59 protein-coding genes, 1 pseudogene and 2 other annotated features are annotated in these 48,264 nt (G+C 40.8%); all 60 genes and pseudogenes read left to right on the top strand.

What is annotated here, in order from left to right; translation table 11 throughout:
• The first annotated feature begins 432 nt into the window (after positions 1-432).
• Complete coding sequence (locus ACFWE9_RS10150; RefSeq protein WP_230161761.1) at positions 433-894, top strand: CtsR family transcriptional regulator; 462 nt, start codon at positions 433-435, stop codon at positions 892-894.
• Between the two features lie 21 nt (positions 895-915).
• Positions 916-1,467, top strand: a complete 552-nt coding sequence (gene mcsA, locus ACFWE9_RS10145; protein ID WP_230161759.1) for a protein-arginine kinase activator protein McsA — start codon at positions 916-918, stop codon at positions 1,465-1,467.
• The gene (gene mcsB, locus ACFWE9_RS10140) at positions 1,464-2,540 is read left to right on the top strand and encodes a protein-arginine kinase McsB (RefSeq protein WP_230161758.1); all 1,077 of its coding nucleotides are present in this window, start codon (positions 1,464-1,466) and stop codon (positions 2,538-2,540) included. Before mcsA ends, mcsB begins: the two co-directional genes overlap by 4 nt.
• A gap of 121 nt (positions 2,541-2,661) precedes the next feature.
• On the top strand, positions 2,662-5,103 hold the full coding sequence (clpC, locus tag ACFWE9_RS10135; protein ID WP_377356623.1) for an ATP-dependent protease ATP-binding subunit ClpC: 2,442 nt from the start codon (positions 2,662-2,664) through the stop codon (positions 5,101-5,103).
• Between the two features lie 198 nt (positions 5,104-5,301).
• Positions 5,302-6,690: a DNA repair protein RadA gene (gene radA / locus ACFWE9_RS10130; protein WP_230161754.1), complete on the top strand. Its 1,389-nt coding sequence runs from the start codon at positions 5,302-5,304 to the stop codon at positions 6,688-6,690.
• A gap of 2 nt (positions 6,691-6,692) precedes the next feature.
• Positions 6,693-7,766, top strand: a complete 1,074-nt coding sequence (gene disA / locus ACFWE9_RS10125; protein ID WP_230161752.1) for a DNA integrity scanning diadenylate cyclase DisA — start codon at positions 6,693-6,695, stop codon at positions 7,764-7,766.
• Positions 7,767-7,992: 226 nt separating this feature from the next.
• Positions 7,993-9,090 (top strand): PIN/TRAM domain-containing protein, encoded by a 1,098-nt coding sequence (locus ACFWE9_RS10120; protein ID WP_230161750.1) that lies wholly within the window; start codon positions 7,993-7,995, stop codon positions 9,088-9,090.
• A 36-nt stretch (positions 9,091-9,126) separates the two neighbouring features.
• Positions 9,127-9,813 (top strand): 2-C-methyl-D-erythritol 4-phosphate cytidylyltransferase, encoded by a 687-nt coding sequence (ispD, locus tag ACFWE9_RS10115; protein ID WP_230161748.1) that lies wholly within the window; start codon positions 9,127-9,129, stop codon positions 9,811-9,813.
• 14 nt (positions 9,814-9,827) lie between these two features.
• On the top strand, positions 9,828-10,307 hold the full coding sequence (ispF, locus tag ACFWE9_RS10110) for a 2-C-methyl-D-erythritol 2,4-cyclodiphosphate synthase (protein ID WP_230161746.1): 480 nt from the start codon (positions 9,828-9,830) through the stop codon (positions 10,305-10,307).
• A gap of 90 nt (positions 10,308-10,397) precedes the next feature.
• The gene (gene gltX, locus ACFWE9_RS10105) at positions 10,398-11,855 is read left to right on the top strand and encodes a glutamate--tRNA ligase (RefSeq protein ID WP_377356620.1); all 1,458 of its coding nucleotides are present in this window, start codon (positions 10,398-10,400) and stop codon (positions 11,853-11,855) included.
• Positions 11,856-11,897: 42 nt separating this feature from the next.
• Positions 11,898-12,145: a binding site (T-box leader), on the top strand.
• An 83-nt stretch (positions 12,146-12,228) separates the two neighbouring features.
• Positions 12,229-12,879 (top strand): serine O-acetyltransferase, encoded by a 651-nt coding sequence (gene cysE, locus ACFWE9_RS10100; protein ID WP_230161742.1) that lies wholly within the window; start codon positions 12,229-12,231, stop codon positions 12,877-12,879.
• Position 12,880: 1 nt separating this feature from the next.
• On the top strand, positions 12,881-14,278 hold the full coding sequence (cysS, locus tag ACFWE9_RS10095) for a cysteine--tRNA ligase (protein ID WP_230161740.1): 1,398 nt from the start codon (positions 12,881-12,883) through the stop codon (positions 14,276-14,278).
• A gap of 3 nt (positions 14,279-14,281) precedes the next feature.
• Positions 14,282-14,704 (top strand): Mini-ribonuclease 3, encoded by a 423-nt coding sequence (locus tag ACFWE9_RS10090; RefSeq protein ID WP_230161738.1) that lies wholly within the window; start codon positions 14,282-14,284, stop codon positions 14,702-14,704.
• Positions 14,701-15,444 (top strand): 23S rRNA (guanosine(2251)-2'-O)-methyltransferase RlmB, encoded by a 744-nt coding sequence (rlmB, locus tag ACFWE9_RS10085; protein ID WP_230161736.1) that lies wholly within the window; start codon positions 14,701-14,703, stop codon positions 15,442-15,444. The genes ACFWE9_RS10090 and rlmB overlap by 4 nt, the downstream gene beginning before the upstream one ends.
• Before the next feature lie 4 nt (positions 15,445-15,448).
• A complete protein-coding gene (locus ACFWE9_RS10080) occupies positions 15,449-15,958 on the top strand; it encodes an NYN domain-containing protein (protein ID WP_230161734.1) in 510 nt (169 codons plus the stop codon).
• A gap of 85 nt (positions 15,959-16,043) precedes the next feature.
• Positions 16,044-16,676, top strand: coding sequence for an RNA polymerase sporulation sigma factor SigH (gene sigH / locus ACFWE9_RS10075; protein ID WP_230161765.1), 633 nt, complete (start codon positions 16,044-16,046; stop codon positions 16,674-16,676).
• A gap of 207 nt (positions 16,677-16,883) precedes the next feature.
• Positions 16,884-17,033, top strand: a complete 150-nt coding sequence (rpmG, locus tag ACFWE9_RS10070; protein ID WP_230161732.1) for a 50S ribosomal protein L33 — start codon at positions 16,884-16,886, stop codon at positions 17,031-17,033.
• 52 nt (positions 17,034-17,085) lie between these two features.
• Entirely contained in the window at positions 17,086-17,268 is a 183-nt protein-coding gene (gene secE / locus ACFWE9_RS10065) for a preprotein translocase subunit SecE (protein WP_214751063.1), read from the top strand.
• Positions 17,269-17,526: 258 nt separating this feature from the next.
• Positions 17,527-18,060, top strand: coding sequence for a transcription termination/antitermination protein NusG (gene nusG, locus ACFWE9_RS10060; RefSeq protein ID WP_230161730.1), 534 nt, complete (start codon positions 17,527-17,529; stop codon positions 18,058-18,060).
• 174 nt (positions 18,061-18,234) lie between these two features.
• Positions 18,235-18,660, top strand: a complete 426-nt coding sequence (rplK, locus tag ACFWE9_RS10055) for a 50S ribosomal protein L11 (RefSeq protein ID WP_053349074.1) — start codon at positions 18,235-18,237, stop codon at positions 18,658-18,660.
• A gap of 107 nt (positions 18,661-18,767) precedes the next feature.
• Positions 18,768-19,463, top strand: a complete 696-nt coding sequence (rplA, locus tag ACFWE9_RS10050) for a 50S ribosomal protein L1 (protein ID WP_230161727.1) — start codon at positions 18,768-18,770, stop codon at positions 19,461-19,463.
• A 46-nt stretch (positions 19,464-19,509) separates the two neighbouring features.
• Positions 19,510-19,660, top strand: a sequence feature (ribosomal protein L10 leader region).
• Between the two features lie 39 nt (positions 19,661-19,699).
• Entirely contained in the window at positions 19,700-20,200 is a 501-nt protein-coding gene (gene rplJ / locus ACFWE9_RS10045; RefSeq protein ID WP_230161726.1) for a 50S ribosomal protein L10, read from the top strand.
• 64 nt (positions 20,201-20,264) lie between these two features.
• Complete coding sequence (gene rplL / locus ACFWE9_RS10040) at positions 20,265-20,624, top strand: 50S ribosomal protein L7/L12 (protein WP_230161724.1); 360 nt, start codon at positions 20,265-20,267, stop codon at positions 20,622-20,624.
• A 189-nt stretch (positions 20,625-20,813) separates the two neighbouring features.
• A complete protein-coding gene (locus tag ACFWE9_RS10035) occupies positions 20,814-21,419 on the top strand; it encodes a class I SAM-dependent methyltransferase (protein WP_230161763.1) in 606 nt (201 codons plus the stop codon).
• A 237-nt stretch (positions 21,420-21,656) separates the two neighbouring features.
• Positions 21,657-25,226 (top strand): DNA-directed RNA polymerase subunit beta, encoded by a 3,570-nt coding sequence (gene rpoB, locus ACFWE9_RS10030; RefSeq protein WP_230161722.1) that lies wholly within the window; start codon positions 21,657-21,659, stop codon positions 25,224-25,226.
• A gap of 184 nt (positions 25,227-25,410) precedes the next feature.
• Complete coding sequence (gene rpoC / locus ACFWE9_RS10025) at positions 25,411-29,010, top strand: DNA-directed RNA polymerase subunit beta' (RefSeq protein ID WP_230161720.1); 3,600 nt, start codon at positions 25,411-25,413, stop codon at positions 29,008-29,010.
• Between the two features lie 294 nt (positions 29,011-29,304).
• Complete coding sequence (locus ACFWE9_RS10020) at positions 29,305-29,553, top strand: 50S ribosomal protein L7ae-like protein (RefSeq protein WP_034305040.1); 249 nt, start codon at positions 29,305-29,307, stop codon at positions 29,551-29,553.
• A gap of 104 nt (positions 29,554-29,657) precedes the next feature.
• Complete coding sequence (rpsL, locus tag ACFWE9_RS10015; RefSeq protein ID WP_230161718.1) at positions 29,658-30,080, top strand: 30S ribosomal protein S12; 423 nt, start codon at positions 29,658-29,660, stop codon at positions 30,078-30,080.
• Positions 30,081-30,121: 41 nt separating this feature from the next.
• Complete coding sequence (gene rpsG / locus ACFWE9_RS10010; protein ID WP_230161714.1) at positions 30,122-30,592, top strand: 30S ribosomal protein S7; 471 nt, start codon at positions 30,122-30,124, stop codon at positions 30,590-30,592.
• 44 nt (positions 30,593-30,636) lie between these two features.
• Positions 30,637-32,715, top strand: a complete 2,079-nt coding sequence (gene fusA, locus ACFWE9_RS10005; RefSeq protein ID WP_230161712.1) for an elongation factor G — start codon at positions 30,637-30,639, stop codon at positions 32,713-32,715.
• A gap of 121 nt (positions 32,716-32,836) precedes the next feature.
• Complete coding sequence (gene tuf / locus ACFWE9_RS10000) at positions 32,837-34,024, top strand: elongation factor Tu (RefSeq protein ID WP_230161710.1); 1,188 nt, start codon at positions 32,837-32,839, stop codon at positions 34,022-34,024.
• A 424-nt stretch (positions 34,025-34,448) separates the two neighbouring features.
• Positions 34,449-34,757, top strand: coding sequence for a 30S ribosomal protein S10 (rpsJ, locus tag ACFWE9_RS09995; RefSeq protein WP_019244375.1), 309 nt, complete (start codon positions 34,449-34,451; stop codon positions 34,755-34,757).
• 40 nt (positions 34,758-34,797) lie between these two features.
• Complete coding sequence (gene rplC, locus ACFWE9_RS09990; RefSeq protein WP_076372869.1) at positions 34,798-35,427, top strand: 50S ribosomal protein L3; 630 nt, start codon at positions 34,798-34,800, stop codon at positions 35,425-35,427.
• Between the two features lie 25 nt (positions 35,428-35,452).
• Positions 35,453-36,076, top strand: coding sequence for a 50S ribosomal protein L4 (gene rplD / locus ACFWE9_RS09985; protein WP_230161708.1), 624 nt, complete (start codon positions 35,453-35,455; stop codon positions 36,074-36,076).
• Positions 36,076-36,360: a 50S ribosomal protein L23 gene (rplW, locus tag ACFWE9_RS09980; RefSeq protein ID WP_034305023.1), complete on the top strand. Its 285-nt coding sequence runs from the start codon at positions 36,076-36,078 to the stop codon at positions 36,358-36,360. The genes rplD and rplW overlap by 1 nt, the downstream gene beginning before the upstream one ends.
• 26 nt (positions 36,361-36,386) lie before the next feature.
• Complete coding sequence (gene rplB, locus ACFWE9_RS09975; protein WP_057915218.1) at positions 36,387-37,217, top strand: 50S ribosomal protein L2; 831 nt, start codon at positions 36,387-36,389, stop codon at positions 37,215-37,217.
• A 60-nt stretch (positions 37,218-37,277) separates the two neighbouring features.
• Complete coding sequence (gene rpsS / locus ACFWE9_RS09970; RefSeq protein WP_034305018.1) at positions 37,278-37,556, top strand: 30S ribosomal protein S19; 279 nt, start codon at positions 37,278-37,280, stop codon at positions 37,554-37,556.
• Positions 37,557-37,573: 17 nt separating this feature from the next.
• Positions 37,574-37,915 carry a 50S ribosomal protein L22 gene (gene rplV, locus ACFWE9_RS09965; RefSeq protein WP_377356612.1) on the top strand — a complete coding sequence of 114 codons (342 nt, stop codon included), beginning with the start codon at positions 37,574-37,576 and terminating at the stop codon, positions 37,913-37,915.
• Positions 37,916-37,918: 3 nt separating this feature from the next.
• Complete coding sequence (gene rpsC, locus ACFWE9_RS09960) at positions 37,919-38,575, top strand: 30S ribosomal protein S3 (RefSeq protein WP_230161705.1); 657 nt, start codon at positions 37,919-37,921, stop codon at positions 38,573-38,575.
• 1 nt (position 38,576) lies between these two features.
• Positions 38,577-39,011, top strand: coding sequence for a 50S ribosomal protein L16 (gene rplP, locus ACFWE9_RS09955; RefSeq protein ID WP_230161703.1), 435 nt, complete (start codon positions 38,577-38,579; stop codon positions 39,009-39,011).
• Positions 39,001-39,204, top strand: a complete 204-nt coding sequence (gene rpmC / locus ACFWE9_RS09950) for a 50S ribosomal protein L29 (RefSeq protein WP_034305010.1) — start codon at positions 39,001-39,003, stop codon at positions 39,202-39,204. The genes rplP and rpmC overlap by 11 nt, the downstream gene beginning before the upstream one ends.
• Positions 39,205-39,222: 18 nt before the next feature.
• On the top strand, positions 39,223-39,486 hold the full coding sequence (rpsQ, locus tag ACFWE9_RS09945) for a 30S ribosomal protein S17 (protein WP_230161700.1): 264 nt from the start codon (positions 39,223-39,225) through the stop codon (positions 39,484-39,486).
• A 40-nt stretch (positions 39,487-39,526) separates the two neighbouring features.
• Complete coding sequence (gene rplN, locus ACFWE9_RS09940) at positions 39,527-39,895, top strand: 50S ribosomal protein L14 (protein WP_034305005.1); 369 nt, start codon at positions 39,527-39,529, stop codon at positions 39,893-39,895.
• A 43-nt stretch (positions 39,896-39,938) separates the two neighbouring features.
• Positions 39,939-40,250 carry a 50S ribosomal protein L24 gene (gene rplX, locus ACFWE9_RS09935; RefSeq protein WP_230161698.1) on the top strand — a complete coding sequence of 104 codons (312 nt, stop codon included), beginning with the start codon at positions 39,939-39,941 and terminating at the stop codon, positions 40,248-40,250.
• A 29-nt stretch (positions 40,251-40,279) separates the two neighbouring features.
• The gene (rplE, locus tag ACFWE9_RS09930; protein ID WP_034305000.1) at positions 40,280-40,819 is read left to right on the top strand and encodes a 50S ribosomal protein L5; all 540 of its coding nucleotides are present in this window, start codon (positions 40,280-40,282) and stop codon (positions 40,817-40,819) included.
• A gap of 25 nt (positions 40,820-40,844) precedes the next feature.
• Complete coding sequence (locus ACFWE9_RS09925) at positions 40,845-41,030, top strand: type Z 30S ribosomal protein S14 (RefSeq protein WP_034304998.1); 186 nt, start codon at positions 40,845-40,847, stop codon at positions 41,028-41,030.
• Between the two features lie 30 nt (positions 41,031-41,060).
• Entirely contained in the window at positions 41,061-41,459 is a 399-nt protein-coding gene (gene rpsH / locus ACFWE9_RS09920; protein WP_061440388.1) for a 30S ribosomal protein S8, read from the top strand.
• Positions 41,460-41,489: 30 nt separating this feature from the next.
• On the top strand, positions 41,490-42,026 hold the full coding sequence (gene rplF / locus ACFWE9_RS09915) for a 50S ribosomal protein L6 (RefSeq protein WP_230161696.1): 537 nt from the start codon (positions 41,490-41,492) through the stop codon (positions 42,024-42,026).
• A 32-nt stretch (positions 42,027-42,058) separates the two neighbouring features.
• On the top strand, positions 42,059-42,421 hold the full coding sequence (rplR, locus tag ACFWE9_RS09910) for a 50S ribosomal protein L18 (RefSeq protein ID WP_053349055.1): 363 nt from the start codon (positions 42,059-42,061) through the stop codon (positions 42,419-42,421).
• 22 nt (positions 42,422-42,443) lie between these two features.
• Positions 42,444-42,944, top strand: a complete 501-nt coding sequence (rpsE, locus tag ACFWE9_RS09905; protein ID WP_034304987.1) for a 30S ribosomal protein S5 — start codon at positions 42,444-42,446, stop codon at positions 42,942-42,944.
• Between the two features lie 16 nt (positions 42,945-42,960).
• Positions 42,961-43,143, top strand: a complete 183-nt coding sequence (gene rpmD / locus ACFWE9_RS09900; protein WP_076372857.1) for a 50S ribosomal protein L30 — start codon at positions 42,961-42,963, stop codon at positions 43,141-43,143.
• A gap of 32 nt (positions 43,144-43,175) precedes the next feature.
• Entirely contained in the window at positions 43,176-43,616 is a 441-nt protein-coding gene (gene rplO / locus ACFWE9_RS09895) for a 50S ribosomal protein L15 (protein WP_034304982.1), read from the top strand.
• On the top strand, positions 43,616-44,911 hold the full coding sequence (gene secY, locus ACFWE9_RS09890) for a preprotein translocase subunit SecY (RefSeq protein ID WP_230161694.1): 1,296 nt from the start codon (positions 43,616-43,618) through the stop codon (positions 44,909-44,911). The genes rplO and secY overlap by 1 nt, the downstream gene beginning before the upstream one ends.
• Before the next feature lie 58 nt (positions 44,912-44,969).
• On the top strand, positions 44,970-45,623 hold the full coding sequence (locus ACFWE9_RS09885) for an adenylate kinase (RefSeq protein WP_230161692.1): 654 nt from the start codon (positions 44,970-44,972) through the stop codon (positions 45,621-45,623).
• A 71-nt stretch (positions 45,624-45,694) separates the two neighbouring features.
• Positions 45,695-46,145: pseudogene (locus ACFWE9_RS09880) on the top strand (M24 family metallopeptidase); the annotation flags it as partial.
• Positions 46,146-46,187: 42 nt separating this feature from the next.
• Entirely contained in the window at positions 46,188-46,406 is a 219-nt protein-coding gene (gene infA, locus ACFWE9_RS09875; protein WP_028390440.1) for a translation initiation factor IF-1, read from the top strand.
• A 40-nt stretch (positions 46,407-46,446) separates the two neighbouring features.
• Positions 46,447-46,560, top strand: a complete 114-nt coding sequence (rpmJ, locus tag ACFWE9_RS09870; protein ID WP_003156543.1) for a 50S ribosomal protein L36 — start codon at positions 46,447-46,449, stop codon at positions 46,558-46,560.
• Between the two features lie 22 nt (positions 46,561-46,582).
• Complete coding sequence (gene rpsM, locus ACFWE9_RS09865; RefSeq protein WP_053349050.1) at positions 46,583-46,948, top strand: 30S ribosomal protein S13; 366 nt, start codon at positions 46,583-46,585, stop codon at positions 46,946-46,948.
• A 22-nt stretch (positions 46,949-46,970) separates the two neighbouring features.
• On the top strand, positions 46,971-47,360 hold the full coding sequence (rpsK, locus tag ACFWE9_RS09860; protein ID WP_028390438.1) for a 30S ribosomal protein S11: 390 nt from the start codon (positions 46,971-46,973) through the stop codon (positions 47,358-47,360).
• Positions 47,361-47,560: 200 nt separating this feature from the next.
• On the top strand, positions 47,561-48,264 hold a 704-nt coding region (locus tag ACFWE9_RS09855; RefSeq protein WP_377356626.1), incomplete at its 3' end, for a DNA-directed RNA polymerase subunit alpha.

Raw genomic sequence — 48,264 nt, 5'->3', positions numbered from 1 at the left:
GCTCTTCAGCGCCGATGGTAGTTGGGGGTTTCCCCCTGTGAGAGTAGGACGCCGCCAAGCCATTTTAAAGATCAGCCATCCGGCTGGTCTTTTTTGATTTGAAAATAGATATTTTGATTTAAAGGTCAGCATAGGAGCTGGTCTTTTTTGTTTAGGTTGAAATAATATGAGAAATGAATAAGCAGGTAGTGATGAAATAAGCAAATTTTTTGAGGAGAGAAAGCTTAAGTAGCGAAACATTCAGGTTTTATAATGACTTGTTTAGGGTATTTAAGTAAGATATTTTAACTTTCATGTTCAATGGGGTATGTAACTACATATAATTTGGAGAAAATGGATAATACAGAAAGAAAGTGCGTTTAAGTTGCAAAATGCATTTTTCATTGTATAATAATAGTCAAATATAGTCAAAGTCAGATTGGAGGAGGCTGAGTGAGAAACATATCTGATGTTATCGAAACTTATTTGAAGCAAGTACTGGAAATAAGTCAAAAAGATATCTTAGAGATTAAAAGAAGTGAAATAGCAGATAAATTTCAGTGTGTTCCTTCTCAAATCAATTACGTAATCAATACAAGGTTTACAATCGAGAGAGGTTACGTTGTAGAGAGTAAGCGCGGCGGCGGCGGGTATATACGCATCATGAAAGTGGAGTCGCAGGATTACGTGCATCTTATTAACCAATTATTATCGCTTATTGGTACTAGGGTAACTCAATCCATGGCTGAAGGGGTGATTACCCGGCTTATGAATGAGGAAGTCATTAATGAGAGAGAAGCAAAAATTATGATGAGCGTCATTGATAGATCGGTGATTTATATCGACCTGCCTGACCGCGATGAGCTTAGAGCAAGAATTTTAACTGCGATGCTTACGACTTTAAAATATAAATGAAACGGGCAGAGGTGATGAACGATGATTTGCCAGGAATGTCATCAAAGACCTGCTACCCTACACTTCACGAAAATCATTAATGGAAAAAAGACTGAAGTCATGATTTGTGAGAAATGTGCTCAGGAAAAAGGTGAGATTTTCATGGATGCAGGAGGGCATGGTTTTTCAATAAATAATTTATTAGCAGGATTGTTGAATATGGAGTCGAATATTCAACAGACAAAGGCAAATGCATTTCCTAAAACAGAAGAGAGGCGTTGCCCGCATTGTCATCGATCCTATAAAGAATTTGTCCACATTGGAAAGTTTGGTTGTGCCGAATGTTATAAAACGTTCAATGAACAGTTAAACCCGATTTTAAAGAGGGTGCATAGCGGCAATACGGCACATATAGGGAAAATTCCAAAAAGGATTGGTGGCACGATATATCTTAGAAAACAAATATTGGATTTAAAAGAGGTTTTAAAGATTCACATTAATCAAGAAGAGTTCGAGAAAGCGGCAGAGGTAAGGGATAAGATTCGTTCTCTTGAAAAAAGGTATGAAGCACTAGAGGGAGGCGAGGAATTATGAGCTTGGAAAAGTTTGTAGAAAACGCCTTGAGTTCCTGGATGAGTGCCGAAGGGCCGGAGATCGATATTGTATTGAGTTCCAGGATTCGGTTGGCCAGGAACTTCGAAGACTTTACCTTTCCAACCTCCTTTTCTAATGATGAAGCTAAAAAAATCATTGAATTGGTTAAAAAAAGAATTGAAGAGGAAGTAACTCCGGAGATTGGTAAACTGGAACTGCTAGAGATTGACCAATTACAGCCACTGGAAAAACGTGTTCTCGTTGAAAAACATTTAATCAGTCCTCACTTAGTTGAGGAAACAGCAAAGAGTGCTTGTCTTCTTTCGGAAAATGAAGAAATTAGTATCATGATTAACGAGGAGGATCATCTCCGTATTCAGTGTTTAATGTCGGGGCTGCAATTAAAGGAAACTTTAAAGATTGCAAATGTTCTTGACGATTGGATTGAAGAATCCATAGACTATGCATATGATGAAGAAAGAGGATACCTAACTAGCTGTCCAACTAATGTGGGAACAGGTTTAAGGGCGTCCGTCATGATGCATCTGCCGGGCCTGGTCCTTACACAGCAGATGAATAATATCATACCGGCCATCAATCAATTGGGGCTGGTGGTACGAGGGATTTATGGAGAGGGCAGTCAAGCGTTAGGGAATATCTTTCAAATCTCGAATCAAATTACTCTTGGAAAGTCGGAAAGAGATATTGTTGAAGATCTAACAAGTGTAGTGCAACAAATCATTGCCCAGGAACGGTCTGCAAGGGGTGCATTAGTGAGGACCTCTCACATACAATTAGAAGATAGAATATTTCGTTCATATGGGATATTGTCCAATGCTCGAATCATTGAGACAAAGGAAGCAGCTACCTGTATTTCCGATGTTAGGTTAGGTATTGATCTTGGGTATATAAAAAATATTTCCAAAAGCATTCTTAATGAGTTGATGATTTTGACACAATCGGGATTTTTACAAAAGTACGCAGGTGGCCCTTTAAAATCCCACGAAAGAGATATCCGTAGAGCAGCACTCATTCGAGAACGCTTGAATTTCACGGAATCTTCCTCCTCATAGAGGTCATTACCTCGGAGGAGTACCTATATTCAAGTAATAGATGTGAAGCAAGACCCTGCCATTACTTATAGAATTGTCAGAAACCTAATTCAAAACGAAAATTCTTAAGGAGGAATTCCCTATGATGTTTGGTCGTTTTACTGAAAGAGCCCAGAAAGTATTAGCATTAGCCCAAGAAGAGGCAATCCGTTTAGGACATAATAATATCGGCACGGAACATATTTTACTAGGCTTGGTCCGGGAAGGTGACGGCATTGCAGCCAAAGCGTTATTTGCTCTTGGGTTGGGGCCGGATAAAATACAGAAAGAAGTAGAAAATTTGATCGGCCGTGGACAGGATACAGCTCAAACGATACATTATACTCCAAGAGCCAAGAAAGTAATTGAGCTTTCCATGGATGAGGCTAGAAAATTAGGTCATTCATATGTTGGAACAGAGCATGTACTACTAGGTTTGATACGAGAAGGGGAAGGTGTAGCCGCCCGCGTATTGAATAATCTGGGAGTAAGCTTGAATAAAGCTCGTCAACAAGTATTACAGCTTTTGGGCAGCAATGAATCAGGTGGTCATCAAGGTTCAGCAGCCTCCAATGCAAGCACGCCAACACTCGATGGCCTTGCCCGTGACTTAACGGCGATCGCTCGGGAAGGAAGCCTGGATCCAGTAATCGGAAGAGGTAAGGAAATACAGCGTGTCATAGAGGTATTAAGCCGTCGTACAAAGAATAACCCAGTATTAATTGGTGAACCTGGGGTAGGTAAAACAGCCATCGCTGAAGGTCTTGCCCAACAGATCATCAATAATGAGGTACCTGAAATCCTGCGTGATAAACGCGTAATGACACTTGATATGGGTACTGTTGTGGCTGGTACGAAATACCGGGGTGAATTTGAGGACCGATTGAAGAAAGTAATGGACGAAATTCGTCAGGCAGGCAACATTATCCTATTCATCGATGAATTGCACACATTGATTGGTGCTGGTGGTGCAGAGGGTGCCATCGATGCTTCCAATATCCTTAAACCATCATTGGCACGTGGTGAATTACAATGTATCGGTGCAACGACTTTGGATGAGTATCGTAAGTATATAGAAAAAGATGCCGCGCTTGAACGCCGTTTCCAGCCAATCCAAGTTGATGAACCGACAATGAAAGAATCGATTCAAATTTTGAAGGGTTTACGCGACCGTTATGAAGCCCATCACAGAGTATCAATTACGGACGAAGCGATTGATGCAGCAGTCAAGTTATCTGATCGTTACATTTCCGATCGGTTTTTACCGGATAAAGCCATTGATTTGATTGATGAAGCTGGATCAAAAGTTCGGTTACGTTCTTACACAACGCCACCAAACCTAAAGGAACTTGAAGTGAAGCTAGATGATGTTCGTAAGGAAAAGGATGCCTCCGTTCAGAGCCAGGAATTTGAAAAGGCTGCTTCGCTTCGCGATACTGAACAACGCTTAAGAGAACAATTGGAAGAAACGAAAAAGACTTGGAAAGAAAAACAAGGGCAAGAGAACAGTGAAGTTACTGTGGATGATATTGCACATGTCGTGTCCAGCTGGACGGGAGTTCCAGTCACTAAACTGGCGCAAACAGAGTCCGATAAACTGCTTAATATGGAATCCATTCTCCACGATCGAGTAATTGGGCAAGAAGAGGCTGTCATTGCGGTTTCTAAAGCAGTACGACGTGCAAGAGCAGGCTTGAAGGATCCTAAACGTCCAATTGGTTCTTTCATCTTCTTGGGGCCTACAGGGGTTGGTAAAACCGAGCTTGCCCGTGCTTTGGCTGAATCCATCTTTGGTGATGAAGATGCTATGATCCGTATTGATATGTCCGAATATATGGAGAAGCATTCGACTTCACGTCTTGTTGGTTCCCCTCCAGGATATGTTGGATACGAAGAAGGCGGACAGTTAACGGAAAAAGTGCGGAGGAAACCATATTCGGTCGTTCTGCTTGATGAAATTGAAAAGGCACATCCAGATGTCTTCAATATTCTTCTGCAAGTATTGGAGGACGGAAGACTTACAGATTCCAAGGGGCGTACTGTAGATTTCAGGAATACCATTCTGATTATGACATCGAATGTAGGGGCATCAGCCTTAAAAATTGATAAATATGTTGGCTTTAATATCCAGGATACTGGTCAGGACTACAAAAATATGAAAGGGAAAGTGATGGAAGAACTTAAACGTGCATTCCGTCCGGAATTCCTCAATCGTATTGATGAAACGATTGTGTTCCACTCATTAGAGAAGGATCATTTAAAACAAATCGTTACATTAATGTCCAATCAACTGACTACCCGCCTGAAAGAACAGGAAATATACTTGGAGCTGACAGATGCGGCTAGAGAAAAAATTGCTACGGAAGGTTTTGATCCTGAATATGGGGCACGACCAATCCGCAGGGCGCTTCAAAAACATGTGGAAGATTATCTCTCCGAAGAATTGCTTAAGGGTAACGTGAAAAAAGGGCAAACGGTCGTGATGGATGTTGTGAATAATGAGTTTGCAATCCGCCAAGGCGAGCCTGTTAACGTAAGTGAATAACCTGTTTCTAAACTCCGAGGTACACGCAGATCTTTTTGCAGTGTACCTCTGTTTTTTATCCATAGGTAGAGTTGAGTATATAAGAGAAATGGTACAGTGATTATTTTTTTAAAAAAACTTAGCCTTTAGAAGGTTTAAATAAAACAAAGATCTAATATCCTTAATATAGGTATTTTTTTCAAAGAAAGAGGAGTAATTATGGCTGTAAAGAAGAAAACCAAATTTATGTGTCAGTCTTGTGGATATGAGTCCGCTAAATGGATGGGGAAATGCCCAGGGTGCGGTGAATGGAACAAGATGGTCGAGGAAACTGAAATCGTTAAACCTGCTAGAAAAGGTGCTTTTACACATTCAGAGGTTAGAGGTTCCGGAGAACGAGAGAAGGCTGCACCTATAACTACCATTCAATCTGAAAAGGAACCCCGGATCAAGACGGATTTAATGGAATTGAATCGTGCTCTTGGGGGAGGGATTGTGCAAGGATCACTTGTATTGATTGGAGGCGATCCGGGTATCGGTAAATCCACCCTGCTTTTGCAAGTATCTTCCCAATTGGCACATAAACAGAAAAAAGTGCTTTATATATCAGGGGAAGAATCAGTCAAGCAAACTAAATTGAGAGCGGACCGGCTGGGGACCATGTCAGAAAACTTATTCGTGTATGCGGAAACGGATATGGACTATATCCAACAGGCGATCACAGAGGTAAAACCAGATTTGGTCATTATTGATTCCATTCAAACGGTGTACCATTCGGAGGTTACATCTGCGCCAGGAAGTGTTTCGCAAGTTCGGGAATGCACAGCCTCGCTCATGCGCATTGCCAAAACGAATGGGGTTGCGATCTTTATCGTCGGCCACGTTACAAAGGAAGGCGCGATTGCTGGGCCACGGCTGCTTGAGCATATGGTTGATACCGTTTTATATTTTGAAGGAGAAAGACACCATACATATCGAATTATACGTGCGGTCAAAAATCGCTTTGGTTCGACGAATGAGATGGGTATTTTTGAAATGAAGGAACATGGTTTGGAAGAAGTTGCGAATCCATCGGAAATTTTCCTTGAAGAACGGTCGCAAGGAGCTTCAGGTTCCACCGTTGTTGCATCCATGGAAGGAACGAGACCGGTGCTAGTCGAAATTCAAGCATTGATTTCACCTACGAGTTTTGGCAATCCAAGGCGAATGGCCACAGGGATTGACCATAATCGGGTTTCGCTCTTAATGGCAGTTTTGGAAAAAAGAGTGGGCTTGCTGCTCCAAAATCAAGATGCATATTTAAAGGTTGCTGGTGGTGTCAAGCTGGATGAACCGGCCATTGATCTGGCTGTCGCAATCAGCATTGCTTCGAGCTTCCGTGATAAGCCAACAAACCCTACCGATTGTATCATTGGTGAAGTGGGGCTGACTGGTGAGGTAAGAAGGGTGTCGCGAATTGAACAAAGAGTGCAGGAAGCAGCAAAACTAGGGTTTGAGCGGGTTATAATACCTGCTAATAATATAGGGGGATGGACCGCGCCAAAAGGGATTAAGATCGTCGGTGTGTCATCGGTTTCGGAGGCTCTTCAACATTCATTAGGGGGTTAAGTATGACAGATAAAAAAGGGTATGAGAAAACAAAATTGGAGATATTGCAAATTGTTGCTCCGGGTACCCCGCTTCGGGAGGGTATTGAAAATGTCTTGAGGGCCAATACGGGCGGTTTGATAGTGGTCGGATATAACGAGAAGGTTCGAACGATTGTGGATGGCGGCTTCCAAATCAACTGTAACTGTACCCCAAGTACATTGTATGAGCTGGCGAAGATGGACGGAGCGATCATTTTAAATGAAACAGCCGATACAATCATTTTCGCCAATGCCCAATTGGTGCCGGATAATAGTACACCTTCCACTGAAACGGGAATGCGCCATCGGACCGCGGAACGTGTAGCAAGGGAGACCAAGTCGTTGGTCATTGCAATCTCACAACGACGGAATGTCATCACTTTATATCAAGGCAATTTCCGGTATGCCCTCAAAGATATAGGAGTCATACTTGCTAAGGCTAATCTGGCCATTCAGACCTTGGAAAAATATAAGGTGGTTCTACAGCAGAGCATATCAGTATTAGGAGCACTGGAGTTTGAGGAAATCGTGACGTATGCCGACCTTTTGCAGGTATTTCATCGATATGTAATGGTGCTTAGGATCAAGGCGGAGCTACTGACCTACCTTAATGAGCTTGGTACGGAAGGAAGGCTGATCCGTTTGCAAATGAATGAAATCCTGGCAGATATTGAAACGGAGGGGAAATGGCTTATCAAGGATTATACCTCCAGTAATGATGAAAAACCCGAGGAAATCATTTTTCGGCTTCAAGAGTTGGCCATGCAGGAAAAACTGGACGAAAGCATACTTCTAAAGGTGCTGGGCTATCACGGATACATACACCTTGATGAGCCAATACATCCCCGTGGCTATCGTATTCTTCATAAAATCCCTCGCTTGCCGGGTTTGATCATCGAAAATTTAGTGAAACAGTTCGGAAGCTTTAGTGAAGTCAATAAAGCTACGGTTGAAAATCTTGACGATGTAGAGGGGATTGGTGAAGTTCGCGCTAATAAAATTAAAGAAGGACTCCGTATTTTAAAAAATCAGCTGGTCACAAATAGAAGGATGTAATGTGCAAAGGTCCTTCAAAATTATCCTAATTCAGTGTGAAATTGAATAGTGTTTATTTTTGACACTCAAAACTCAGGGTGCTAGGCTAATATTACGAAAAAGAGAAGAAGTCATATTTGTAAATCCACTAATTCCTTAAGTGAATTTCACGTATATAATGAAAACGAATTTTCGAAGGTTTCATTTTTTTTTATTGGTCAATAATGAGTAGAGGGAGGTGAAAGGGATGTTAAAACGCATTATACAAGCATGCTTCTTAATAGTCGGTGGAACACTTGGTATGTTACTCATTCCAGAATTATTAATTGTATTACATGCAGATGATATTGCTTTAATAAACAATCCTTATGTAAGTGTACTGTTGGGTGCCATTATCTTTTATCTTATTACTTTTTGGGCAGTAGATCATGTGATCTATTTTATGAAGTGGCTGGAGGAACAGCTTGTTAAGATACCAATTACGGACATAATCTTTGGAAGCGTGGGTCTTTTAGTGGGATTGCTTGCGGCGTTCTTGGTTGGCTCCGCCTTCAGTGCCATCAGGGTTCCTATTTTAAATACAGTGGTTCCGATCATCCTTACGCTTTTATTCGGTTATCTTGGTTTCCAGGTTGGCTTTAAAAAACGTGATGAGCTATTGAATTTATTTACGAAAAATAATAAGAAAAAAAATTCCGATGGTGAAGCAAGTGAAGAGGATGAAGAAGGTTATGACAAGCGGCTGAAGATTCTCGATACAAGCGTCATCATTGACGGAAGAATCGCGGATATTTGTCAGACAGGCTTTCTAGAAGGCACCATAGTTATCCCTCAATTCGTTTTAAACGAACTTCAGCACATTGCCGATTCTTCAGATGCTTTAAAAAGGAATCGTGGAAGACGCGGTTTGGATATCTTGAATCGAATTCAAAAAGACCTGCCGATTAAAGTGGAGATGTACGAGGGAGATTTTGACGACATTCAGGAAGTGGACAGTAAACTAGTGAAGCTGGCCAAAATATCGGGCGGAATGGTCGTTACAAATGATTTCAATTTAAACAAAGTATGCGAGTTTCAAAATGTGGCGGTGCTTAATATCAATGATCTTGCCAATGCCGTTAAACCTGTTGTACTTCCTGGGGAAGAGATGAATGTTCAAGTCATTAAGGACGGGAAAGAGCAGAACCAAGGCATCGCTTATTTAGACGATGGTACAATGATCGTTGTCGAGGGTGGCCGTGACCATATTGGAAAACGCATCGATGTACTTGTCACAAGTGTACTGCAAACTTCTGCAGGCAGAATGATATTCGCTAAACCGAAACTATTAGAGAAAGCATTATAAATAGAAAAAGCATTATAAAGAGTAGGAGAAACCGTTATGTTTTATGAAGTCGTGATACCTGCAGCTGGACAAGGGAAAAGAATGAAGGCAGGCAAGAATAAACTTTTTATTGAACTTTCGGGCATCCCGATTATTGTTTATACACTTCGTGTCTTTGAAGAAGATCCTGACTGTCGGGGGATTATCCTTTCGATTAACCCGGCAGAAAAGGATTATTTCGAACAATTGATAGCAATGTATGAGTTTAAGAAGGTCAAGGAACTCGTTATGGGTGGCAAGGAGCGTCAACAAAGCGTTTATAATGGCTTGCAATGTGCAAGAGAAAAAATCATCCTGGTCCACGACGGAGCTCGCCCTTTTATCAATCAAGGGCAAATCAGTGAATTGACTGCTGCTGCTTCCATACATGGAGGAGCCGTCATCGCAGTGCCAGTTAAGGATACGATTAAAAAAGCGACCGACAAAAAGGTATTGGAAACGGTGGAACGATCAAGCTTGTGGGCGATACAAACTCCACAAGCTTTTCGTCTATCCATATTAAAAAGGGCGTATGAAATGGCTGAGGCAGAAGCATTTTTGGGGACGGATGATGCAAGTTTGCTAGAACGGATCAATGAACAGGTAGTTATTATTGAGGGCAATTATGATAATATTAAAATTACGACTCAGGAAGATCTTTATTTTGCAGAAGCGATTTTACATAAGCAACATGGAAAACGATGATTGGGGAGAATGATATGTTTCGAATTGGACAAGGATATGACGTTCATCAGCTTGTAGAGGGAAGACCATTGATCATTGGCGGAATTACAATTCCGTATGAGAAAGGTTTGCTAGGTCATTCGGATGCGGATGTGCTTTTACATACTGTTGCCGATGCTTGTTTGGGGGCAATTGGTGCAGGGGATATCGGTAAACATTTTCCGGATACGGATCCGGAATTTAAAGATGCCGATTCGGCAAAACTGCTTCAGTATATTTGGGCGATTGTAAAAAAAGAGGGATATACCCTAGGCAATGCAGATTGTACAATCATTGCACAAAGCCCGAAAATGGCACCGTATATTGAGGACATGCGAGTCAGGATTGCAGAACTTTTAGATGCCTCGGTAGATAGGATCAATGTAAAGGCGACCACTACGGAGAAACTTGGATTTACAGGACGAAGCGAAGGAATCGCGGCACAGGCTGTAGTCTTATTGGTTAAATCAAACTAAATTCGTTTTTAGAGTGGATGCCTTTAATCCAATGTATATAAATGATAAAATGAACAATAGAAAAGAACGACTGGGAGGTCTATATATATCATGAGCAGCGATATTCGAGTTCGCTATGCACCGAGTCCGACTGGACATTTACATATAGGAAATGCACGGACGGCTTTATTTAATTACTTATACGCACGAAACAAAGGCGGTAAATTCATCATCCGTATTGAAGATACCGACCAAAAGAGAAATATTGAAGGCGGCGAAGAAAGTCAGCTGAAATATTTAAAATGGCTTGGTATGGATTGGGATGAAGGTGTCGATGTAGGCGGTGAATATGGGCCATATCGTCAGTCTGAAAGAAACGACCTATATCAGGGTTTGCATCAAGAGCTTTTAGATAAGGGCTTGGCTTATAAATGCTATTGTACGGAAGAAGAGCTTGAAGCTGAACGTGAAGGACAGGTCGAGCGTAATGAAACACCAAAATATTCAGGGAAGTGCAAGCATTTAACTGAAGAGGAGCAAGCGAAACTAGTGGCTGAAGGAAGAAAGCCTAGCATTCGTTTTGCTGTTCCAGCTGGGAAAGTCCTTACTTTCAAAGATATGGTTAAGGATGACGTTTCGTTTGATACAGATGGCTTTGGTGATTTTGTTATCGTGAAAAAAGATGGCATCCCAACTTATAACTTTGCAGTTGCTGTCGATGACCACCTGATGAAGATTTCCCATGTCCTTCGTGGGGACGACCATATTTCCAATACTCCAAAGCAAATGATGATTTATGAAGCATTCGGCTGGGAGCCGCCGGTTTTCGGTCATATGACGCTGATCGTAAACGAAAGCAGGAAGAAACTGAGTAAACGTGATGAATCAATCATTCAATTCATTGAGCAATATGAAGAGCTTGGTTATTTACCTGAAGCTTTATTCAATTTCATTACATTACTAGGTTGGTCTCCGGTCGGAGAGGAAGAGATTTTCACAAAAGAAGAGTTCATTAATCTTTTCGATGCTGATCGATTGTCTAAATCGCCTGCACTTTTCGATAAGCAAAAGCTTACATGGATGAATAACCAATACCTGAAGCAATTGGACGTGGATCGCGCAGTCGAATTGTCAATGCCTCACTTAATTAAGGCTGGAAAGGTTTCTGAGACACTAACTGCTGAAGAAGCAGAGTGGGTACATGGCCTTGTTTCCCTTTATCAAGAGCAGATGAGCTACGGAGCGGAAATTGTTGAGCTGTCTGAACTGTTTTTCAAGGATGAGGTCCAATTCGAACCAGAAGCGAAGGAAGTCCTGGCTGAGGAACAAGTGCCGGAAGTCATGAAAGCTTTCCTTCAGGAAATCGAAGGGCTTGAAGAATTTAAATCAGATGAAATCAAGAAGTCGATTAAAGCGGTACAAAAAAGCACAGGCCATAAAGGGAAAAAATTATTCATGCCGATTCGGGCAGCCGTCACGGGTCAAACACATGGTCCTGATTTGCCTAAGGCGATCTCATTACTGGGCAAGGAAAAAATTAAACAGCGTATTCAGAGTATTTTATATTAACAATTTGTCGAAAATGTAATATAGTATTTAATAATCTTAGAAAAGAACGCGTAGATGGGGAGAAGTAAGTAAACGAAGCTTTTTAGAGAGAACCATAACCTGCTGAAAGTGGTTCAAGCCTCTCGTTTTCTGAAATGCACCCTTGAGTCCTTTGCTGAACTAACCGATAGTAGGCAAAGGCGGAATGTCCTCCGTTACAGGGATTAAAGTTGGGGATGGAAAAACAGGGAAAGCTTTACCTGCTTCATACATCCCAAACAGAGTGGAACCGCGCTTAAAGCGTCTCTGTCTATATGGACAGAGACGCTTTTTTATATGCTTTAAAGCTTTAAAAGGGGTGTTAGAAAAAGACAGAGCATAGGGGGGAATCATCTTGTTAAAGATGTTTAAAGAGGATATCGAAGTGGTTTTTGATCAAGACCCTGCAGCGCGCAGTTATTTGGAAGTCATTTTGACGTATGCGGGATTACATGCGATTTGGAGTCATAGGATGGCTCACGCACTATTTAAGAAGAAGTTTTTTTTCTTAGCGAGAAGTATATCTCAAGTCAGTCGTTTTTTTACCGGGATTGAAATACATCCAGGAGCTACGATTGGCCGCCGTTTCTTCATTGATCATGGAATGGGGATCGTCATTGGCGAAACGTGCGAGATTGGTGATAATGTCTCTGTCTTTCAAGGTGTAACCCTTGGAGGGACAGGAAAGGAAAAGGGAAAACGCCATCCTACGATAAAGGATAATGTGTTGATTGCAACAGGAGCGAAAGTTCTGGGTTCCATTACCGTTGGTGAGAACTCAAAAATCGGTGCAGGCTCGGTCGTTTTAAAGGAAGTGCCACCTAATTCCACAGTGGTGGGCATTCCAGGAAAAGTGGTCATTCAAGATGGTATCAAAATCAAAAAAGACCTAAATCATTCAGATCTTCCTGATCCAATCGCTGATCGTTTAAAGGAAATGGATAGTGAAATCAGGGCCTTAAAAACGAGGTTGGCTGAGCAGAAGCAGGAAGAAAGGAGTTTATAATATGGCAATTAAAATATATAACACAGCAACAAGAAAAAAGGAAACCTTTGTCCCGATGGAAGAGGGAAAGGTGAAGATGTACGTATGTGGTCCCACTGTCTATAATTACATTCATATTGGTAATGCCAGACCGGCAATCGTATTTGATACCGTTCGCAGGTATCTGGATTACCGTGGGTATGAAGTTCAATTCGTTTCGAATTTTACAGATGTAGATGATAAACTGATTCGTGCGGCAAAAGAATTGGGGGAAGATGTCCCGACAATATCAGAACGTTTCATCAAGGCTTATTTTGAAGACGTGTCTGCCTTGGGCTGCAAAAAAGCTGATGCTCACCCAACCGTAATGGAGAACATGGATGCTATCATTGAATTCATCTCGGCATTAATTGAAAAAGGATTCGCTTATGAATCTGAAGGGGATGTGTACTACCGTACTCGTAAATTTGAGGGGTATGGCAAACTGTCACATCAGTCCATCGATGAGTTGAGAGTCGGGGCTAGGATTGAAATTGGGGAGAAGAAACAAGATGCCCTTGATTTTGCTCTTTGGAAAGCGGCTAAGGATGATGAAATATCATGGGAGAGCCCATGGGGTAAGGGACGTCCTGGTTGGCATATTGAATGCTCCGCAATGGTCAAAAAGTATTTGGGTGATACTATCGATATTCATGCAGGAGGTCAAGATCTAGCTTTCCCGCATCATGAAAATGAAATTGCACAATCTGAAGCATTGACAGGTAAGTCCTTTGCGAATTATTGGATGCATAATGGGTATATAAATATTGACAATGAAAAAATGTCTAAGTCGTTAGGGAATTTCGTTCTTGTGCATGACATCATACAGAAGCATGATCCGCAAGTGTTACGCTTCTTTATGTTATCCGTACATTACCGTCATCCCATCAATTATAGTGAAGAAGTGCTTGAAAATATAAAAGCGGCACTTGAGCGGTTAAAGACATCTTATCAAAACTTAAAGCATCGCCTTCAATTAAGCGATGGTTTGACTGAAAATAATGATGTTTGGCTTTCGAAGGTTAATGATTTACATGAACAGTTCATTCAGGAAATGGATGATGATTTCAACACAGCTAATGCGATATCCATACTCTTTGAACTGTCCAAGCAAGCAAATTATTACTTAATGGAGAAAAATACAGACAAGGAAGTCATCGAAGCTTTCCTTGAGAAATTCAATACCTTATTTACTGTCCTCGGTTTGTCCCTGGAAGAAGAGGGGCTATTGGATGAAGAAATTGAAGGCTTGATCCAGCAGAGAATTCAAGCGCGGAAAGACCGCAATTTTGGGTTATCTGATGAAATTCGTGATCGCTTGAAAAACATGAATATCATATTAGAGGATACCCCTCAAGGTACAAGATGGAAAAGAGGGTAATTAATGCTTCATTACGATAGTAAGATAGATGCAAAAATGCTGAACAGTCTTGCTTTAGCTTATATAGGGGATGCCGTATACGAAACGTATATCCGGCATCACCTCATTCAAAAAGGAGCGGTCAAGCCCAATCTTCTTCACAAAAAAGCTACATCATTTGTAGCGGCTAAAGCACAAAATAAAGTCATCCATTTTTTTCTCGAATCAGAATGGTTATCGGAAGAGGAAACCGCTGTCGTTCGGCGGGGCAGAAATGCGAAATCCGGTTCGGTACCGAAGAATACAGATGTGCAAACGTATCGCTATAGTACAGCCTTCGAGGCACTTATGGGCTTTTTGTATTTATCCGGTCGAATAGAAAGAATGGAAGAACTCATTAAAAAATCTATTGAATACATTGAAGAAGAAAAGGGGAGTAACCCATGAGCGAAGAATATATCATTGGCAGAAACCCCGTATTGGAAGCTCTTCGCTCCGAACGGGAAGTTAATAAAATTTGGATAGCGGAGGGCTCTCAAAAAGGCTCGATGCAACCACTAATCGGTCTGGCGAAGGAAAAGAAGGTATTCGTGCAGATCGTACCGAAGAAAAAAATTGACCAAATGGCAGAAGGTATCCATCAAGGCGTTGTTGCACAAGTGGCTGCTTATGAATATGTCGAATTGGATGATTTATTTGCAAAAGCTGCGGAACGAGATGAAGCACCTTTTTTCATGATCCTTGATGAAATTGAAGATCCGCATAATTTAGGTTCGATCATGAGAACGGCGGATGCTGTAGGGGCCCATGGGATCATCATCCCGAAAAGAAGAGCGGTGGGCTTAACGGCAACTGTGGCTAAAGCTTCAACAGGTGCAATAGAGTATATTCCGGTTGCTCGCGTTACAAACTTGGCAAGAGCGGTGGAAGAGCTGAAAGAGCGCGGAGTATGGATAGTCGGAACAGATGCAAAAGGCAGTGATGATTACCGTAACATGGACGGTAAGATGCCGATTGGACTTGTTATCGGTAGTGAAGGAAAAGGTATGGCCCGGTTAATGAAGGAAAAATGCGATTTTCTCATCCGTCTCCCTATGGCAGGACAAGTCACTTCGTTAAATGCATCGGTAGCAGCCAGTTTATTGATGTATGAGGTTTATAGAAAAAGAAATCCTTTAGGACAATGATGGGATGAATATTCTGTTGGTGGACGGTTATAACATTATTGGAGCCTGGCCGGAACTGAGAGAATTAAAAGAACGGGACCTTGCTGCTGCAAGAGATCGGTTGATTGAAATGATGGCGGAATATCAAGCATTTACCGGATACCGCGTAATTGTCGTATTTGACGCTCAATATGTTCAGGGAATTGCCCGTATATTCAAAAATCACAACGTTGATGTAATTTTTACAAAAGAAAATGAAACGGCGGATGAGAGAATAGAAAAGATGGCCATTGAACTGAATAACGTCAAAACACAGATTCAAGTGGCAACCTCTGACTTCACGGAACAGTGGGTGATCTTTGGTCAAGGGGCTCTAAGGAAATCTGCTCGCGAACTGCTTATAGAAATGGTAGAAATTCAAGGGGAAATCAAGAAAGATGTAAGAAAAACAACGACGATAAAACCTGCAGCAAAAATTCCGCTAAGTGAAGAAGTGGCAGAAATTTTCGAAAAATGGCGTCGGGGGAAGATTTGAACCATTGACGGGTAAATTTTACCTGCTGTATAATATTTCTATCTGAGTCAGGTCAGGGGGATTTAATGTGGGTCTCAAATTCGGAATGAAACTGAACGAAAAATATCTGCAGTTTGATGATGATGAATTGATAGGGTTGGTACACACCGGAGACAGCGAAGCGCTGGATTTTCTGATCCAAAAGTATCGTAATTTTGTTAGGGCAAAGGCAAGGACTTATTTCTTAATTGGTGCAGATAAAGAAGACATCGTGCAAGAAGGTATGATTGGTTTATATAAAGCCGTCCGTGATTTTAAAGGAGATAAGTTATCTTCTTTTAAAGCATTTGCAGAACTATGCATTACGAGGCAGATCATTACAGCTATTAAAACGGCTACACGTCAAAAGCATATTCCGCTCAATTCCTATGTTTCCCTGGACAAGCCCATTTATGATGAGGAATCGGACCGAACTCTTATGGATATTATATCGGGTACGAAAGTTTTGGACCCGGAAGAGCTGATTATCAACAAAGAAGAGTTTGACGATATCGAATTAAAAATGGCCGAGCTCCTGAGTGATCTTGAGAGAAAAGTGTTAGCTCTTTACTTGGATGGCCAAACCTACCAAGAAATTTCGGAAGAGTTGAACCGGCATGTTAAGTCAATCGATAACGCCCTTCAGCGGGTGAAAAGAAAACTCGAGCGCTATCTGGAAGTAAGGGAAATCAGTTTATAATCCCTCCGCTTTTTCCGCTTAATTTCATCTGTCCCTTCTCCACTTGGAAGTTTATTATTATTCACTAAGATTTTTTAAATGGATGTTAAGAAACCGGAATTTCTTATTTCCAATATCCATAAAGGGGCAAAGCCTGCTTTGATATTGACAATAAAAGACAGCCGTGATAAGGTTTTATGGATATAGTAGATAGGATAGGTGTATCTAATGCGAAAAAAAATCGTTCTTGCCTGCATAGATTGCGGTTCAAGAAATTATAGTTACGAAAGCAAACAATCAACAAGCGGCGAACGCCTGGAAATCAAGAAGTTTTGCAGTACTTGCAACGCACACGCGATCCATAAAGAAACGAAATAACCGTTTTATAAATAGATTGACAGAAGCTGTCTAATGCTTGGAGGATACATTCATGAAACGTTTTACCGAATTTTTCAGCGGAGTCGCTCGCGAAATGCAAAAAGTAAGCTGGCCAAAACGCAAGGAGCTTACCAAATATACAATCGTGGTAGTAACGACTGTATTGTTTATGGCTTTATTCTTTACAGTGGTCGATTTGGGCATTTCCGAATTAATTCGCTTAGTTATTGAATAAGAGATTCGAAAATAAGGTATAATAGTGATAGAATAATATGTGTCAGCAGAAAAGCCCGGAAACGGGTTTTTTAATTTGTCTTTTTTAAGAAGTGAAGAAGTTCAAAATCGTGCCACTGCTGTAATATGAATCATCACTATATATTCTAGTTAAGTCGAGATGACGCGGAATTGGTTTTTTGGCTAAAACGTTCAAAGATAAAGATTAATAAAGAAACTGATTGATTGCGGGGAGGGAAGGACGTTAAAGTCCTAACACATGGAAAAGAATTGGTATGTAGTTCACACCTATTCAGGTTATGAGAACAAGGTTAAGGCTAACTTGGAAAAACGTGTTGAAACAATGGGGATGGAAGACAAGATCTTTCGAGTCGTAGTTCCAGAAGAAGAAGAAACAGAAATGAAAGACGGCAAAAAGAAAGTAACCAAAAAGAAAGTGTTTCCGGGTTATGTATTGGTTGAGATCATCATGACGGATGATTCTTGGTATGTTGTCCGGAATACACCTGGCGTAACAGGTTTCGTAGGTTCATCTGGAGCTGGGTCTAAACCGACTGCATTGCTACCGGAAGAAATTGAAGTCGTTCTTAAACGAATGGGTGTCGATGAAAGCAAAATCGAAGTTGATTTTGAAATCGGAGATACTGTTCAGGTTAAAGAAGGGCCGTTTGCAACCTTTGCAGGACCGATTGAAGAACTTGATAAAGATAAAGGTAAAGTAAGGGTCCTAGTCAATATGTTCGGTCGTGATACACCGGTAGAACTTGATTTTAATCAAGTGGAAAAATTATAAACGGAAAAAAACTTGAAATTGCCATTTGAAAGTGGTAAAATTTCAAAGGTCAGTATGTTTCAATTTTTAGGCCTCAACGATACAAGCATTCTTTATTAATATATAAAGAATTCAAGATGAGTGGGAGGGTATATCCCTATTACCACATCACGGACTTATAAGGAGGTGTGTCTCGTGGCTAAAAAAGTAATTAAAATGGTTAAATTGCAAATTCCTGCTGGTAAAGCGAATCCGGCACCGCCAGTCGGTCCTGCATTAGGTCAAGCTGGTGTAAACATCATGGGATTCTGTAAGGAGTTCAACGCTCGTACAGCAGATCAAGCTGGTCTAATTATTCCTGTTGAAATCACGGTATTTGAAGACCGTTCATTTACATTCATTACAAAAACTCCACCGGCTGCAGTATTGCTTAAGAAAGTAGCTGGTATCGAGTCTGGTTCTGGTGAACCTAACCGTAAAAAAGTTGCTACAGTCAAGCGTGATCAAGTGCGCGAGATTGCTGAAACTAAAATGCCTGACCTAAACGCTGCAAACGTTGAAGCTGCAATGCGTATGGTTGAAGGTACTGCTCGCAGCATGGGTATTGTCATCGAAGACTAATCCATGTAATTGTTGTTATTTGTTTCTACGGGGTTGCGATTGATACTCGCAACCTTTATTCGTGGGAGGTCATTCCGTTAAAACCACAATTTAGGAGGATTTATATCATGGCTAAAAAAGGTAAAAAGTATCTTGAAGCAGCTAAGCTTGTAGAAGTTTCTAAGGCTTATGCTGTAACTGAAGCAATTGAAGTTGCTAAAAAAGCAAACTTCGCAAAATTCGATGCGACTGTTGAAGTGGCTTTCCGTTTAGGTGTAGACCCTAAGAAAGCTGACCAACAAATTCGTGGAGCAGTAGTTCTACCGAATGGTACTGGTAAAACTCAACGCGTATTAGTATTCGCTAAAGGCGAAAAAGCAAAAGAAGCAGAAGCTGCTGGTGCTGACTACGTTGGTGAATCTGACTTCATCAACAAAATCCAACAAGGATGGTTCGATTTCGATGTAATCGTTGCGACTCCAGACATGATGGGTGAAGTTGGTAAACTTGGCCGTGTATTAGGACCTAAAGGTTTAATGCCTAACCCTAAAACTGGTACAGTAACATTCGACGTAACAAAAGCTGTTAATGAAATCAAAGCTGGTAAAGTTGAATACCGCGTAGATAAAGCTGGTAACATCCATGCTCCAATCGGTAAAGTATCTTTCGAAGATGCTAAACTAGTGGAAAACTTCACTACTATCTATGATACATTAATGAAAGTTAAACCTGCGGCTGCTAAAGGAACTTACATGAAAAACGTTTCTGTAACAACTACAATGGGCCCTGGCGTGAAAGTTGATCCTTCTACTTTCAATAAATAATTGACATTCCAAAACTATTATTGTTATAATAAGTTTTGTTGTGAATAAATGAATATCATTTGTACCGTAGACAGTAGGTGCTCGATTCGAGCTTAATTTCCTGCCGAGGTAATTCGATAATAATAGTCGGTGACTATGACCTTTGAAATTACTGCCTTCATGTCTGCAATAGAGATGAAGGCTTTTTCTTTGAAACGGTATAAATGTTTTCAAGCAAATCTACAGGAGGTGTAAGGATGAACGCAATTATTGAACAAAAGTCAAAAATCGTTGCTGAGATTTCTGAGAAATTAACTGCAAGCCAATCAACTGTTGTTGTTGACTACCGTGGATTGACTGTTGCTGAATTAACAGAACTTCGTAAGCAACTTCGTGAAGCTGGCGTTGAGTTTAAAGTTTACAAAAACTCTTTGACTCGCCGTGCTGCTGAAAGTGCTGAACTTAGCACTTTGAACGAATCATTAACAGGACCAAACGCAATTGCATTCTCAAATGAAGATGTTATTGCGCCAGCAAAAATCCTTAACGATTTTGCGAAAAAACATGAAGCGTTAGAAATCAAAGCTGGAGTTATCGAAGGAAATGTTGCAACTGCTGAAGAAATTAAAGCTCTTGCAGAACTACCTTCACGCGAAGGCCTACTTTCAATGCTACTCAGCGTGCTACAAGCACCTATGCGCGGACTTGCTCTTGCTACAAAAGCTGTGGCAGAACAAAAAGAAGAACAAGGCGCGTAAGCTAACCGCTTATATAGCCTATTGATTCAAAAAAAAAACCAACCATTTCGAGGAGGAAATAACAATGACTAAAGATCAAATCATTGAAGCAGTTAAAAACATGACTGTTTTAGAATTAAACGACCTTGTAAAAGCAATCGAAGAAGAATTTGGCGTAACTGCTGCTGCACCTGTAGCTGTAGCTGCTGCTGGTGGCGCTGCTGCTGAAGAACAAACTGAGTTTGATGTTATCCTTACATCTGCTGGAGATCAAAAAATCAAAGTTATCAAAGCTGTACGTGAAGTTACAGGTCTTGGACTTAAAGAAGCAAAAGAACTTGTTGACAACACTCCAAAAGCAATCAAAGAAGGCGCTTCTAAAGAAGAAGCTGAAGAAGTTAAAGCTAAGCTTGAAGAAGTTGGAGCTGGCGTTGAAGTTAAGTAATCTTGCATAAACAAAAAGCTCGCTATCACTGGCGGGCTTTTTTCTCTTCATTTTTAAGAAATGACGGAAATTTGCTGATAATAGTTTGGTTAAGTCATTATTCAAACTTTCCGGCATGCAAGAATCCATTCTTCAAATCTCTTCTCTCGTTAAATCTTCAATATTCCTTTCTGATAGGGGGAGATGACTCTGACAGAGCATTACTACTCACATAAACCGGATGTCGTAAGCAATCCGAAATTTTGGGATTTTACATTAAAAGGACGTACCTTTCGCTTTAAAAGTGATAATGGTGTTTTCTCGAAAAAAGAAGTTGATTTCGGGTCACGTCTTTTGGTTGAAAGTTTTAACCTTAATGAAGCTGTGGAAGGTGATATTCTCGATGTTGGTTGCGGTTATGGACCGATTGGAATATCAATTGCGGCAGCTTTTCCCGATAGAACGATAGAAATGATTGATATAAATAGCCGGGCAGTTGAATTGTCCAAAGAAAATGCCGCTTCTAATGCGATCACAAATGTAAAGATTTTCGAAAGTGATCGTTTTGACAAAGTTGGTTCCAATCAATTCGCTGCAATACTTACGAACCCTCCCATTCGCGCAGGCAAAAGTGTAGTCCACGAAATTTTAGAAGAAAGCTATCGCAGTTTGGTAGCTGGTGGAGAATTATGGGTTGTCATTCAAAAAAAACAAGGGGCTCCTTCCGCCATGGATAAAATGGAGCAATTATTTGGAAATATTGAAGTGCCTGTTAAGAAGAAAGGCTACTATATACTATTATCCAAAAAGGTTTGACTCTAAATTTTCGCTATGTTAGTATTATAAAATGCATATATATAATTCCGTAACTATGCAATTTTTATACCATTGGTGTATAACCAATGGATAATATGGGAAAAATATATAAATAATAGTTCGTTTTATGAGAAATAGTGGTTTTTAAAATAAAAACCATTTTCTTTTTGTCTAGGAAATGATTTCTTTTCCAAGGCAAATGGATCCTTATAACGCTTGATTTAAGGGGTGAATCAGTTGACAGGTCAACTTGTTCAGTATGGACGACACCGCCAACGTAGAAGTTATGCAAGAATCAGTGAGGTTTTGGATCTTCCAAATCTGATTGAAATTCAAACAGCTTCTTATCAATGGTTTCTAGATGTAGGTTTAAAGGAAATGTTCCAGGATATTTCGCCTATTGAGGATTTTACAGGTAATTTATCGTTAGAATTCATCGATTACAGCTTAGCTGAGCCGAAGTATTCTGTGGAAGAAACAAAAGAACGCGACGTTACTTATTCTGCACCGCTTCGTGTGAAAGTGCGCCTTGTTAACAAGGAAACAGGGGAAGTTAAAGACCAGGATGTATTTATGGGCGACTTCCCGCTGATGACTGAAACAGGTACATTTGTCATCAATGGTGCTGAACGGGTAATCGTATCCCAATTAGTGCGCTCACCGAGCGTTTACTACAATGGGAAAATGGATAAAAACGGTAAACTTGGGTTCTCTGCGACGGTTATTCCTAACCGTGGCGCATGGCTCGAATATGAAACTGACGCCAAGGATGTTGTGTATGTTCGAATCGATCGCACACGGAAATTACCGATTACGGTATTGATGCGTGCCCTTGGATTCGGAACGGATCAAGAAATCATTGATTTGATCGGTGACAACGAATACCTTCGCAACACTCTTGAAAAGGATAACACAGAGAGTGTAGAAAAAGCTTTGCTAGAAATCTATGAGCGTCTGCGTCCGGGTGAACCACCTACTGTCGATAACGCGAAAAGTCTTTTAGTATCCCGCTTTTTTGATCCAAAACGTTATGATTTAGCTAACGTAGGACGTTATAAAATAAACAAAAAACTGCATATCAAGAACCGTTTATTTGGACAACGTATTGCAGAGACTTTGATTGATCCGGAAACAGGGGAAATCATCGTAGAAAAAGGTACAATGCTTGACCGTCGTACTCTTGATAGGATCCTGCCTCATATTGAAGCTGGAATCGGATTCAAGACATTCCATCCATCCGGTGGTGTAGTGGAAGAGGAAACTCTTCTTCAGCCTATTAAAGTGTTTGCACCAAACGATGCTGAAGGCGAAAAAGTGATCAATATCATCGGTAATGCCTATGTGACCGACCAGGTCAAAAACATTACACCGGCTGATATCATTTCTTCTATTAGTTATTTCTTTAATTTATTGCATGGTGTGGGAATCACGGATGACATTGACCATTTAGGTAACCGTCGTCTGCGTTCTGTTGGTGAATTGCTGCAAAACCAATTTAGAATTGGTTTATCTCGTATGGAGCGTGTCGTTCGTGAAAGAATGTCAATTCAGGATACGAATACAATCACTCCGCAGCAACTAATTAACATTCGCCCAGTCATTGCATCCATTAAAGAGTTCTTTGGAAGCTCACAGCTTTCTCAATTCATGGATCAAACGAACCCGTTGGCTGAATTGACGCATAAACGTCGTCTATCTGCATTGGGACCTGGTGGTTTGACGCGTGAGCGTGCTGGATTTGAAGTGCGTGACGTTCATTATTCCCACTATGGCCGTATGTGTCCGATTGAAACGCCAGAGGGACCGAATATTGGTTTGATTAACTCATTATCCAGTTTTGCAAAGGTGAACCCATATGGCTTCATTGAAACACCGTATCGTCGTGTGGACCCTGAAACTGGTCGAATTACAAGCCAAATCGATTACTTAACAGCTGATGAGGAAGATAACTATGTAGTTGCCCAAGCGAATGTACGTCTATCAGATGACGGATCATTCCTTGACAATGATGTTGTTGCACGTTTCCGCGGTGAAAATACCGTTGTTCCGCGTGACCGCGTAGACTACATGGATGTATCCCCTAAACAAGTTGTATCTGCTGCGACAGCATGTATTCCTTTCTTGGAAAATGATGACTCCAACCGTGCACTTATGGGAGCGAACATGCAACGTCAAGCAGTGCCTTTGCTACAACCGGAAGCTCCTCGTGTCGGAACGGGCATGGAATATGTTTCAGCGAAAGACTCCGGTGCTGCTGTCATCTGTAAACACCCAGGTATTGTAGAACACGTGGAATCACGTGAAGTATGGGTACGCAGGGTAAGTGAAGTTGACGGACAGCAAGTAAAGGGAAATCTTGATAAATACCGTCTATTAAAATTCATTCGTTCTAACCAAGGAACGTGCTATAATCAACGCCCTATCGTCAGTGTTGGCGACAACGTTGTCAAAGGTGAGATTCTTGCTGATGGTCCTTCAATGGAAAAAGGTGAGTTGGCACTTGGACGTAACGTATTAGTTGCCTTCATGACATGGGATGGATATAACTATGAGGATGCCATCATCATGAGCGAACGATTGGTTAAAGATGATGTGTACACTTCTATTCATATTGAAGAATATGAATCTGAATCACGCGATACAAAATTAGGGCCTGAAGAAATCACTCGTGATATCCCTAATGTAGGGGAAGATGCGCTTCGTAATCTTGATGAGCGCGGAATTATCCGTGTTGGTGCAGAAGTAAAAGACGGAGACCTTCTAGTTGGTAAAGTCACGCCTAAAGGTGTAACGGAATTGACTGCTGAGGAACGTTTATTACATGCAATCTTCGGTGAAAAAGCACGTGAAGTAAGAGATACATCACTTCGTGTACCTCACGGCGGCGGTGGAATCGTTCTTGATGTTAAAGTATTTAACAGAGAAGATGGCGATGAACTTCCTCCTGGTGTAAACCAACTTGCACGTGTATATATTGTACAAAAACGTAAAATCCACGAAGGCGATAAAATGGCTGGACGACATGGTAACAAAGGGGTAATCTCCAGGCTCCTTCCTGAGGAAGATATGCCTTATTTACCAGATGGCACTCCAGTCGACATCATGTTAAACCCGTTGGGTGTACCTTCACGTATGAACATCGGTCAGGTGTTGGAGCTTCACTTAGGTATGGCTGCACGCGCACTTGGCATTCATGTAGCATCTCCTGTATTTGATGGTGCTACTGAGGAAGACGTTTGGGGTACGATTGAAGAAGCCGGGATGTCCCGTGATGCAAAAACTGTTCTTTACGATGGCCGTTCAGGTGAAGCATTCGATAATCGTGTATCCGTTGGTGTCATGTATATGATCAAACTGGCACATATGGTCGATGATAAACTTCATGCACGTTCAACTGGACCTTACTCCCTTGTTACGCAACAACCACTTGGTGGTAAAGCGCAATTTGGCGGACAGCGTTTCGGTGAGATGGAAGTATGGGCACTTGAAGCTTATGGTGCTGCTTATACATTACAAGAAATCTTAACCGTTAAATCAGATGATGTCGTGGGTCGTGTTAAAACGTACGAAGCGATTGTCAAAGGTGAAAATGTTCCTGAACCTGGTGTTCCTGAGTCCTTCAAAGTATTGATTAAGGAACTTCAAAGCTTAGGGTTGGATGTTAAAATTCTTAATGCCGAAGATCGTGAAATCGAAATGCGTGATTTGGAAGATGAAGAAGAAGGCAACCAAAATGACAAATTAAGCCTTGATGCAGATACAAAAGATATGGTTGCTTCCGAAGTAGGGGCACCTGTCAAAGAATAAAACTAAATATAAACATATCGAGATATAAATTTTCCGCTCTGACTGGCAGCAAGATGTTTCTTTGAATATCCTGCTGCCTTGTTAGAGCCTTATTGATTCAATCAACCATCATCCGGTGTAGATTGCCTGATACTAAGACGGCAATCAAGGGTTAAACCTGGAGATTAAAAGGGAGGTAGGCCCCTTGTTAGACGTTAATAATTTTGAGTATATGAAAATTGGTCTTGCTTCACCAGACAAGATTCGTTCTTGGTCACATGGAGAAGTTAAAAAACCAGAAACAATCAACTATCGTACGCTAAAGCCAGAAAAAGACGGTTTATTCTGTGAGAGAATTTTTGGACCTCAAAAGGACTGGGAATGTCATTGTGGAAAATATAAACGTGTTCGTTATAAAGGCGTAGTATGTGACCGTTGTGGCGTTGAAGTCACTCGGGCTAAGGTACGTCGTGAACGTATGGGTCATATTGAGCTGGCAGCCCCAGTTTCACACATATGGTATTTCAAAGGAATCCCTAGCCGTATGGGACTTGTTCTTGATATGTCTCCACGTGCATTGGAAGAAGTTATTTACTTTGCATCTTACGTAGTAACTGAAACGGGCGATACAACTTTAGAAAAGAAACAACTTCTTTCCGAAAAGGAATATCGTACATACCGTGAAAAATACGGTAAGAAGTTCCAAGCTGCGATGGGTGCGGAAGCTATTAAAAAACTTTTACAAGATATTGATACGGAAAAAGAAGTAGAGTCGTTGAAAGAGGAGCTTAAAACAGCTCAAGGACAACGCAGGACCCGTGCAATCAAACGCTTGGAAGTTCTTGAAGCATTCCGTAACTCAGGTAATGAGCCTTCATGGATGATCCTTGACGTGCTTCCGGTCATTCCACCGGAACTTCGTCCAATGGTACAACTTGATGGCGGCCGTTTTGCCACATCTGATTTAAATGATTTATATCGCCGTGTTATTAACCGTAATAATCGGTTGAAAAGATTACTGGACCTTGGAGCACCAAGCATTATCGTTCAAAATGAGAAACGTATGCTTCAGGAAGCTGTCGATGCTCTTATCGATAATGGCCGTCGTGGCCGTCCTGTAACTGGACCAGGTAACCGTCCGTTAAAATCTTTATCTCATATGTTAAAAGGTAAACAAGGTCGTTTCCGTCAAAACCTTCTTGGTAAACGTGTTGATTATTCTGGCCGTTCCGTTATCGTAGTTGGACCAAACTTAAAGATGTACCAATGTGGTCTTCCGAAAGAAATGGCGATTGAATTATTCAAACCATTCGTTATGAAGGAACTCGTTCAAAGAGGTCTAGCGCATAACATCAAATCTGCTAAGCGTAAAATTGAACGTTTATCTCCTGAAATATGGGATGTCCTGGAAGAAGTGATTAGAGAACATCCAGTACTATTGAACCGTGCACCGACTCTTCATAGACTTGGTATCCAAGCATTTGAACCAACTTTGGTTGAAGGTCGCGCAATTCGTTTGCACCCACTCGTATGTACAGCGTATAACGCTGACTTTGATGGTGACCAAATGGCGGTCCATGTTCCTCTATCTTCTGAAGCTCAAGCCGAAGCACGCATGCTTATGCTTGCAGCACAGAATATTTTGAATCCGAAAGATGGTAAACCTGTCGTTACACCTTCTCAAGATATGGTATTAGGTAACTATTACTTAACGTTGGAAAGAGAAGGCGCTATCGGTGAGGGTATGATCTTTAAAGATACTAGTGAAGCATTACTTGCATACCAAAACGGATATGTACACTTACATTCCCGTTGTGCCGTACATGCATCGTCACTAAATAATGAAACATTCACTGAAGAACAAAACGGCCAACTTCTTATTACGACTGTTGGTAAATTGATTTTCAATGAAATTTTACCTAAATCATTCCCGTATATTAACGAACCGACACGATATAACTTGGAAACAAAAACTCCGGAGAAATATTTTGTGGAAAAGGGCGCTAATATCCCTGAATTGATTAAAGCTCAACCAGCTATTGATCCATTCAAGAAACAAATTCTTGGAAATATCATTGCGGAAGTCTTTAAACGTTTTAAAATTACTGAAACGTCCAAAATGCTTGACCGGATGAAAGATCTTGGATTCAAATATTCGACAAAAGCTGGTATTACCGTTGGTGTGGCTGATATTGTCGTTTTAAAAGAAAAACAAGGAATCATTTCTGAGGCTCAAACTAAAGTGGATAACGTCTTAAAACAATTCAGACGTGGTCTAATTACAGAGGATGAGCGTTATGATCGTGTTATTTCAATTTGGAGTGCTGCCAAGGATACCATTCAATCTAAACTTATGGACTCACTGGACAGACGCAACCCAATATTCATGATGAGTGACTCCGGTGCCCGTGGTAATGCATCTAACTTTACGCAGCTTGCGGGTATGCGTGGATTGATGGCCAACCCGGCTGGACGGATCATTGAATTACCGATCAAATCAAGTTTCCGTGAAGGTTTAACAGTGTTGGAGTACTTTATCTCCACACATGGTGCGCGTAAAGGTCTTGCCGATACAGCACTTAAAACAGCCGATTCCGGTTACCTTACTCGTCGACTTGTTGACGTTGCCCAAGATGTCATCATCCGTGATGACGATTGTGGAACGGACCGCGGCTTGAAAATTTCAGCCTTGAGAGAGGGTACTGAAATAATCGAGCATCTTGAAGAACGCCTAGTAGGCCGTTATGCAAGAAAAGCGATCAAACATCCAGAAACAAATGAAGTAATTGTGGCTGAAAATGATCTTATTACTGAAGATCTTGCTAATTATATTGAATCACTTGGAATTGAAACAGCATGGATTCGTTCTGCCTTTACATGTAACACCAGCCATGGTGTATGTAAAAAATGTTATGGACGTAACTTGGCTACAGGTCAAGAAGTTGAAGTGGGCGAAGCAGTTGGTATTATTGCCGCTCAATCAATCGGAGAACCTGGTACACAGTTAACGATGCGTACATTCCATACTGGTGGGGTTGCTGGGGACGATATCACTCAAGGTCTTCCTCGTATCCAAGAAATATTTGAAGCAAGGAACCCTAAAGGTCAAGCTGTCATTTCAGAAATCGAAGGTACGGTTGTATCGATTAATGAAATTCGTGATAAACAACAGGAAATCGTTGTTCAAGGAGCAGTTGAGTCACGCACATATACTGCACCGTACACAGCGCGCTTAAGAGTTACTGTTGATACTCCTGTCCGTCGTGGTGAAGAGTTAACAGAGGGTTCCATCGACCCGAAAGAATTGTTGAAAGTTACAGATGTACTTACTGTTCAGGAATACCTGTTACATGAAGTGCAAAAAGTATACCGGATGCAAGGGGTTGAAATCGGCGATAAACACATCGAGGTAATGGTTAGACAAATGATGCGTAAAGTCCGTGTACTTGATGCGGGTGAAACGGAAGTGCTTCCAGGTACATTATTGGATGTTAACCAGTTCACCACTGCAAACACAGATGCATTGCTGACTAGCAAATTACCAGCTACAGGACGCCCTGTATTACTCGGTATTACAAAAGCATCTCTAGAAACGGATTCGTTCTTGTCTGCCGCGTCATTCCAAGAAACAACTAGAGTCTTGACTGATGCAGCAATAAAAGGAAAACGTGATGAGTTGCTTGGACTTAAAGAAAATGTCATCATCGGTAAACTTGTCCCTGCAGGAACAGGAATGCTTCGATACAGAAAAGCAAACCCTGTTGTTGTTGGTGACGAAACTGCCGATACAGTAACAGTGGACTAAGGGAAAAAGGACCAGCTCAATAATTGAAACTGAAATCATCACTCCTATATTCCAGTGCAGTGATGGATCAGGATTTATTGAGTTGGTCTCTCTTCTTATTATTTACAAATGACTAATTCCGATTGAGGAACGGTTATTATTTCCTGAAGGTAAGATGTAAATCTTAATAGAATTGTGTAAGGAAAACCTTTTGCTAAAATAAATTTTTTGAAAGAAGTTGACAGTATCCGACTAATAATGATACTATAGCAAAGGTGCTCCTATGTTACCCTGTAACTTTGGAGGATATGGACCATGTCTTATGAAAAAGTAATACAGGCAAAGTCAGTGATTATAGGGACGAAACAAGCAGTTAGAGCTCTTAAAAACAATTTAATTCAAGAAGTTATCATCGCTGATGATGCAGATATATACTTGACTGGGCGTGTCGTTGAGACCGCTAAAGAATTGGATGTTCCTATCACATATGTTGATTCGATGAGAATGCTTGGCAAAGCATGTGGTATTGATGTCGGAGCAGCAACTGTTGCCATTAAAAAGTAAAAATGTTTTTGCAATATAATTTGCAAAGACTTTGTTTTTACCCATTTATGAACCACCTGGATGTGTGGTACTAGAAATGAAAACGTGAAGGGAGGAAAAATGTAATGCCTACTATTAATCAATTAGTGCGTAAAGGACGCGAGTCTAAAGAGGTTAAATCAAAATCTCCAGCACTTAACAAAGGCTACAACAGCTTTAAAAAAGCACAAACTAACGTATCATCTCCGCAAAAACGTGGTGTTTGCACTCGTGTGGGTACTATGACACCGAAAAAACCAAACTCCGCGTTACGTAAATATGCGCGTGTACGTTTAACAAACGGTATCGAGGTAACAGCTTATATCCCAGGTATCGGTCACAACCTACAAGAACACAGCGTGGTTCTTATCCGTGGCGGTCGTGTAAAGGATTTACCAGGGGTACGTTATCATATCGTACGTGGTGCTCTTGATACTGCTGGAGTTAACAATCGTATGCAAAGCCGTTCTAAATACGGTACTAAGCGTCCGAAAGCAGCAAAAAAATAATATCAAACAAAAATTAAACTTTCTTGAAAGGAGGAAATATAATGCCTCGTAAAGGACCTGTAACGAAAAGAGACGTATTACCAGATCCGATTTATAATTCTAAACTTGTGACTCGCTTAATCAACAAATTAATGGTTGATGGACAAAGAGGTAAATCACAAAAAATTCTTTACTCTGCATTTGAGTTAATCAAAGAACGTACTGGCAATGAATCAATCGAAGTTTTCGATCAAGCACTTAAAAACATCATGCCTGTATTAGAAGTAAAAGCACGCCGTGTAGGTGGAGCTAACTACCAAGTACCAGTTGAGGTGCGTCCAGACCGCAAATCGACTTTAGGACTTCGTTGGTTAGTGAAATACTCTCGTCTTCGTGGAGAAAAAACGATGGAAGAGCGTTTAGCTTATGAAATCATGGACGCTGCTAACAATACTGGAGCAGCAGTTAAGAAACGTGAAGATACACACAAAATGGCTGAAGCTAATAAAGCATTCGCTCATTATCGCTGGTAAAATATATCACTATAAAATCCTTATAAAAGGAAGGAGAAAGACAAATGGCAAGAGAGTTCTCCTTAGCAAACACTCGTAATATCGGTATCATGGCTCACATCGATGCTGGTAAAACGACAACAACAGAACGTGTTCTATATTACACTGGTAAAATCCATAAAATTGGTGAAACACACGAAGGTGCTTCACAAATGGACTGGATGGAACAGGAACAAGAACGCGGAATCACGATCACATCCGCTGCAACAACTGCACAGTGGAAAGGTCACCGTGTAAACATCATCGATACACCAGGACACGTAGACTTCACAGTTGAAGTTGAACGTTCATTGCGTGTACTTGATGGAGCTGTAGCTGTACTTGATGCCCAATCAGGTGTTGAGCCCCAAACTGAAACAGTTTGGCGCCAAGCTACAACTTACGGTGTACCGCGTGTCGTATTCGTTAATAAAATGGACAAAATCGGTGCGGATTTCCTTTACTCAGTAGGAACAATCCACGACCGCCTGCAAGCTAATGCTCACCCAGTTCAGTTGCCAATCGGCGCTGAGGATCAATTCTCTGCAATCATTGACCTTATTGAAATGAAAGCTCATTTCTATGCCAATGATCTAGGAACTGATATCACTGTTGGTGAAATTCCTGACGAGCATCGCGAGCTAGCTGAAGAGTACCGTGAAAAGTTAATCGAAGCAGTAGCAGAAGTTAATGAAGACTTAATGGAAAAATACCTTGGCGGCGAAGAAATCAGCATTGCTGAATTAAGAGCAGCTATTCGTACAGCGACTGTTAACGTTGAATTCTTCCCAGTTATCTGTGGATCAGCTTTCAAAAACAAAGGTGTTCAATTAATGCTTGATAACGTTATCGACTTCCTTCCATCTCCATTAGACGTGCCGGCTATTAAAGGTACTCTACCGGATACAGAAGATGAAGTAGAACGCCATTCAGATGATTCTGAACCGTTCTCAGCTTTAGCGTTTAAAGTTATGACTGACCCTTACGTTGGTAAACTTACATTCTTCCGCGTGTACTCAGGTACATTAGAATCAGGATCATATGTAATTAACTCGACTAAAGGAAAGCGTGAACGTATTGGACGTATCCTTCAAATGCATGCAAACAGCCGTGAAGAAATATCTACTGTATACGCAGGGGATATCGCAGCTGCTGTTGGTTTGAAAGATACTACAACTGGTGATACTCTATGTGACGACAAGAACCAAGTAATTCTTGAATCCATGGTATTCCCAGAGCCAGTTATCTCACTTTCTGTTGAACCGAAATCAAAAGCAGACCAAGACAAAATGGGTCAAGCTTTACAAAAGCTACAAGATGAAGATCCAACATTCCGTGCGCATACTGACCAAGAAACTGGTCAAACGATCATCGCTGGTATGGGTGAGCTTCACTTGGACATCCTTGTTGACCGTATGCGTCGCGAATTCAAAGTGGAAGCAAACGTTGGTGCTCCTCAAGTAGCATACCGTGAAACTTTCCGTGGTTCAGCTAAAGTTGAAGGTAAATTCGTTCGCCAATCTGGTGGTCGTGGACAATTCGGACACGTATGGATTGAATTTGGTCCAAACGAAGAGGGTAAAGGATTCGAATTTGAAAATGCTATCGTCGGTGGTGTAGTACCACGTGAATATATCCCTGCTGTACAAGCTGGATTAGTTGATTCACTTGACCGTGGTGTACTTGCTGGTTACCCACTAGTCGACATTAAAGCAAAATTATTTGACGGTTCTTACCATGACGTTGACTCCAATGAAATGGCATTTAAAATTGCTGCATCAATGGCACTTAAAAATGCTGCTTCTAAATGTAAACCGGTTATCCTTGAACCAATCATGAAAGTGGAAGTTGTAATCCCTGAAGATTATCTAGGCGACATCATGGGAGATATCACATCTCGTCGTGGTCGTGTAGAAGGTATGGAAGCTCGCGGTAACACGCAAATGGTTAAATCCATGGTTCCACTATCTGAAATGTTCGGATATGCTACATCTCTACGTTCTAACACACAAGGACGCGGAACATTCTCTATGCACTTCGATCATTATGAAGAAGTACCTAAGAGCATTTCTGAAGAAATCATCAAAAAAAATAAAGGTGAATAATTGATTTTCATCTCTTATTAAAGTATAACTATCTTATGTAAGCTGTGATGTAAGAATTAGTCTTCCTTCACAGCCCTTATATACTTAATCTATTATTTATAATTTTAAGGAGGAATTCCTAATGGGAAAAGCTAAATTTGATCGTTCAAAACCGCACGTTAACGTTGGAACAATTGGTCACGTTGACCATGGTAAAACAACTCTAACTGCTGCAATCACAACAGTACTTGCTAAAACAGGTGGAGCAGAAGCTCGCGCTTATGACCAAATTGATGGTGCTCCAGAAGAAAGAGAACGTGGTATCACAATCTCTACAGCACATGTTGAGTACGAAACAGCTACTCGTCACTATGCACACGTTGACTGCCCAGGACATGCTGACTATGTTAAAAACATGATCACTGGTGCTGCACAAATGGACGGCGGAATCTTAGTAGTATCTGCTGCTGATGGCCCAATGCCACAAACTCGTGAGCACATTCTTCTTTCTCGTCAAGTAGGTGTACCATTCCTAGTAGTATTCATGAACAAATGCGACATGGTTGATGACGAAGAACTTCTTGAATTAGTAGAAATGGAAATCCGTGATCTTCTATCTGAATACGATTTCCCTGGCGATGACATTCCAGTTATCAAAGGTTCTGCACTAAAAGCTCTTCAAGGAGAAGCTGCTTGGGAAGAAAAAATTCATGAATTAATGACAGCTGTTGACGAGTATATCCCAGAACCAACTCGTGACACTGACAAACCATTCATGATGCCAGTTGAGGATGTATTCTCTATTACTGGTCGTGGTACAGTTGCTACAGGTCGTGTTGAGCGTGGACAAGTTAAAGTTGGTGACGTTGTTGACATCATCGGTTTCAACGAAGAGTCTAAACCAACAACTGTAACAGGTGTTGAAATGTTCCGTAAGCTTCTTGACTACGCAGAAGCTGGAGACAACATCGGTGCACTACTTCGTGGTGTATCCCGTGAAGATATCCAACGTGGACAAGTACTTGCTAAGCCAGGTACAATTACTCCGCACACAAGTTTCAAAGCTGAAGTTTATGTTCTTTCTAAAGAAGAAGGTGGACGTCACACTCCATTTTTTACAAACTACCGTCCTCAGTTCTACTTCCGTACAACTGACGTAACTGGTATTTGTAACCTTCCTGAAGGCGTAGAAATGGTTATGCCTGGAGACAACATTGAAATGACTGTAGAACTTATCGCTCCAATCGCTATCGAAGAAGGTACTAAATTCTCTATCCGTGAGGGTGGACGTACTGTAGGCGCTGGTGTCGTTGCTACAATCACAGCGTAATTGATTCTTTAATGAATATTGGAAGGGACGCCTTCCGGGAAAAGCAGATGGGACGCCATCTGCTTTTTTTCTATTTTAAAAGGATTTTTGGCTTTTCCTTCTATAATATAAATTAAGAATAATCATCGTATTTCAAAGAGATTGATGATTATTACTCAAATGAAGAAAATGGAAATGAAAGACCATGTAGAATGTACTTGTAAATACTTGTGATAGTATGTATAATAATAAAAGTGTGTTGCACAAGAAATGTTTAAGTTTAACTTGCATTCTACTTGTGTTTTATGTATAATAGACAATGTTGGTCTTTGACTGCGATGATGTGGAAGGTTGCTGACACACCCGGCCGCTTTGCCATGGCGAGTGTGTGGGAAATTTCCATTGAGAAGGTCTATTCTAAAATAGGCGAAAAGGAGGGAAAATTATGGCAAAACAAAAAATTCGTATCCGTTTAAAAGCATATGATCACAGAATTCTTGATCAATCTGCTGAGAAAATTGTTGAAACTGCAAAACGTTCTGGTGCGGCTGTATCTGGTCCAATTCCATTACCTACTGAAAGATCGGTATACACGATCCTACGTGCGGTTCATAAATACAAAGATTCTCGTGAACAATTCGAAATGCGTACGCATAAACGTCTAATCGATATCGTTAATCCAACTCCACAAACAGTTGATTCATTGATGCGTTTAGATTTACCATCAGGCGTTGACATTGAAATCAAATTATAATTCATATAAATATGAACAATTACTCTAGGAGGTGTGACTTATGACCAAAGGAATCTTAGGAAGAAAAATCGGTATGACTCAAGTTTTTGCTGAAAACGGTGAACTTATCCCGGTAACAGTTATCGAAGCTGCTAACAACGTGGTACTTCAAAAGAAAACTGTTGAAACTGATGGCTATGAAGCAGTTCAAGTTGGTTTTGAAAACAAACGTGAAAAGCTTTCTAACAAACCTGAAAAGGGCCATGTTGAAAAAGCAAATACTACTCCTAAGCGCTTCATTCGCGAATTCCGCGGAACGGATCTTACTGAATATGAGATCGGTCAAGAAGTCAATGTTAGTATTTTCGCTGAAGGCGATTTAGTAGATGTATCAGGAATTTCAAAAGGTAAAGGATTCCAAGGCTCTATCAAGCGTCATGGACAATCCCGCGGACCGATGTCTCATGGTTCTCGTTACCACCGTCGCCCAGGTTCAATGGGTCCTGTAGCTCCAAACCGCGTATTCAAAGGTAAACTATTACCAGGACGCATGGGTGGAGAGCAAATCACTGTTCAAAACTTAGCTATCGTTAAAGTTGATGTTGAACGCAACCTACTATTGATCAAAGGTAATGTACCTGGTGCTAGAAAAGCATTGATCAAAGTTAAATCTGCTGTTAAAGCAAAGTAATTTCTGAGAAAGGAGGAGCAATAGAATGCCAAAAGTTACATTGTTCAACCAAACAGGTTCACAAGTTGGCGACATCGAACTAAATGAATCCATCTTTGGTATCGAACCTAATAATCATGTATTATTTGAAGCGATCATTATGCAAAGAGCTTCCTTACGTCAAGGAACTCATAAAGTTAAAAACCGTTCTGAAGTAGCAGGCGGTGGACGTAAACCTTGGAAACAAAAAGGAACTGGACGTGCGCGTCAAGGTTCTATCCGTTCTCCACAATGGCGTGGCGGTGGCGTTGTTTTTGGACCAACTCCAAGATCTTACGCTTACAAGCTACCTAAAAAGGTGCGTCGTTTAGCTATTAAATCTGCATTGTCTGCAAAGGCATTGGAAGAGAACATTATGGTACTTGAAAGCTTGTCTTTCGAAGCTCCAAAAACAAAAGAATTTGTAGCAGTACTTAAAAATCTTTCTGTCGATACTAAAACGTTAGTTGTTACTGACGGTTTAGATGAGAAAGTTGCTCTTTCTGCACGTAACATCCCTGGTGTTACTGTAGTTGAAGCTGTTGGTCTTAACGTTCTTGATGTTGTTTCACACAACAAATTGATCTTGACTAAATCAGCTGTCGAAAAAGTAGAGGAGGTGCTTGCATAATGGATGCACGCGATATCATTAAGCGCCCCGTAATCACTGAACGCTCTTCAGACATAATGGCTGAAAAAAAATATACTTTTGAAGTTGATGTTAGAGCTAACAAAACTCAAGTTAAAGATGCTGTTCAAGAAATTTTCGGCGTTAAAGTTGAGAAAGTAAACATCATGAACTACAAAGGTAAATTTAAACGTATGGGCAAACATGCAGGCTATACTAACAAGCGCCGTAAAGCTATTGTTAAATTAACTGCTGACAGCAAAGAAATCGAGCTATTCGAGGCTTAATTCATTAGAGAAGGAGGGAAATACAAATGGCGATTAAGAAGTATAAACCTACCTCTAACGGTCGACGTAATATGACAACTTCCGATTTTGCTGAGATTACTACAGACAAACCGGAAAAATCATTACTTGCTCCTTTACACAGCAAAGGCGGCCGTAATAACCAAGGTAAGTTAACAGTTCGTCATCAAGGTGGCGGCCACAAGCGTCAATACCGTATCATCGATTTCAAACGGAATAAAGATGGTATACCAGGACGCGTTGCTACTATTGAGTACGATCCAAATCGTTCTGCAAACATTGCATTAATTAATTACGTTGATGGAGAAAAACGTTATATCCTAGCTCCGAAAAACCTAGAAGTAGGTTTGGAGATCATGTCAGGTCCAGAAGCTGACATTAAAGTGGGTAACGCTCTTCCTCTTATTAACATCCCAGTTGGTACAGTAATTCATAACATCGAACTTAAACCAGGAAAAGGTGGACAATTAGTCCGTTCAGCAGGAACTTCTGCTCAAGTACTTGGTAAAGAAGGTCGTTATGTACTTGTACGTTTAAACTCAGGTGAGGTTCGTATGATTCTTGCTACTTGCCGTGCTTCAATCGGTCAAGTTGGTAATGAACAACATGAACTTATCAACATTGGTAAAGCTGGTCGTAACCGTTGGTTAGGTAAACGCCCAACAGTTCGTGGATCAGTAATGAACCCGAATGATCACCCACACGGTGGTGGTGAAGGTAAAGCTCCAATCGGACGTAAATCACCAATGTCTCCATGGGGTAAACCAACTCTTGGATTCAAAACTCGTAAGAAGAAAAATAAATCCGATAAATTTATCGTACGTCGTCGTAAAAAATAACGGGATTGACCTACGGTTCATATATAGAACCGTAGAACAGTCACGAAGGGAGGTACTCGCATGGGTCGTAGCTTAAAAAAAGGGCCTTTTGTTGATGATCATTTATTGGTAAAAGTTGAAAAATTAAATGAAGCTGACAAGAAACAGGTAGTAAAAACTTGGTCTCGTCGCTCAACAATCTTCCCGCAATTCATCGGACATACAATCGCTGTTTATGACGGTCGTAAGCATGTGCCGGTTTATGTAACTGAAGATATGGTAGGTCACAAACTAGGCGAATTCGCGCCTACACGCACTTATAAAGGTCACGCAAGTGATGACAAGAAAACAAGACGTTAATGAGAGGAGGGCATCTCATGCAAGCAAAAGCTGTCGCTAGAACAGTTCGTATTGCTCCTCGTAAAGTGCGTTTAGTCGCAGATTTAATTCGAGGAAAACAAGTAGTTGAAGCAGTAGCGATTCTTCGCTTAACACCAAAATCTGCTTCTCCAGTCGTAGAAAAAATTCTGAAATCTGCTATCGCAAATGCAGAACATAACTACGAAATGGATATTAATAACCTAGTCGTTTCAGAGGCATACGTTAACGAAGGACCAACATTAAAACGTTTCCGTCCACGCGCTCAAGGTCGTGCGAGTGCAATTAACAAACGTACTAGTCATATTACAATCGTTGTATCAGAAAAGAAGGAGGGGTAATCTGTGGGTCAAAAGGTAAATCCAGTCGGTATGCGTATCGGGATCATCCGTGATTGGGAATCCAAATGGTACGCTGATAAAGACTACGCTACTCTTTTGCATGAAGACATTAAAGTTCGTGAATATATCGCGAAACGTCTAAATGATGCTTCTGTATCTAAAGTTGAAATCGAACGTGCAGCTAACCGTATCAATGTATCTGTTCACACTGCTAAACCAGGAATGGTTATCGGTAAGGGCGGTACTGAAGTTGAAGCACTTCGTAAAGCTTTGAACCAGTTAACTGGCAAAAGAGTTCATATCAATATCATCGAAATTAAAAGAGCAGATCTTGACGCGAAATTGGTTGCTGAAAACATCGCTCGTCAATTAGAAAACCGTGTTTCATTCCGACGTGCTCAAAAACAAGCTATCCAACGCACAATGCGTTCAGGCGCAAAAGGAATCAAAACTCAAGTTTCTGGTCGTCTTGGCGGTGCAGATATTGCTCGTGCTGAACATTACAGCGAAGGAACAGTTCCACTTCACACACTTCGTGCTGACATAGATTATGCTCATGCTGAAGCAGATACTACTTACGGTAAGCTAGGCGTGAAAGTTTGGATCTACCGTGGAGAAGTTCTTCCTACTAAGAAGAAATCTGAGGAAGGAGGAAAATAATATGTTATTGCCAAAACGCGTAAAATACCGTCGTGAACACCGCGGTAAGATGAGAGGGATGGCTAAGGGCGGCACTGAAGTTCATTTTGGAGAATTTGGACTTCAAGCTCAAGAAGCTTCCTGGATCACTAACCGTCAAATCGAAGCTGCTCGTGTTGCGATGACTCGTTATATGAAACGTGGAGGAAAAGTTTGGATCAAAATTTTCCCAAACAAACCTTACACAGCTAAGCCGCTTGAAGTACGGATGGGTTCCGGTAAAGGTGCTCCTGAAGGTTGGGTAGCAGTAGTTAAACCGGGCAAAGTATTGTTTGAAATCTCTGGTGTATCTGAAGAGGTGGCAAGAGAAGCATTGCGCCTTGCAGCACACAAACTTCCAATCAAATGTAAGTTTGTAAAAAGAGAGGAAATTGGTGGTGAAACAAATGAAAGCTAATGAAATCAAAGATCTAACCACTGCTGAAATTGAACAAAAACTAAAATCTCTTAAAGAAGAACTATTTAATCTTCGTTTCCAGTTAGCTACTGGACAACTTGAAAATACAGCTCGCATCCGTGAAGTTCGCAAATCGATTGCTCGTATGAAAACAGTTGTTCGTCAAAGAGAGATCGGTGTCACTAATCGATAATGAATGGAGGTTTGCAGAATGAGCGAACGCAACCAACGCAAAATCTACACTGGCCGCGTAGTATCCGACAAAATGGATAAAACCGTAACAGTTGTTGTAGAAACCTATAAAACGCATTCTTTATACGGTAAACGCGTGAAATACTCTAAAAAGTTAAAAGCTCATGACGAGCTAAACGAAGCTAAAGCAGGCGACGTAGTACGTATCATGGAAACTCGTCCACTTTCAGCTACAAAGCGCTTCCGTCTTATAGAAGTTGTAGAAAAAGCAGTAATCATTTAATATAGTTCGGATTAGCTAATTCCGAAGGGAGGTACCGTACATGATTCAACAAGAATCTCGTTTAAAAGTCGCTGACAATTCAGGTGCTCGTGAAGTGCTAACAATTAAAGTCCTAGGTGGTTCAGGCCGTAAAACTGCAAACATCGGTGATATCATCGTTTGTACAGTTAAACAGGCAACACCAGGAGGCGTTGTTAAAAAAGGTGAAGTCGTTAAGGCTGTTGTTGTCCGTACAAAACGTGGTATGCGTCGTCCTGACGGTTCTTACATTCGTTTTGATGAAAACGCATGTGTAATTATCCGTGACGATAAGAGCCCACGTGGAACTCGTATTTTTGGACCTGTTGCTCGTGAATTACGTGACAATAGTTTCATGAAGATCGTTTCTCTAGCTCCAGAAGTTCTATAATATGTAAAATTTGTATAAAGCCTTTCAAGGAGGTGCCAAGCTAATGCATGTTAAAAAAGGTGACAAAGTCGTAGTCATCTCTGGTAAGGACAAAGGCAAACAAGGAATCATTCTTTCTGCATATCCGAAACAAAATCGTGTGCTTGTTGAAGGAATTAACATCGTGAAAAAGCATTCCAAGCCATCTCAACTTAATCCACAAGGTGGAATTATCAGCAGAGAAGCTGCTATTCACGTATCCAATGTAATGCCACTTGATCCTAAATCAGGTAAACCGACTCGTGTTGGATATAAGATTGAAAATGGTAAAAAAGTACGCGTAGCTAAAATATCAGGTGAAACTTTAGATAAATAAGTCATAAATGAAGGGAGGTACACTAAGCAATGAGCCGCCTTAAAGAAAAATTCAGAAGTGAAATTACACCATCATTGATGGGTAAATTCAACTATCAATCAGTAATGCAAGTACCAAACATTGAGAAAATCGTTATTAACATGGGTGTGGGTGACGCAGTATCTAACTCGAAAGCTTTAGATACAGCTGTTGAAGAACTTACATTGATCACTGGTCAAAAACCAGTTATAACAAAAGCTAAAAAATCAATCGCAGGCTTCCGTTTGCGTGAAGGTATGCCTATCGGAGCGAAAGTTACATTACGTGGAGAACGTATGTATCAATTCCTTGATAAGCTAGTATCTGTATCTTTACCACGTGTACGTGATTTCCGCGGCGTTTCAAAGAAATCCTTTGACGGACGTGGGAACTATACATTAGGTGTTAAAGAGCAACTTATCTTCCCTGAGATTGATTACGATAAAGTGAGCAAAGTTCGTGGTATGGATATCGTTATCGTAACGACTGCCAACACTGACGAAGAAGCTCGTGAACTACTTACTCAAGTTGGAATGCCGTTCCAAAAGTAATCTCTAAATAAAGGGAGGCGAAATCGTGGCTAAAAAGTCTATGATCGTAAAGCAAAAACGCGAACAAAAGTTTAAAGTACAAGAATACACACGTTGCGAACGTTGCGGACGTCCACATTCAGTACTACGTAAATTTAAACTTTGTCGTATTTGTTTCCGCGAACTTGCATATAAAGGACAAATTCCTGGCGTTAAAAAAGCTAGCTGGTAAAACCCGAGTTTGGGAAGGAGGTAAAATATAATGGTCATGACAGATCCTATTGCAGATATGCTTACTCGCATCCGTAATGCGAATATGGTTCGTCACGAAAAACTAGAAGTTCCTGCTTCTAAGATCAAGAAAGAAATTGCTGAGATCTTAAAGCGTGAAGGCTTCGTACGTGACTTTGAATTAATCGAAGACAACAAACAAGGTATCATCCGTATCTTCTTAAAATACGGTGCAAACAACGAACGTGTTATTACTGGTCTAAAACGTATCAGCAAACCTGGTTTGCGTGTATATGCAAAAACTGGTGAAGTACCACGCGTTCTAAACGGTTTAGGTATTGCAATTGTTTCTACTTCTCACGGAGTTTTAACAGACAAGGAAGCTCGCTCTAAACAAGCTGGCGGAGAAGTTTTAGCATACGTTTGGTAATACATTTTCACAAGAATGGAGGTGCACAATATGTCTCGTATAGGTAAAAAACCTATTGAAATCCCTGCAGGCGTAACAGTTACTATTAACGGAAGTGAAGTAACTGTTAAAGGACCTAAAGGTGAATTAACTAGATCATTCAGTCCTGATCTTACAATCGTTGTTGAAGAGAACGTGTTAACTGTTACACGTCCGTCTGATGAGAAGACTCACCGTTCTTTACACGGTACTACTCGCGCACTTATCTCTAACATGGTTGAAGGTGTATCAAAAGGATTTGAAAAATCACTTGAACTTATTGGGGTTGGGTACCGTGCACAAAAGCAAGGTACTAAGCTTATCCTTAACGTAGGATATTCTCACCCTGTAGAAATAGAGCCAGAAACTGGTGTTGAAGTCGAAGTTCCTTCTAATACAAAAGTAATTATCAAAGGTGCAAACAAAGAACGTGTAGGAGCTCTAGCAGCTAATATCCGTGATGTTCGCCCACCTGAGCCGTATAAAGGTAAAGGTATTCGTTACGTTGGCGAATTCGTTCGTCGTAAAGAAGGTAAAACTGGTAAGTAATGCCGCATAAGTAAACGAAAGGAGTGACGTAAATGATTACGAAGCTTGATAAAAATGCTACTCGTCAGAAAAGACATGCACGTGTACGTGCTAAGCTTTCTGGAACAGAAGCTCGTCCTCGTTTAAATGTGTTTCGTTCAAACAAACACATTTACGCACAATTAATTGACGATGCAAAAGGCGTAACATTAGCAAGTGCTTCAACTCTTGATAAAGAGATCGGTATCGAAGCTAGTAGCAATGCTGAAGCAGCTCAAAAAGTTGGCGAACTTATTGCGAAGCGTGCTGTTGAAAAAGGTTTCAAAGCTGTGGTATTTGACCGCGGTGGTTACCTCTTCCATGGTCGTGTTAAAGCATTGGCTGACGCTGCTCGTGAAAACGGCTTAGAATTTTAACGGATAAGGAGGGACATAACAGATGCGTAGCATTGATCCTAATAAATTAGAACTTGAAGAACGCGTAGTTACAGTAAATCGTGTAGCTAAAGTTGTAAAAGGCGGACGTCGTTTCCGTTTCACTGCACTAGTTGTTGTTGGTGATAAAAATGGTCATGTTGGATTTGGTACTGGTAAAGCTCAAGAAGTTCCGGATGCGATCCGTAAAGCTATTGAGGATGCTAAGAAAAATCTAATTACTGTACCAATGGTTGGAACTACAATTCCTCACCTTGTGAACGGTCGCTATGGCGCAGGTCACATTCTATTGAAACCAGCTTCTGAAGGTACAGGAGTAATTGCTGGTGGTCCTGTTCGTGCGGTACTAGAATTAGGTGGAGTAAGTGATATCTTGTCTAAATCACTAGGTACTAATACACCTATTAATATGGTTCGCGCAACAATCGAAGGATTGAAGCAATTGAAACGTGCTGAAGACGTAGCTAAGTTACGTGGAAAATCAGTACAAGAACTGTTAGGATAAGGAGGGAAATCGAATTATGGCTAATAAATTAGAAATCACCCTCACTCGCAGCTTGATTGGTCGTCCTGAAGATCAACGTGTTACAGTTAACACTTTGGGTTTACGCAAAATGCATCAAACGGTTATTCAAGAAGATAACCCTGCAATTCGCGGTATGATTACCAAAGTTGCTCATCTTGTTACTGTAAAAGAACAATAAAATAATTTTTAACTTAACAAGGAGGTGCCAACATGAAACTTCATGAGTTAAAAGCTGCAGAAGGTTCTCGTAAAGAACGTAAACGTAAAGGTCGCGGTATTGGATCTGGTAACGGTAAAACAGCAGGTAAAGGACATAAAGGACAAAACGCTCGCTCCGGCGGCGGTGTGCGTCTTGGATTTGAAGGGGGTCAAACTCCTCTATTCAGACGTTTGCCTAAACGTGGATTTACCAACATTAACCGTAAAGACTATGCTATCGTGAATCTTGATACGTTAAATCTTTTCGAAGACGGTACTGAAGTAACACCAGCTCTTTTACTTGAGACTGGGGTTGTAAGTAAAGAAAAAGCAGGAATTAAAATTCTTGCCAAAGGAAGCATTGAGAAAAAGCTTACTGTTAAAGCTCACAAATTCTCGTCTACTGCTAAAGAAGCTATCGAAGCTGCTGGCGGTAACACAGAGGTGATCTAATGTTTCGCACGATCTCCAATTTTATGCGCGTGGGTGAAATAAGGAATAAGATTATTTTTACCCTCCTAATGTTAATCGTCTATCGCATCGGTACATTTATACCTGTACCGCATGTGAATGCCGATTTTCTCGCTGAACAGGACCAGCTGAGCGTCATAGGTCTTTTAAATACCTTTGGCGGCGGGGCACTGCAAAACTTTTCTATTTTAGCGATGGGTATCATGCCATACATTACGGCATCTATCATCGTTCAGCTATTACAGATGGATGTTGTTCCTAAGTTCACTGAATGGTCTAAACAAGGAGAAGCAGGGCGCCGTAAATTAGCTCAATTCACTCGTTACTTCACTATTATCCTAGGATTCATCCAAGCTTTGGGTATGTCCTATGGGTTCAATAATATGTCAGGTGGCCAGTTGATTGAAAACCCTGGAATTGCAACATACCTGCTTATTGCGACTGTCTTAACGGCAGGAACAGCTTTTCTTTTGTGGTTAGGGGAGCTGATCACTGCTAAGGGTGTGGGTAATGGGATTTCCATCATCATCTTTGCTGGTATCGTAGCTAGTTTGCCAAATACGGCAAACCAGATTTACGCCCAACAATTTGAAAATGCAGGAGATCAATTATTCTTACGAATCATAACGATTATCCTCATTGTATTAGCAGTATTAGCAATCGTGGTTGCTGTTATCTTCATTCAGCAGGCATTGCGTAAAATTCCTATTCAGTATGCCAAACGTGCTGCGGTAGGTCGTACACAAATGGGTGGCCAGTCCACACATTTACCATTGAAAGTAAATGCTGCGGGGGTTATTCCGGTAATCTTTGCAATGGCATTTATCATCACTCCCACTACAATCGCATCTTTCTTTGGAAAGAACAGCGTGACTAGTTGGATCTCAACAAATCTTGATTATACCAAGCCAATTGGTATGATCATATATGTTGCTCTTATTATTGCTTTTGCGTATTTTTATGCATTCATTCAGGTTAATCCTGAACAAATGGCTGAGAATTTGAAAAAGCAAGGTGGCTATGTGCCCGGGATTCGTCCAGGTAAGAGTACACAAGAATATTTAACACGTGTTTTATACCGCTTAACGTTTGTAGGCTCTATATTCTTAGCCATCATTGCCGTTTTACCGGTATTTTTCATTAAGCTTGCTGACCTGCCTCAATCTGCACAGATTGGCGGCACTAGTTTGTTAATCATAGTAGGGGTTGCCCTAGATACGATGAAACAGCTGGAATCACAACTTGTGAAGAGACACTATAAAGGCTTTATAAAGTAATGAGTTTTGGGAACGGCTTGTTCCCTTTACCCATTATAGAGTTTGAGGGGGAAGAAAATTGAATCTAGTGTTAATGGGTCTGCCGGGTGCTGGTAAGGGCACTCAAGCTGAACAAATCGTAGAAAAATATAATATCCCTCATATCTCTACTGGAGATATGTTCCGAACAGCTATAAAAGATGGAACAGAATTAGGTCTAAAGGCTAAATCATTTATGGATAAAGGCGAATTGGTACCTGATGAAGTTACCATTGGCATCGTCCGTGAGCGTTTAAGCAAGGAGGACTGCCTAAAAGGATTTTTGCTTGATGGATTTCCACGTACTGTGGCACAAGCAGAGGCACTTGAAAGCATCCTTACTGATTTAGATCGCAAAATAAATTTTGTCATTAATATCGATGTTGATAAAAGCATCTTAATGGAAAGATTGACAGGTCGTCGTATTTGCAAATCATGTGGTGCGACATATCACCTTGTATTCAATCCTCCTGCTAAAGATGATGTATGCGACCGCTGCGGCGGAGAATTATATCAACGTGCTGACGATAATGCAGAAACGGTTCAAAATCGCTTAGATGTGAATTTGAAACAAACCAAGCCACTTCTTGATTTCTACGGAGAAAAAGGATACTTGGTCAACATTAACGGGCAGCAAGATATTAACAAGGTATTTGAAAATATTGATGTGTTACTTGGTGCTTTGCAAAATTAATCATCTGTATTGATTTATGAAATTCATACCATTTTTACACCTTACCAGTTAAACTTGGTGCATTCCTTTAATACAAAGGGTATAATGGATTTCGCGAGAGCATTCGCACATTTATTAATCAGGTTCTTGTACTTGGTATTCCCTGAATTGGGCGATTACTTTATAAGTGATCTTCATGGACATATCCGGTCGGCAAAATTGATGAAGAAATGCAGTGACTCTATAGGGATTCCTAAAGAGTCGTGATATAGAGGGTTGAAAGAAGCTATGTCAGGCGTGCGCCTTTCAAACATCTCCCATGCTATTCAAACCTATGTCGAGACTAATTGCTTCTCTATTTCGAGAGTATGTCGGTCACGGAATCGGTCAAGACTTACATGAGGACCCATAAATCCTCATTTCGGTCCAACTGATAAAGGTCCTCAGTTAAAGCCTGGTTCTACAAAATGGTGAATACTTGATGCAGAATTGTAAGACTTATGAGGATAATTGGACTGTAGTAATGTTGACGGAAAGATGTGTACCTTTAATAGGTTCACGCATAGAGAAGGGAGAATCACTTTTATGGCGAAAGATGATGTAATTGAAGTAGAAGGCACAGTACAAGAGACTTTGCCAAATGCAATGTTTAAGGTAGAATTAGAAAATGGTCATACTGTTTTAGCTCATGTATCCGGTAAAATTCGTATGCACTTTATTCGCATTTTGCCTGGAGATAAAGTTACGGTTGAGCTTTCCCCGTATGATCTAACTCGCGGCAGAATCACATACCGGTTCAAATAATCCGGTTACGCTCCGATCTGTATAAGGAGGTTAGATAGCAATGAAAGTCAGACCATCAGTCAAACCAATCTGCGAAAAGTGTAAAGTTATCCGCAGAAAAGGTAAAGTTATGGTTATTTGCGAAAACCCTAAACATAAACAAAAACAAGGCTAAATAGAAGGAGGTGCACTCAAGCATGGCACGTATTGCTGGAGTAGATATTCCCCGTGACAAACGTATTGTTATCTCATTAACATATATATATGGTATTGGAAAACAAACAGCGATCAAAGTTCTTGCAGAAGCAGGTGTTTCTGAAGAAACTCGCGTTCGTGACTTAACGGAAGACGAATTGAATAAAATTCGTGATATCATTGACAAGCTTAAAGTAGAAGGCGACCTTCGTCGTGAAATCTCCCTAAACATCAAACGTTTAATGGAAATCGGTTCTTACCGTGGTTTACGTCACCGTCGTGGTCTTCCTGTTCGCGGTCAAAATACAAAAAACAATGCTCGTACGCGTAAAGGACCTCGTCGTACTGTAGCTAACAAGAAAAAATAATTAGTAAAGGAGGTTACTTTTCATGGCACGTAAAACTAATACACGTAAACGTCGTGTGAAAAAGAATATAGAAACTGGTATTGCACATATTCGTTCAACATTCAATAACACTATCGTTACGATCACTGACTCTCATGGTAATGCTATTTCTTGGTCAAGTGCTGGAGCACTAGGATTCCGTGGATCTCGTAAATCCACTCCATTTGCTGCACAAATGGCTGCTGAAACAGCTGCTAAAACATCAATTGAACATGGTATGAAAACTCTTGAAGTTACAGTTAAAGGACCTGGTGCTGGACGTGAAGCTGCTATTCGTGCACTTCAAGCTGCTGGCCTAGAAGTAACTGCAATTAAAGATGTAACTCCAGTTCCACATAACGGATGCCGTCCACCAAAACGTCGCCGTGTTTAATTTTTCTGTATAGATTTTGTATTCCTGTCAATAATGGGATATAATACTGAGTTTGCGTTCTTACAGAGGATTAATTTTCAGTTGTTGCGCACAGCGGGAACGTATACATGGGGAATTTCGGTTAAGTGAATTCGTTTACTTTCCGGGGTTTTGACGTTTTGAAGGAGGGTTTATTGATGATCGAAATATAAAAACCAAAAATCGAAACGTTTGAAATCAACGACGATACCAAATTCGGTAAATTCGTCGTAGAGCCACTAGAGCGTGGGTATGGTACTACATTGGGTAACTCCTTACGTCGTATTCTTTTATCCTCACTCCCAGGTGCTGCTGTCACAGCTATACAAATTGATGGAGTGCTACATGAGTTCTCAACAATTGAAGGCGTCGTGGAAGATGTCACATCTATCATTCTTAATGTGAAGAAACTAGCTCTTAAGATTTACTCTGATGAAGAGAAGACGCTGGAAATTGACGTTCAAGGTGACGGAGTCATCACGGCTGCTGATATCACTCATGATAGTGATGTAGAAATTCTTAATCCGGATTTATATATTGCTACAATTGGTAAAAACGGTCATATGCGTATGCGTTTATCTGCACGTCGCGGCCGCGGCTACACTCCTGCTGTTCAAAACAAGAGAGAAGATCAGCCAATTGGTGTAATTCCAATCGATGCTCTTTACACTCCAGTTTCACGCGTATCTTTCCAAGTTGAAAATACACGTGTTGGACAGTTGTCTAACTTTGACAAGTTAACGTTCGATGTTTGGACTGATGGCAGTACGGGTCCGCAAGAAGCGGTAGCACTTGGAGCTAAGATTTTGACAGAGCATTTGAATATCTTTGTTGGGTTAACCGATGAAGCTCAAAATGCTGAAATCATGGTTGAAAAAGAAGACTG

It is taken from the genome of Peribacillus sp. NPDC060253, from assembly GCF_042727425.1.
GTDB lineage: Bacteria > Bacillota > Bacilli > Bacillales > DSM-1321 > Peribacillus.
Note: the sequence above shows the minus strand (reverse complement) of the source record. Positions and strands in the feature narration are given on the sequence as shown.

What these genes read in the sequence shown, in the direction of transcription:
- gltX (WP_377356620.1), top strand. Translation starts at nt 10,398, where the DNA reads ATGAGCAGCGATATTCGAGTTCGCTATGCACCGAGTCCGACTGGACAT.
- rplO (WP_034304982.1), top strand. Translation starts at nt 43,176, where the DNA reads ATGAAACTTCATGAGTTAAAAGCTGCAGAAGGTTCTCGTAAAGAACGT.
- ACFWE9_RS10020 (WP_034305040.1), top strand. Translation starts at nt 29,305, where the DNA reads ATGTCTTATGAAAAAGTAATACAGGCAAAGTCAGTGATTATAGGGACG.
- rplL (WP_230161724.1), top strand. Translation starts at nt 20,265, where the DNA reads ATGACTAAAGATCAAATCATTGAAGCAGTTAAAAACATGACTGTTTTA.
- ACFWE9_RS10090 (WP_230161738.1), top strand. Translation starts at nt 14,282, where the DNA reads ATGCTTCATTACGATAGTAAGATAGATGCAAAAATGCTGAACAGTCTT.
- rplB (WP_057915218.1), top strand. Translation starts at nt 36,387, where the DNA reads ATGGCGATTAAGAAGTATAAACCTACCTCTAACGGTCGACGTAATATG.
- rplF (WP_230161696.1), top strand. Translation starts at nt 41,490, where the DNA reads ATGTCTCGTATAGGTAAAAAACCTATTGAAATCCCTGCAGGCGTAACA.
- rpmG (WP_230161732.1), top strand. Translation starts at nt 16,884, where the DNA reads ATGCGAAAAAAAATCGTTCTTGCCTGCATAGATTGCGGTTCAAGAAAT.
- rpsM (WP_053349050.1), top strand. Translation starts at nt 46,583, where the DNA reads ATGGCACGTATTGCTGGAGTAGATATTCCCCGTGACAAACGTATTGTT.
- rlmB (WP_230161736.1), top strand. Translation starts at nt 14,701, where the DNA reads ATGAGCGAAGAATATATCATTGGCAGAAACCCCGTATTGGAAGCTCTT.
- rplX (WP_230161698.1), top strand. Translation starts at nt 39,939, where the DNA reads ATGCATGTTAAAAAAGGTGACAAAGTCGTAGTCATCTCTGGTAAGGAC.
- fusA (WP_230161712.1), top strand. Translation starts at nt 30,637, where the DNA reads ATGGCAAGAGAGTTCTCCTTAGCAAACACTCGTAATATCGGTATCATG.
- rplP (WP_230161703.1), top strand. Translation starts at nt 38,577, where the DNA reads ATGTTATTGCCAAAACGCGTAAAATACCGTCGTGAACACCGCGGTAAG.
- ACFWE9_RS10080 (WP_230161734.1), top strand. Translation starts at nt 15,449, where the DNA reads ATGAATATTCTGTTGGTGGACGGTTATAACATTATTGGAGCCTGGCCG.
- sigH (WP_230161765.1), top strand. Translation starts at nt 16,044, where the DNA reads ATGAAACTGAACGAAAAATATCTGCAGTTTGATGATGATGAATTGATA.
- rplV (WP_377356612.1), top strand. Translation starts at nt 37,574, where the DNA reads ATGCAAGCAAAAGCTGTCGCTAGAACAGTTCGTATTGCTCCTCGTAAA.
- ispF (WP_230161746.1), top strand. Translation starts at nt 9,828, where the DNA reads ATGTTTCGAATTGGACAAGGATATGACGTTCATCAGCTTGTAGAGGGA.
- nusG (WP_230161730.1), top strand. Translation starts at nt 17,527, where the DNA reads ATGGAAAAGAATTGGTATGTAGTTCACACCTATTCAGGTTATGAGAAC.
- infA (WP_028390440.1), top strand. Translation starts at nt 46,188, where the DNA reads ATGGCGAAAGATGATGTAATTGAAGTAGAAGGCACAGTACAAGAGACT.
- rplN (WP_034305005.1), top strand. Translation starts at nt 39,527, where the DNA reads ATGATTCAACAAGAATCTCGTTTAAAAGTCGCTGACAATTCAGGTGCT.
- disA (WP_230161752.1), top strand. Translation starts at nt 6,693, where the DNA reads ATGACAGATAAAAAAGGGTATGAGAAAACAAAATTGGAGATATTGCAA.
- rplR (WP_053349055.1), top strand. Translation starts at nt 42,059, where the DNA reads ATGATTACGAAGCTTGATAAAAATGCTACTCGTCAGAAAAGACATGCA.
- secE (WP_214751063.1), top strand. Translation starts at nt 17,086, where the DNA reads ATGAAACGTTTTACCGAATTTTTCAGCGGAGTCGCTCGCGAAATGCAA.
- clpC (WP_377356623.1), top strand. Translation starts at nt 2,662, where the DNA reads ATGATGTTTGGTCGTTTTACTGAAAGAGCCCAGAAAGTATTAGCATTA.
- rpmD (WP_076372857.1), top strand. Translation starts at nt 42,961, where the DNA reads ATGGCTAATAAATTAGAAATCACCCTCACTCGCAGCTTGATTGGTCGT.
- rpmC (WP_034305010.1), top strand. Translation starts at nt 39,001, where the DNA reads ATGAAAGCTAATGAAATCAAAGATCTAACCACTGCTGAAATTGAACAA.
- rpsL (WP_230161718.1), top strand. Translation starts at nt 29,658, where the DNA reads ATGCCTACTATTAATCAATTAGTGCGTAAAGGACGCGAGTCTAAAGAG.
- rpmJ (WP_003156543.1), top strand. Translation starts at nt 46,447, where the DNA reads ATGAAAGTCAGACCATCAGTCAAACCAATCTGCGAAAAGTGTAAAGTT.
- rpsE (WP_034304987.1), top strand. Translation starts at nt 42,444, where the DNA reads ATGCGTAGCATTGATCCTAATAAATTAGAACTTGAAGAACGCGTAGTT.
- ispD (WP_230161748.1), top strand. Translation starts at nt 9,127, where the DNA reads ATGTTTTATGAAGTCGTGATACCTGCAGCTGGACAAGGGAAAAGAATG.
- rpsJ (WP_019244375.1), top strand. Translation starts at nt 34,449, where the DNA reads ATGGCAAAACAAAAAATTCGTATCCGTTTAAAAGCATATGATCACAGA.
- rplD (WP_230161708.1), top strand. Translation starts at nt 35,453, where the DNA reads ATGCCAAAAGTTACATTGTTCAACCAAACAGGTTCACAAGTTGGCGAC.
- rpsS (WP_034305018.1), top strand. Translation starts at nt 37,278, where the DNA reads ATGGGTCGTAGCTTAAAAAAAGGGCCTTTTGTTGATGATCATTTATTG.
- rplJ (WP_230161726.1), top strand. Translation starts at nt 19,700, where the DNA reads ATGAACGCAATTATTGAACAAAAGTCAAAAATCGTTGCTGAGATTTCT.
- cysS (WP_230161740.1), top strand. Translation starts at nt 12,881, where the DNA reads ATGGCAATTAAAATATATAACACAGCAACAAGAAAAAAGGAAACCTTT.
- rplE (WP_034305000.1), top strand. Translation starts at nt 40,280, where the DNA reads ATGAGCCGCCTTAAAGAAAAATTCAGAAGTGAAATTACACCATCATTG.
- secY (WP_230161694.1), top strand. Translation starts at nt 43,616, where the DNA reads ATGTTTCGCACGATCTCCAATTTTATGCGCGTGGGTGAAATAAGGAAT.
- mcsB (WP_230161758.1), top strand. Translation starts at nt 1,464, where the DNA reads ATGAGCTTGGAAAAGTTTGTAGAAAACGCCTTGAGTTCCTGGATGAGT.
- ACFWE9_RS10120 (WP_230161750.1), top strand. Translation starts at nt 7,993, where the DNA reads ATGTTAAAACGCATTATACAAGCATGCTTCTTAATAGTCGGTGGAACA.
- rplW (WP_034305023.1), top strand. Translation starts at nt 36,076, where the DNA reads ATGGATGCACGCGATATCATTAAGCGCCCCGTAATCACTGAACGCTCT.
- rpsQ (WP_230161700.1), top strand. Translation starts at nt 39,223, where the DNA reads ATGAGCGAACGCAACCAACGCAAAATCTACACTGGCCGCGTAGTATCC.
- rplC (WP_076372869.1), top strand. Translation starts at nt 34,798, where the DNA reads ATGACCAAAGGAATCTTAGGAAGAAAAATCGGTATGACTCAAGTTTTT.
- rplA (WP_230161727.1), top strand. Translation starts at nt 18,768, where the DNA reads ATGGCTAAAAAAGGTAAAAAGTATCTTGAAGCAGCTAAGCTTGTAGAA.
- rpsK (WP_028390438.1), top strand. Translation starts at nt 46,971, where the DNA reads ATGGCACGTAAAACTAATACACGTAAACGTCGTGTGAAAAAGAATATA.
- radA (WP_230161754.1), top strand. Translation starts at nt 5,302, where the DNA reads ATGGCTGTAAAGAAGAAAACCAAATTTATGTGTCAGTCTTGTGGATAT.
- rpsG (WP_230161714.1), top strand. Translation starts at nt 30,122, where the DNA reads ATGCCTCGTAAAGGACCTGTAACGAAAAGAGACGTATTACCAGATCCG.
- tuf (WP_230161710.1), top strand. Translation starts at nt 32,837, where the DNA reads ATGGGAAAAGCTAAATTTGATCGTTCAAAACCGCACGTTAACGTTGGA.
- rpsH (WP_061440388.1), top strand. Translation starts at nt 41,061, where the DNA reads ATGGTCATGACAGATCCTATTGCAGATATGCTTACTCGCATCCGTAAT.
- mcsA (WP_230161759.1), top strand. Translation starts at nt 916, where the DNA reads ATGATTTGCCAGGAATGTCATCAAAGACCTGCTACCCTACACTTCACG.